Source organism: Vibrio sp. H11 (assembly GCF_004804295.1).
Taxonomy (GTDB): domain Bacteria; phylum Pseudomonadota; class Gammaproteobacteria; order Enterobacterales; family Vibrionaceae; genus Vibrio; species Vibrio ostreae.
Window position 1 is genome coordinate 57672 of sequence record NZ_SSHN01000008.1, and the last position, 57671, is coordinate 115342.

Below are 57671 nucleotides of genomic sequence, written 5' to 3' on the forward strand. Positions count from 1 at the left end.
GACCCAGGGCACGCGTCGTTCGATTGCTAATGCCCAGTTTTTCACCCGCCTTGGCCAGCGTATTATCAAGATGCTTGATCAGCAGACTTTTGACGGTTTCTGTTACCGGGTCGACATGCGTTTACGTCCGTTTGGCGAAAGTGGCCCGCTGGTGATGAGCTACGCTGCTCTGGAAGACTACTATCAGGAGCAGGGACGTGACTGGGAACGCTACGCCATGGTCAAAGCCCGGGTGATGGGGCGTGAAATGTATTCCCAGTACCAGGAACTGCGCCAGATGCTGCGTCCGTTTGTGTTTCGTCGTTACATCGACTTCAGTGCGATTCAGTCATTGCGCCGCATGAAGTCGATGATCAAAAGCGAGGTGCGCCGTCGCGGACTGAGTAACAACATCAAGCTGGGTGCTGGTGGTATCCGCGAAGTGGAGTTTATTGCTCAGGTCTTTCAGCTCATCCGTGGCGGCCGTGAGCCGGCGCTGCGTCATCGTGGCTTGTTGGACACACTGCAGGCCATTGGTGAATTGCAGCTGCTCGGTGAACCGGAAGTACAGCAGCTGACCGAAGCCTACCGTTTTCTGCGTCGGCTGGAGAACCTGCTCCAGGCCCTGGCGGATAAACAGACTCAGACGCTGCCGGATAAGGCCGATGATCAGCTGCGCCTCGCTGTAGCCATGGGCTTTGCCTCCTGGCAACTGCTGCTGGATGAAGTACAGCTGCAGATGAGCCGTGTCCATGCGGTGTTCAGCGACTTGATCGGTGAAGAAGAGGACGAAGAGGATAACTTAGCCGCTCATTTCCATGAATTGTGGGATATGGCCAATCATCCGGACATGATCACGCTGATTGTCGAGCAGGATCTCGCTCAGGCCGATCCAGCCGGTGTCGCTGCTACACTGATGCAGTTTAAACAGGACCTGGATAAGCGCACCCTGGGACCACGTGGCCGTGAAGTGCTCAACCGGCTGATGCCGAAAGTTTACCAGGCAATATTTGCGCACCCGGATGCGGAATTTGGCCTGGCGCGAGTGCTGACTCTGCTGCGCAGTATTGCGACCCGTACCACTTATCTGGAACTGCTCGATGAGCATCCGGCAGCACTGACCCAACTGGTGCGGCTGTGTACCGCCAGTCCGATGATTTCCGAGCAACTGGCGCGATATCCGATTCTGCTTGATGAGCTGATTGACCCGCAGCATCTGTATAACCCGATTGCACTCGATGCCTATAAAACAGAGCTGCGTGATTTCCTCGCCCGGATTCCGGAAGACGATATGGAACAGCAGATGGAAGCGCTGCGCCAGTTCAAGCAGATTTGTATTCTGAAAATTGCCGCGGCTGATATTGCCGATGTGCTGCCGGTGATGAAAGTGAGTGATCACTTAACCTATCTGGCCGAAGCGATTGTTGAGGCGGTGATTCATCAGGCCTGGCTTCAGGTCAGCGCGAAGTATGGCGAACCGACTCATCTTAGTGAGCGTGACGGTAAAGGATTTGCTGTGGTCGGTTACGGTAAGGTCGGTGGCTGGGAGCTGGGCTACAACTCAGATCTCGATATTGTGTTTTTGCATGACTGTCCGGTTGATGTTTACACCGACGGGGTCAAAGAGATCGACGGTCGTCAGTTCTACCTGCGCCTCGCGCAGCGCGTCATTCATATTTTTTCCACCCGCACTGCGTCCGGCATTCTGTATGAAGTCGATACCCGTTTACGTCCTTCCGGTGCTTCCGGCCTGTTGGTCAGCCCGGTCGATGCGTTTGAAGAGTACCAGCGTCAGGATGCCTGGACCTGGGAGCATCAGGCTTTGGTCAGAGCGCGGATGATTTACGGCGACACACCGTTGCAGCAGGCGTTCGCGGCGACACGGCATGCGATATTGTCTCTGCCGCGTGATGAAGCGACCCTGAAGCAGCAGGTGGTGGAGATGCGCCAGAAAATGCGCGATCACCTCGGGGGGAAGAAGCCGGGCCGTTTTATGCTCAAACAGGATAGCGGCGGCATCACTGACATTGAGTTCCTGGCCCAGTATTTGGTGCTGCGTTACAGCCATGATAAGCCTAAGCTGACCCGTTGGTCGGACAATGTGCGTATTTTTGAATCTCTGCTCAATGAAGGTGTGCTGGATGAAAGTCAGGCTCAGGCGCTGACTCAGGCTTATACCAGCATGCGCGATCAGATCCATCATCGTAACCTACTCAATCAGGATGCGGATGTCAGTGAAAGTAAATTTGTGGCAGAGCGCGATTGGGTAACACGGGTTTGGGCGCAGTGGCTTCTTTAGTTGGCACAGTGTGATAAACTTCGCCCAGTGATAAATATTGGAGATCCATAATGAAACCAATCCTACCTGACTACAGTGATGCTGGGGTATTAATCATTGGTGATGTGATGCTGGACCGCTATTGGCATGGTCCGGCTGGTCGCATCTCACCAGAGGCGCCAGTGCCGGTAGTAAAAGTAGAACATAACGAAGAGCGTCCGGGTGGGGCAGCAAACGTGGCGATGAATATCGCATCACTCGGCGGTCAGGCGCATATTATTGGTTTAACAGGCATGGATGAACCGGCTCAGGTGCTGGCAGATAAACTGACCGCCCTGAAAGTGAACTGTGATTTTGTTGCATTGCCGGACTATCCGACCATCACCAAGCTGCGTGTTCTGAGTCGTGGTCAGCAGCTGATTCGTCTCGACTTTGAAGACAAATTTGAAAATACCGATGCGGATCTGATCCTGTCGCGTATGGATAAAACGTTGGCCAGCGTCAATGCCGTGATCTTATCCGATTACGCCAAAGGTGCTCTAGAGCATGTGCAACTGTTTATCCAGCGCGCCCGTGCTGCTGGTGTGCCGGTGTTTATCGATCCGAAGGGCGCCGATTTTGAGCGTTACCGCGGTGCGACTCTTTTGACCCCTAACATGGCCGAATTCGAGCAGGTGGTGGGTAAAGTCAAATCGAATGAAGATCTGGTGCAAAAAGGCTTAGGTCTGATCGAACAGTTTGATCTCGATGCATTGCTGGTCACGCGCAGTGAACATGGCATGACACTGCTGCGTCGCGGCATGGCGCCGTTCCATCTGCCGACTCAGGCCAAAGAAGTGTATGACGTGACGGGTGCCGGTGATACGGTCATCTCCGTTCTGGCCGCATCAGTGGCCGCCGGTAAGGCGCTGGATGAAGCGTGTGCTCTGGCCAACGCGGCAGCCGGTGTGGTGGTCGGTAAACTGGGTACTTCCACCGTTTCTACCATTGAACTGGCCGAAGCCGTGCATGGCAGCAAAGATACTGACTACGGCGTCATTGAAGAAAACGCGCTGATCGCGGCAGTGAAAAAAGCCCAGGCGCGCGGTGAAAAAGTGGTGATGACCAATGGCTGCTTTGACATTCTGCATGCTGGTCATGTCTCTTATCTTAACCATGCTGCTGAACTTGGCGATCGCCTGATTGTGGCCGTCAACACCGATGAATCGGTCAAACGTCTCAAAGGCCCGGCTCGTCCGGTCAACCCGACTGAACGTCGTATGGCGGTATTGGCTGGTTTAGGTGCGGTCGACTGGGTGGTGCCGTTTAGCGAAGATACTCCGCAGCGTCTTATTTCTCAGGTATTGCCGGATCTGCTGGTTAAAGGCGGGGATTACCAGCCGGAAGAGATTGCCGGTGGTAAAGAAGTGATCGCGGCGGGCGGTGAAGTGAAAGTGCTCAACTTTGAAGATGGCTGTTCCACTTCCGAAATCATCGCAGCGATCAAAGGCGGACGCGGCTAACGGCCGAATTTGCCATATTGGTATTGATCGCTGTAAGGTTGGCCCGGCATGCCGGGCCAAAATAAAAAGGGCTCTGATGAGCCCTTTTTTGATCGTCTGGATACCGGCTCAGTGGGCCGGTAAGCCTGCTTATTTGATGGCTTTCAGACCAGCGTTGATGTCAATCACGTCTTGCTCGCTCAGTACACCGACAGCCTGGCGCAGTTGCAGTACGCTCAGGATGTAGTTGTAACGCGCATCTGACAGGTTACGTTTCACGTTGTACAGAGTACGGGTCGCATCTAGCACGTCCACAATAGTACGGGTACCGACATCAAAACCGGCTTCGGTCGCATCCAGAGCAGACTGAGCCGAAATCACTGACTGCTCATACGCGCGAATCGATCCAATCGCCGCGTTGATGTTGTTGTTTGATGCACGTACATCGGTCACAACACCACGGTAAGTGGCTTCCAGATCCTGACTGGCTGAGACGTACTGGTATTCGGCCTGTTTAGTCAGTGAGGTGGTGTTACCACCGGTGTACAGCGGTACGTTGAGGTTAACGCCGATATTGAAATCGTTGTTCTCGTGGTACATATCGTAGCTGCTGGCATTATCGTTGTATTCGCGGCCATAGTTATAACCACCGTCCAGAGTCAGCGTCGGCAGATGGCCGGCGCTGGCAAGGTCGATGTTATCTTTCGCCACGTCCTGAGCAATACGCGCTGACAGCAGTGACAGGTTTTTCTCCTGCGCCTGCTCAAGCAGAGTATTCATTGATTCTGCCGTACGGCTGGTTGAGAAACGCGCAGTGTCCAGGATGCTCAGGTTGGTGTGCTCCTGACCGGTGATTTCACGCAGTGCTTCGTAGCTGTTGATCAGGTCATTGTTTGCCAGCACTTCATCGGCCAGCACGGTGTCATATTGTGCCTGAGCGTCATGGACGTCGGTAATTGCCGACAAGCCCACTTCAAAACGTTGTTTGGTTTGTTCGAGCTGACGACCAACCGCGGCTTTCTCGGCGCGTACAAACTCCAGGGTATCCTGAGCGCTGAGAACGGCGAAGTAAGCTTGTGCCACCCGCAGAATCAGGCTTTGCTGTGCGTCTGCATACTGAGCGTCGGCCTGACGGGCTTGCTTCTCAGTCGTGTCCAGAGAAATCCAGCTGGAACGGTTGTACAGTTGTTGTGAAAAACCGACGCCAGCGGTCAGGCTGTCGCTGTCACGTGCATCAACATCGCTGCGGTTCAGGTTGTATCCCGCGGTCAGATTAATCTGAGGTAGCAGTGAGCTACGACTGGAGTTAATCGCTTCAAAGGCTGAATCACGTTGTGCCGCTGCACTCAGCAGTTGAGGATCGTTCTGTTTTGCTTGGTCGTAAATTTGCGCAAGGTCGTCAGCGAGTACTGAGGTACTCAGGCTGCCTAAAGTTGCACTAATCAAAAAAGGAAGCAGTTTTTTCATTGGTCCTATTCCTGCCTGAATATGAAAGGAGTTACGCTCACGAGAGTGTAACCCAAATTGCTGGTATTTCACTCGAAACTTTGCACTTTTTACACTTAGCTGTCCAATTGTGCAATAAAAATCGCTTATCGACTTAACTATGAGTACAATTTTTGTATAAAAAGTTGAGCAATGTCCTTGGAAGTAAGAAAAATTCATGAGTAAACTATAAGATTGCTTAAGAGAGGTTACTAATGCAACAGTCTGACCAGCCACAGGGAGCATTTTCGCCCGATGACGTTGATGTTGTCTCACGTGAGACACTGTTCCAAGGATTTTTCCGAATGGTGAAGTATCGGTTCAAGCATCGATTATTTCAAGGCGGATGGAGTCCGGTCATTGAAAGGGAAATGTTTGAGCGTGGCCATGCGGCTGCTATGTTACCGTATGATCCGGTACGCGACCAGGTGGTCATTATTGAGCAGATCCGGGTTGGCGCATTAGAACATTCCCAGCCATGGCAACTGGAAATCGTCGCCGGCATCATTGATCGCAACGAGAGCGCCGAACAGGTCGTGCGGCGCGAAGCAGAGGAAGAAGCTGGGATCTTGGTCAAAAGAATGGAAACTATTACGTCGTACTATCCGTCAGCCGGGGGATGTTCTGAGAAACTGGATGTCTACGTAGGTGAGGTCGACGCTTCACTGGCCGGTGGCGTACATGGGTTAGACTATGAAGGTGAAGACATCAAAGTGCATGTGATGAGCCGCACACAGGCGTACCAGCTGGTACGTGAGGGCCGGATTGAAAATGGCGCCTCGATCATCGCACTGCAATGGCTGGAGTTAAACTACGAGCAGTTACAAACGAAATGGCACAATTGACAGCATTAAAGAAGACGTATCATGTTGATTTACCGGAACTGATGCGGACTTATGAAACGAACTACGCCAAGTTGAACGCTTTGCTGCCCGCGCAGGCGGGCGTCGGTGACGTGCGCTGCTACCAGGCCGCACACCAGGCTTACCAGTTGCAAGTGCTGGAAGTCACAAAGTACACAACTTTGGTGGAGATCTGTCAAAGTGATGATATCTCAATATTTCCATTGCCAACCATGTCTGTCAGGCTGTACCACGATGCTCGCGTCGCAGAAGTGCTGACCACAGATAAACTTGTCCGGGTTCAGGCCAAATATGACTACCCGAACGAGCAAATGTTGCAAAAAGATGAGAAAGCACAAATTAACCGTTTTCTGGGCGATTGGCTGACCTTTTGTCTCAAGCGAGGTATCAGCCGTGCTCCCATCAACATTAATCAATAGCATTAGGTTTATAGACTTTGAACGTGTCGCCCAGTTTAGATAATTCCGACAGCATAAAGCTGGTTCAGATTACAGATACGCACCTTTTTGCGCCCGATGATGGCAGCCTGTTGAGTGTTAATACCGCCGACAGCTTTCGTGCTGTGGTGGCGGAAATCATGGCACAAAAGGTCGAGTTTGATGCCATTCTGGCAACCGGGGATATTTCCCAGGATCACAGCACCGAATCCTACCTGCGTTTTACTCAGGGCGTCGCGCCACTGGGTAAAACCTGTTTCTGGCTGCCGGGTAATCATGATTACAAACCGAACATGAATACGGTTCCACCCATATCACAGGTGCATGCAGTAGAACATGTGTTGCTGGGGCATCACTGGCAGATGATTTTGCTGGATTCACAGGTGGTGGGTGTGCCGCATGGCCGTCTCAGCGATCAGCAGCTGGCGTTGCTGGACAGTAAACTGAGCGCTCATCCGGATCGTTTTACTCTGGTTTTACTTCATCATCATCCGTTACTGGTTGGTAGTGCCTGGCTGGATCAACATACCCTGAAAGACAGCCACCTGTTCTGGCAGGTGGTTGAGCGCCACCGCAATGTGAAAGCGGTGTTGTGCGGACATGTCCATCAGGATATGGATCGCCAGCATCTGGGCGTGCGGGTGATGGCGACACCGTCTACTTGTGTGCAGTTCAAACCGAACTCGGATGATTTTGCCGTTGATCAGCGCCCGCCGGGCTGGCGTGAGCTGGAGCTGCATGGCAACGGTGAAGTGACGACTCAGGTGAAACGACTGGCGCAGGGCGTATTTTTGCCGGACTTCACTTCAGGTGGTTACTGATATGAGCCAACGTCCATCATTGCTGATGTACATCCACGGTTTTAACAGCTCACCGCTGTCGCATAAAGCGCAGGTAATGGTACAGTATTGTGCGACGCAGCGCCCTGACATCAAAGTAGTAGTGCCTGAGCTGCCATGCTTTCCGCATCAGGCGGCGCAGCATCTGCTGCAAGTGGTGGAGCAGTATCGTCACGACTATCAGATTGGCCTGGTCGGCAGCTCTCTGGGCGGCTATTTTTCTACCTGGCTCAATCAGCAGTTCGGGTTTCGTGCCGTGCTGGTTAATCCGGCGGTACGGCCGTATGAGCTGCTGGTGGATTTTCTTGGTGAGCAGGAGAATATGTACACCAAGCAGCGCTACGTGCTGACCAAAGCCCACATTGATGAACTGAAAGCTCTGGACGTAGCGACACTGGGTCAGCCGCAGGATTTCTGGCTGCTGCAGCAAACCGAAGATGAAGTGCTGGATTATCGCCAGGCCGTGGAAAAATTCCAGGCCGCCAAACAGACCGTGGAGCCGGGCGGCAACCACAGTTTTGTTGATTTTGAGCGTTATCCGGCGCAAATCCTCCAATTCTTAAATCTCTGATCTTTTCATTGAGGGAAGAGTCATAATTTTACTTGATACTTACTGATGTCGCTTGACATCAGTGAGCCTCTTCCAGACTATGTTTCCTTTGGACTTTTCTTATTTATAACGCTGGAAAATGCGGCAAATAGCCGGTCATTTCATCAAAAATCCAGCGTTCACAAATGAGTTGTAAAGTTACGAATCATTTATCGATAAAAGCATTCCGTATTATGACTGAACAATATAATGCTGGAGCCATTGAGGTTCTTAATGGCTTAGAACCAGTACGTCGCAGACCTGGGATGTATACGGAGACCACGCGCCCGAACCACCTTGGGCAGGAAGTCATTGACAACAGTGTTGATGAAGCGTTGGCCGGATATGCCTCTAAGGTACAAGTGATCCTGCATGCCGATCAATCGCTGGAAGTGATTGATGACGGTCGTGGTATGCCGGTGGATATTCACCCGGAAGAGAAAGTGTCCGGGGTTGAGCTCATCATGAGCAAACTTCACGCCGGTGGTAAGTTTTCCAACAAAAGCTATCAGTTCTCCGGTGGTCTACACGGGGTGGGGATCTCGGTCGTAAACGCCCTGTCCAAACGGGTGGAAGTCACCGTGCGCCGTGACGGCCAGGTGTATGAAATTGCCTTTGAACATGGTGATAAAGTCTCTGATCTGACGGTCACCGGCACCTGTGGCCGCCGCAACCGTGGTACCAGTGTCCACTTCTGGCCGGATGCCAAGTATTTTGACTCGGCCAATTTTTCCGTCACCCGCCTGATTAATAATTTGCGCGCTAAAGCGGTACTGTGTCCCGGGCTGGAGATTACCTTCAGCGATAAGGTTAACAACAATGAACACCGCTGGTTTTATGAAGATGGCCTGAAGGATTATCTGGCGGATGCGGTGAAAGGTTATCCGCTGATGCCGGAGCAGCCGTTTACCGGCGAATTCAAAGCGGAAACCGAAGCGGCGACCTGGGCGGTGATCTGGCTGCCGGAAGGTGGCGAACTGACCACGGAAAGTTACGTTAACCTGATCCCGACCGCACAGGGTGGTACGCATGTGAACGGCCTGCGTCAGGGCCTGCTGGATGCGATGCGCGAATTCTGTGAATTCCGCAATCTGCTGCCGCGCGGCGTTAAGCTGACTGGTGAGGATGTGTTTGATCGCTGTGCTTATGTATTGTCGATCAAAATGCAGGATCCGCAGTTTGCCGGCCAGACCAAAGAGCGTCTTTCATCGCGCCAAAGTGCTTCGTTTGTCTCCGGGGTCGTGAAAGATGCGTTCAGCCTGTGGCTGAACGAGAAGCCGCAACTGGCAGAGCAGTTGGCGGAAGTGTGTATTGCTAATGCTCACCGCCGCATGCGTGCCAGCAAGAAAGTGGTGCGTAAGAAAGTCGCCTCAGGCCCGGCCTTGCCAGGTAAACTGACCGACTGCTCACAGCAGGATCTCAGCCGTACCGAACTGTTCCTGGTGGAAGGTGACTCGGCAGGCGGCAGTGCCAAACAGGCACGTGACCGTGAGTTCCAGGCCATCATGCCATTGCGCGGTAAGATCCTTAATACTTGGGAAGTGTCTGCCGATCAGGTGCTGGCCTCGCAGGAAGTACACGATATTTCAGTGGCGCTGGGGATTGATCCGGACAACGACAATCTGGAAGCGCTGCGTTACGGTAAAGTGTGTATCCTGGCCGATGCGGACTCGGACGGTCTGCATATCGCGACCCTGCTGTGCGCGCTGTTTACCCGTCATTTCCCTGCGCTGGTGCGTGCCGGTCATGTCTATGTGGCGATGCCGCCGCTGTACCGGATTGACTGTGGTAAAGAGGTGTTTTACGCCCTGGATGATGATGAGAAAAACGCCATTCTCGAGCGGCTTAAAAACAAAAAAGCCAAGATCAACGTGCAGCGCTTTAAAGGTCTGGGTGAGATGAACCCGCTGCAGCTGCGTGAAACCACCATGGATCCGAACACACGCCGTCTGGTGCAACTGACCATAGACGATGACAAAGCGACAGAAGAGATGATGGACATGTTACTGGGCAAGAAGCGCGCGGATGACCGCCGTAACTGGCTGCAGAACTATGGCGATCAGGCTGAGGTCGAGGTTTAACCATGTCGAACGAAATTACTTACGATGGCGTTGAGCAGCTGCCGCTGCGCAAATTTACTGAAGACGCATATCTGAACTACTCCATGTACGTAATCATGGACCGGGCGTTGCCGTACATCGGTGACGGCCTCAAGCCGGTGCAGCGCCGTATTATTTATGCGATGTCTGAGCTGGGCTTATCCGCTGCGGCGAAATACAAGAAATCGGCGCGTACCGTCGGTGACGTGCTGGGTAAATATCACCCGCACGGTGACTCAGCCTGTTATGAAGCCATGGTACTGATGGCGCAGCCGTTCTCTTACCGTTACCCGCTGGTTGACGGTCAGGGCAACTGGGGTGCGCCGGATGATCCCAAGTCGTTCGCGGCGATGCGTTATACCGAAGCGAAGTTATCAAAGTTTGCCGAAGTTCTGCTCAGTGAACTGGGGCAGGGCACGGTCGAGTGGCAGCCGAACTTTGACGGCACCATGAAAGAACCGAAAATGCTGCCGGCGCGCCTGCCGCATATTCTGCTTAATGGCGTGACTGGTATCGCGGTCGGTATGGCAACCGATATCCCGCCGCACAACGTACGTGAGGTGGCGGATGCCACCATTCATCTGATTGATAATCCGAAAGCCTCGCTGCCGGATCTGATGCAGTATGTCAAAGGGCCGGATTATCCGACCGAAGCGGAGATCATCTCGCCGCAGGCGGATCTGGAAAAAGTGTACCGCACTGGTCGTGGCAGTATCAAAATGCGTGCGGTGTGGCACAAAGAGAGCTCGGATATTGTGATTACCGCGCTGCCGCACCAGGTTTCCGGCGCTAAGCTGCTTGAGCAGATTGCCAACCAGATGCGCGCTAAGAAACTGCCGATGGTGGAAGATCTGCGTGACGAGTCGGATCATGAAAACCCGACCCGGATCGTGATCGTGCCGCGCTCTAACCGGGTCGACTGCGATACGCTGATGAACCACCTGTTTGCGTCGACCGATCTGGAAAGAAGCTACCGGGTTAACCTGAACATGATTGGCCTCGACAGCCGTCCACAGGTCAAGGGTCTGGTGACGATCCTGAATGAATGGATTCAGTTTCGTCGCGAAACGGTGCGTGCCCGTCTGCAACACCGTCTTGATAAAGTACTGGCCCGTCTGCACATCCTGGAAGGTTTGCTGGTGGCTTACCTCAATCTGGATGAAGTGATTGAAATCATTCGCAATGAGGATGATCCGAAAGCCGTGCTAATGGCGCGTTTTGGCATTACCGAGATTCAGGCTGATGCGATTCTTGATACCAAACTGCGTCATCTGGCCAAGCTGGAAGAGATGAAAATCCGCGGCGAACAGGATGAGCTGGAAAAAGAGCGTAACAAGCTCGAAGAGCTGCTCGGTTCCGAGCGTCGTCTCAACACTTTGCTCAAGAAAGAACTCAAAGCCGATGCGGAGAAATACGGTGATGACCGTCGCTCGCCGCTGGTGGAACGTGAAGAAGCCAAAGCGCTGACTGAACGTGACCTGATGCCAAGTGAAGCCATCACGGTCATCTTGTCAGAAAAAGGCTGGATTCGCCACGCCAAAGGGCATGATGTTGCTGGCGAAAGCCTCAACTATAAAGCGGGCGACAACTACCTGGCGCAAGCCAGTGGTAAGAGTAACCAGCCGGCGGTCTTCCTTGGCAGTGACGGGCGCAGCTATTCGCTTGAGTCGCATACCTTGCCATCAGCACGCGGCCAGGGCGAACCGATCACCGGCCGCCTGAATGTGGCACCGGGCACCACGATCCGACAGGTGATCATGAGTGAAGAAGATCAGCTGTGGCTGGTCGGTTCCGATGCCGGTTACGGTTTCGTGTGTAAAGGGACCGATCTGTTGTCAAAGAACCGCAGTGGTAAAGCACTGGTTAATCTGCCGGAGAACTCGGAGATCATGGCACCGCAGGTGGTCAACGATCTCGATAATGATGAGATCCTGGCGATCACCAATCAGGGCCGGATGTTGCTGTTCCCGATTAAAGATCTGCCGCAACTGAGCAAAGGTAAGGGCAACAAGATCATCAATATTCCGGCCGCGAAAGCTAAGGCTCGGGAAGAGGTGGTCTCACATCTGATGGCCTTGCCGAAAGATGTCACTATTACCCTGTATGCCGGTAAGCGTAAGCTGGGACTCAAGCCTGCTGATCTGGAAAATTACCGCGGTGAACGTGGTCGTCGTGGTGGTCTGTTGCCACGCGGTTTGCAGCGCGTGACCCGGATCGACCTGGACTCCGGCACGGCAGACAGCTCGGAAGAAGAGTAATCTTATCCCGGCCTTCAGCCCTTGTGGCTGAAGGCCGGGTGAGTTTGACAAAGAGTTGCTGATAAAAAACAAGCCCCGCATCGCGGGGCTTGTTTTTTATACTGTATTAACCATGGCTCCGGTTTAGTACTGGTCTTCGGACCAGCCGTCACTGTCGGACATGTCCGGTGCGCCGGGAATGGATTTTTCCTCATCTGCCCATTCACCAAAATCAATCATCTGGCATTTCTTGCTGCAGAACGGACGGTGCGGGCTTTGCTCTCCCCACTCAACACTTTCGCCACATTGCGGGCACTTTACCACGGTGGGTTTCTTTGACATCTTGTATCCTGTTTACTGCTTGGGTCGCAGGGCAGATTAACTGCACACCGCGAGATCAAATTCGATATTCTGGGTACTGGCCTGTCCGGAGCTGAATTCAATAAACTTGATCGCAAAGCGATTTTTATGTCCCGAAATCATCGGGTACACGCCGTATTCAAGCGGAATAGACAGACGCAGAATATTGGCTTCTTCCGCATCACTTTGGTAGAAACCGGCTTTGGCTTCACGATTGCGGAAGCTACCGGTTTCGCGGGTCAGTTTTAACCACAGTTTCAGCGCATCGGCCAGGGGTTGTAACGGTTTGATCCATTGTCTGGCATCCTGGATTTTCTGCTCGAGTGGCAGATGCAGCCAATAATGCAGCGCCGGAAGATCAAAACAGCATGAGCCGCCAGGCAGGTTAAAACGCTGACGAATCGCACTCAGGAAGCGGTCTTCCTTAAGTGACTGGCCGAAACGTTCTGCGCCCATCAGGCTGCGATGCGCATGGTCGACTTCACTGAGCAGACTCTGCAGCATCTCCTGATCGACCCCTTCGACATTAAGCCAGTTGCGGTAGACCTGACGCTGTTTTTCAACGTCTTTGGCCAGTTCACTTTTGAGCTGAATCTGCTCAAAAATTTCCAGTAGATCAAACAAAGAGCGGAAGAATAGCTGATGTTGAATATCGTCACCGAATTGCGACGCCTGCTCCATCTGACTCAGCAGGGCCTCGACACGCAGATAAATGCGCGTTTTTTCGTTGAGTGGATGTTCAAACTTATGTGTGGTCATCAAACTAGCCTTGGATTATTTGGACTTATTCTCACAGATTTGTACGGCTTATGGCTAGATACTTTTGGTGCAATTCTGTGATTTGAGGCAAAAGTTTCTGGTTTTTTGCGTCATTTTTAATCACATCATCGGCGCAGGCTAAACGTTGTTCACGGCTGGCCTGTGACGCCAGGATAGCGCGCACATGCTGCTCGGAAACCTCGTCGCGTGCCATGGTGCGCTGGATTTGTGTCGCTTGGTCGACATCCACCACCAATATTCGGTCTGCCATAGACTGTAGCTGGTTTTCCACTAACAGTGGAACCACAAGTAAGGCATAAGGAGAGTGCACTTGTCGTAAATCCTGTGTCATTTTTTCACGGATCAGCGGGTGGAGCAGGTTATTTAGCCACATCTTCTCATTTTCGTTACTGAAAATGCGCTCGCGCAGGGCGGCACGGTTGAGGGTTGCGTCCGGATTTAGCACTGCCGCGCCGAAATGGTCGCGAATCGCAGCCAGGCCGGGGGTGCCTTTTTCCACCACCTGACGCGCCACGATATCGGCATCAACGATATCAATACCAAACTGCTCGGCAAACAGATTGGCAACGGTGCTTTTTCCACTGGCGATACCACCAGTTAAACCGATGACTAACGGCATAGTTACCATCCTAATACTGAGTGTAAATACCAAGCGATAATCGACTGGCCATAGATCATGCATAACCAGCCGGAGAGGGCCAGATAAGGGCCAAACGGAAATGCCTTATCGATACCGCGTTTTTGCAGGCGCAGTTGAATCAGGCCAAAAATCAGGCCGATGACGGATGAGAGCAGAATGATGACCGGCAGCTGTTGCCAGCCGAGCCAGGCACCGAGCGCCGCCAGCAGCTTAAAATCGCCGTAGCCCATGCCTTCTTTACCGGTCAATAGTTTAAACAGCCAGTACACCGACCACAGACACAGATAGCCGGCGATGGCGCCGATTACCGCACTTTGCAAGCTGACAGGGCTAACGCCAAACAGCGCCAGGCTAATCCCGGCCCACATCAGTGGCAGGGTCAGCTGATCCGGCAGCAGCATGGTATCGAAATCGATAAAGGTGGCAGCAATCAGGACGTAGGTAAAGCCAAGCAGAGCTATGCTATAGACGCTGAAACCAAGCTGCAGGGCTATAAAGCCACTGCTCAGGGCGGTGAGCAGCTCAATCAGCGGATAACGGGCACTGATCGACTGGCGACAGTGAGCACATTTGCCGCGCAGCAACAGCCAGCTCAGCAGCGGGACATTATCACGGATCCGAATCGGGGTCTGGCAATGCGGGCAGGTCGAGCGCGGGGTACTGAGCGTCAGGGTTCCCTGTGGGGGAGCAATCCCATATTCCGGAAAAGACTCTGCGCACTCCTGGCGCCATTCACGTTCCATGATTTGCGGCAGTCGATAGATCACGACATTGAGAAAGCTGCCGATGATCAGCCCCAACAGTGTGGCCAGGGCCGGAAACAGCCAGGGGTAATAGTTAAAAATATCCATTGGGGATGCGGTAAGCCTTTGTGACGGTGAGTCAATAATGTAGAACCATACTACCCTAATACACTCATCAAGTTAAAGATTGGCAGATACATTGCGACCACCAGGCTGCCAATCACCCCACCGAGCAGTAAAATCAGCAGCGGTTCGAGGATTTTCCCTAGATTATCAACGCTGTTGTCGACCTCATTTTCATAACTCAACGCAATTCTGGCCAGCATCTCATCCAGAGTGCCGGACTCTTCACCTATCATCACCAGTTGTAGCATCAGCGCAGGAAAAATGCGGCAGTGACGCATCGCCAGATGCAAGGCCATCCCCGAGGCCGTATCACGTGCGATCTGGTCAAGAGCATGGGACAGGTGGGCATTCCCACAGGTTTTAGCTGCAGAGTGCAGGCTGGTCAGTAGCGGCAGCCCCGAACTGAGGCTGGTCGACAGAGTACGGCTGAAACGGGCCAGAGCGGCTTTATACAGCAGTGGCCCGAGCACCGGCAGACGAGTGCTATGGCGGCTGAGCCAGAGCCGCAGCCCGGGGTAAGCCTGGCGCGCTTTACAGACGCCAGCGGCGCCCAGTGCCGCGGCGGTGACCATCCAGGGCCCCAATGTCTGCAGTGAGTGAGAGGCCGCGACGACCTGGCGGGTAAACCAGGGCAACTCGCTGCCCAAATTGGCGAACAGGCGTTCAAACTCCGGAATCACTAAGGTCAGCATCAGATAAGTGACCGCGAAGGCGACGTTGATCACTATGGTTGGGTAGAGCAGCGCCTTGATAACCCTGGCGCGCAGTTGTTCGCTGGTTTCACGATATTGTGCCAGGCGTTCCAGAATTTGTGCCAGGTTTCCGGATAATTCGCCGCTGCGCAGCAGATCGATATACAGGCGATCAAAGTTGTGACCGCTGGCCTGCATCGCAGCTGAGAGCGGCATGCCGCTCTCCAGACTGCGTAGCATAGAGCGCAGCAAGGCTGATACCGCTGCTTTGTTATGGTTGGTCGCAATCAGCTGCAGCGCCGGTAAGAGCGCCACGCCACTGGCGAGCAGAGTGGCCAACTGGCGGGTTAATAACGTGATATCACGTGAGTTCAGACGTTTGCGATAGCGGCTGAGCAGTGAAACGGGACGCGGGGTAATCGAGCGAATTCGGATCGACTGACGTTGCAAGCTGTCACGGACTTCGTGTTCGCTTAGAGCCAGCATGCTGCCGCGCCGTATCCGGCCCTGATTGTCTCTGCCGTGCCAACGATAGTGTTGTAATCTGCTGTTCGACATCGGCTGCCGCTCACCAGGTCGCCAGACCCAGTACCCGCTGCAGCTCCGCCAGGCTGGTCTGCCCGGCGAGCAGTTTTTCACAGCCGGCTTGCTGCAAAGTCTGCATGCCCTGCTGACAAGCCAGCGACTCCAGCTGCTTCACAGGTGCGCGCTGTAGCAGTGCATCGGCAATGACAGGTTCAACATTCAGCATTTCATAGATACCGGTGCGTCCGGCGTAGCCACGATTACAGTGGGGACAGCCGTCCGGGTTGGCGGCAAAGATCACCGTGTCTGTTACCGACTTGCGCTGCTCAGTTGTCTGTTGCTGCTGCTCTTGTGCTGAATGAGCCGGCGCGCTTGCGGCAGGAGAGTGGGTTAGAGGACGGCTTTCTATATGAAGGCTTTCTATATGAAGTAAGTCGGCCTGCGCCCGGGTCAGTTGGGTGGCGATTTTACACTGCGGGCATAAGCGGCGTACCAGACGCTGAGCCACGATAAGATTCAGCGACGATGCCAGATTAAAAGGTTCAATGCCCATATTCAGTAAACGAATCAAAGTCTCTGCGGCTGAATTGGTATGCAGAGTGGATAGGACCAGATGCCCGGTCTGAGCGGCTTTGAGTGCAACGTCTGCGGTCTCGCGATCGCGGATCTCACCCACCATGAGTACATCCGGATCCTGACGCAGAAATGTACGCAGGGCCTGGGCAAAGCCAAATCCGATCGCCGGCTGGACTTGGACCTGGTTAATCCCGTTGAGGTTAATCTCGACCGGATCTTCTGCGGTAGCGATATTGAGGTGTTCACGATTGAGCTGCTGCAGCCCGCAGTATAACGAAATGGTCTTACCGCTGCCGGTTGGTCCGGTGATCAGGATCATGCCCTGTGGTTTGTGTAGAGCCTGCAGGTAGCACTGTTTTTGCTGCTTGCTGTAACCAAGCTGGTCCAGTTCAAGCGGCAGAGCCTGATTATCGAGCAGGCGCAGGACGATCTTTTCGCCCCATAAGGTCGGCAGAGTGGATACACGCAGGTCAATCGCGCTGTCATTATTGAGCCGCAGTTTGATCCGACCATCTTGCGGCAGACGGCGCTGGGCGATATCCAGCCGGGCAAGAATTTTCAGACGCGCTGCCAGGCGGCGACTGAGGTGCGGAGCCGGTTGCTGGGTCTGAATCAAGATGCCGTCACAGCGAATGCGGATGCGATAACTCGACTCGTAAGGTTCAAAATGGATATCCGAGGCCCGTTTGCGTACCGCGTCGAGTAACACCTGATGAATGAATCGGCTGACCGGTGCTTCGTCCTGGCTGACATCCAACTGATAATTGGCTTCATCTTCGGCAACCTGTACCGCATCGGCGAGCTGTTCCTGGCTGATCTCTTCGCGGCGCTCGGCATGATAGCTGGGGAGTGTCTCGCCATACAGACGTCGTATCGCCGCTTGCAGGCTGGGCTGATCAGTCAGCACCGGTTTAACCATCAGACCGGTGGCAAAACAGAACTCTTCTTCCGCTTGGGGCCAGCCGGGATCCGATACGGCCAGGGTTAACTCCCGACTGTCACGCTGCAGGGGCAGCGCCTGATAACGAATGATCAGCTCGCTCAGACCCAGTTGCTGACACAAAGCCGGGTAGTCGAAGTCGTCGAGTTCAATCAGCGGCAGGCTGAACAGACGACTCAGTTGCTGGCTTAGCTCGGCCGGGGTCAGCACGCCTTGTTCAAGGATCGCTTGTGGCGCACTGATATGGCGGCTCAGCGTCTGGCGCTGCAGCGCTGTTTCCTGCTCGCCATCAAGGACGCCGGCCTGACGCAACTGGCGGAGTAATTGGGTGCTCATTATTGGTTGTCCGCACAGCTTTGTGGAGTCTCAAAATTCAGGTCTGAGGCCAGGTTGACGGTGCATCGCCAGCCACTATCCTGGCGGGTATACAAGATAGAAGAGCCGTGGAGTGAACCTTGCTCAAAGGTAAACTGCAGGGTATTGGTTTGTGGTGCAGTCACTTTTCCGAGCGGGGAGTTGTCCTGGTATTGAGTGAAGTCGGCCAGCGAGCCATTTTCCTGCCAGTAAAGCTCGGCCGGAGTGAGCAGAGATTTAAGGGTCGCCAGACCGGTGGCCAGTTCACTTTTGGCGACATAATTCTGATAGGCCGGAACACCGATGGCAGAAAGGACGCCGATAATAGCCACCACGATCATCAGTTCGATCAGGGTAAAGCCGGAAGGTTTAACGCTCAATTTACGCTGCATAACACTCTCTGGGTATGAATGGATGAGCGCTGAGTGTAGATGGGGCGAAGTGGCTAGCCGAGCAGGATAGAGACAGGTTACGAGCCGGACGGCAAAGGGACATACCCGCTCAACAAACGGTGTGCATCCGGTTTGCGAGCGGGGTTAAGTTTTACAACCTGGATTCTTGATGTCTAGTTAAAACGCATTGAAAGATCCATCGCGCGCACATGCTTGGTCAGGGCGCCGACCGAAATGTAATCCACACCAGTTTCGGCGTATTCGCGCAGGGTTTGCATGGTCACATTGCCTGAGTTTTCCAGCGCCGCACGGCCTGCATTAATCGCCACAGCTTCACGCATCATAGGCACGGTGAAGTTGTCGAGCATGATGATGTCAGCACCGGCCTCAATGGCCAGGCGCAGTTCATCGAGGTTTTCTGTTTCCACTTCGACCGGTTTGCCCGGGTTAAGCTGCTTGGCGGTGGTGATGGCCTGAATGATACCGCCACAGGCGATAATGTGGTTCTCTTTAATCAGGTAAGCGTCAAACACGCCGATACGATGGTTGAAACCACCGCCGCAGGCGACGGCATATTTCAGTGCGCTGCGCAGACCCGGTACCGTTTTACGGGTGTCGAGCAGACGGCAGTCGGTACCCTGCAGAGCCTTAACATACTCGGCAGTAATGGTGGCACAACCGGACAAGGTTTGGATAAAGTTCATCGCACTGCGCTCACCGGTCAGCAGAATGCGCGCCGGGCCGCTCAGTGAGCAGAGTTTCTGGTTCGGTTCAACTTTATCACCATCCTGGACGTGCCAGTCGATCTTGACCTCACCACCAAGCTGGCGAAAGACTTCATCAGCCCAGGCCTGGCCACAAAAGATACCATGCTCGCGGGTAATAATGGTGGCGCTGCCCTGAGCGTCGGCCGGAATCAGGCTGGCAGTAATGTCGGCATTCGGATCCAGTGTGCCACCCAGATCTTCTTTCAGGGTATCGCTAACCGAACGGGTAACTTCCAGTGGCAGGTGCTGTTTGAGGTAATCAAGGCGTTGTTGGCTGTTATGAGTATCTTTCATCGCAAATCATTCGGGTGAGTTGAACCGGGATGGGGATGATACGATGTGTGCGGCTGAAATTCAGCCCTTAATCTCGCATTTTGTCGTGACAGGGTTAAGATAGATGGCAGCAACCCGGCTTTTTCAGACAAAAGGTAGAATCATGATTGATGACCAGGGCTGGTACGCCGATGCGCGTCATGTTCCGTCGCCGTTTTTTGATCAGCGTAGTGATGCGCAGGATATTTCGCTGCTGGTGGTGCATAACATCAGTTTGCCGCCCGGCCAGTTTGGCGGACCTTATATTGAGCAGTTTTTTACCGGCTGCCTCGATCCGCACGCGCATCCGTTCTTTGCCGTGATCCATAACATGGGGGTGTCCGCACACTGCCTGATCAGACGTGACGGTGAAGTGGTGCAGTTTGTGCCATTCAGCGCGCGTGCTTGGCATGCCGGGCAATCGAGCTTTGCCGGACGGACGCGTTGCAATGATTATTCGATCGGGATTGAACTGGAAGGGTGCGACTATGTCGCATACAGTGAGGCGCAGTATCAGGCACTGACCCGCTTAACTCAGGTGCTGATGCAGACTTATCCGGCCATCACGCTGCCACGCATTACCGGCCATCAGTATATTGCCCCGGCACGCAAAACCGATCCGGGGCTGGTGTTTGACTGGCAAAAGTTTCGCCGTCTGCTGAACGGCCAATAACCGACGTTAAAGCGGCCGGTGCCCAGTTATTACAGTGCCTGCTGATACTCAACCAGGATTTGCTCGATCCAGGTTGCGATGCGTTCGTCACTCAGTTCATATTGTGAATCTTCGTCCAGCGCCAGGCCGACAAACTGACTGCCGTCTGCCGTGAGTGCTTTTGAGGCGTCAAACTGATAGCTGTCATCATTCGGCCAGTAGCCGATCAGGTTCGCCCCGGTCTTCTTGATCTCGTCGTGCAGCATGCCCATCGCATCGAGATACCATTCGCCATAGCCTTCTTGATCGCCTAAGCCGAACAAGGCGACGTACTTGCCGTTTAGCGAAACGCCAGCGATGTGATCCCATATTTCACTCCAGTCTTCCTGGATTTCGCCGAAATCCCATGTGGAGATGCCCAGTATTAACAAATCATAGTCGCTCATGAAGCTGAGCGGGGTCTCTTTCACATTGTGAATGTCGAGCAGATCTTCACCCAAAATAGCGCGCATTTTTTCCGCCGCCATTTCGGTGTAACAGGTGGTGGAGCCGTAGAACAGACCGATCTTCATAATTACACGTTCATTTTTACTCTGGAATGGGGAATTCTAACCATAAAATAACCAAGAGTGCAGCGAATATCCTGCTATCGCCGGACATTTATGGTATTAAGCTTAGGTTTAGACAAAGAAAAAAGATGAGAAGGACAATGTCAGAGCCTTTTTCTCCCGATCAGGGGCTGGTGGAACAATTCCTTGATGCAATGTGGATGGAGCGCGGTTTATCTGAGAATACTCTCGCCTCATACCGCAATGATTTAACCAAACTGCTGCAGTGGATGGAAGCGCACAATTATCGCCTCGATTTCATCAGTATATCCGGGCTGCAGGAGTATCAGGGCTGGCTGGCGGATAAAGATTATAAACAGACCTCGCGCGCGCGCATGCTGTCGGCGATCCGGCGCCTGTTCCAGTATCTGCATCGTGAAAAAATCCGCAGCGATGATCCCAGCGCTTTGCTGGTCAGTCCTAAGTTGCCCAAACGGCTGCCCAAAGATCTGAGCGAAGAGCAGGTGGAGGCGCTGCTCAGTGCGCCTAATCCGGAGGATCCGATTGAGCTGCGTGACAAAGCAATGCTCGAGCTGCTGTATGCCACCGGGCTGCGTGTGACTGAACTGGTGTCGCTGACGATGGAAAACATCAGCTTACGTCAGGGCGTCGTGCGGGTGATTGGTAAAGGCGGCAAAGAGCGTCTGGTGCCGATGGGTGAGAATGCCATTGAGTGGATCGAAACTTTTATCTCACAGGGGCGGTCTTATCTGTTGGGCGAGCAGACTTCAGATGTGGTGTTTCCCAGTAAGCGTGCGCAGCAGATGACGCGGCAGACGTTCTGGCACCGGATTAAACATTACGCCATCATTGCCGGTATCGACGTAGAACTGTTATCTCCGCACGTATTGCGTCACGCTTTTGCGACCCATTTGCTCAACTACGGTGCCGACTTGCGTGTGGTACAGATGTTACTCGGTCATAGTGACTTATCGACCACGCAAATTTATACTCATGTGGCGACCGAACGATTGAAACAACTACATAGCGAGCACCACCCAAGGGCTTGATAGAAAGGATTTTTTATGAATTTACTACACCGGTTTTCACTGCTGCTGATGTCCCTGCTGGCAGTGTTTAGTCTGACAGGTCAGGCGTTGGCGGCGGACAGCCAGAGCTCAATTGATAAAAGCTTGTTTGAACAGCGTTTTGCTAAGCTGGGGCTGCAAGTGATGGACGTAGTGCCGTCCGATGTCGCTGGTCTGGTTGAAGTGCAGACCGGCAACGGTGTGCTGTTTGCCTCGCCGGATGCGAAACATTTTATTGCCGGCACCTTATATGCGCTGGATGATAACGGCGGTTACCGCGATGTACTGGCCGAGCGTCAGGCGCCAATCAATGCCAAGAAGATCGCCCGGTTTGAAGACAGCATGATTGAGTTTAAGGCTGATAATGAAAAGTATGTGGTGACCGTATTTACCGACATCACCTGTGGCTACTGTGTGCGTCTGCACAGCCAGTTGAAAGAGTATAATGATGCTGGAATTACCATTCGTTATCTGGCGTTTCCGCGTCAGGGGGCTGATGGTCAGGTGGCTGAGCAGATGGCCGCGATCTGGTGCAGCGACGATCCGAAACAGGCGATCCACAACGCGAAACTCAAACGTGAAATGCTGGATGTGTCCGGCAAGGATCTCGCTCAGTGTAAGCAGACCATCAAGCAACATTACAATCTGGGACGCGAGCTCGGTATCAGCGGGACACCGGCTATTTTCCTGCCGAACGGTGAAATGGTGGGTGGCTATCTGCCGGCTGACCAGCTGCTGCAACGTCTGCAACAAATCTAATCAGAACAACCAAGGATACAGGCCTGATTTATCAGGCCTGACTGCATATGATCGAAATTCAACCAAGACCAGAACCGGACCTGTCGCTGCTGCCTGACACGATTCCGGCACTGCTGCGCCGTATTTATCTTAACCGCGGCATCAGCGATGTCGCTCAGCTGGAAAAAGCGGCAAAGGCGTTGCACTCTTATCAGCACTTGCACGGAATTGATAAAGCCGTTGAGCTGCTGTTTAACGCCATCCGTGAGCAGAAGCGTATCATTATCGTCGGTGATTTCGATGCCGATGGTGCAACCAGCTCGGCACTGTCTGTGCTGGCACTGCGTATGCTGGGCAGCCGCAATGTCGATTATCTGGTGCCGAACCGGTTTGAGGATGGGTACGGACTCAGCCCGGAAGTGGTCGAGCAGGCGCTGGCCATGAACGCCGAAATGATCATGACGGTGGATAATGGTGTCTCCTCGATTGAAGGGGTGCGTTTTGCCAAGCAGCATGGCCTGCAGGTGTTGGTTACGGATCACCATTTACCGGGCCAGACCTTGCCAGAGGCCGATGCCATGGTGAACCCGAACCTGCAAAGCTGCGCCTTTCCGTCCAAGGCATTAGCCGGGGTGGGCGTGGCGTTTTATCTGATGATGGCGCTGTGTGTGCAGATGCGTAAAAGCGGCTGGTTTGCCCAGCAGGGGATGGCAGAGCCTAAACTGATGGAGCTGATTGACCTGGTGGCACTTGGCACTGTGGCTGACGTGGTGCCGCTTGATGACAATAACCGCATTCTGGTCCATCAGGGACTGCAGCGCATCCGTGCCGGAAAAGCCCGGCCCGGTATTCAGGCTCTGATTGAAGTCGCCAAGCGCGATGCCCGTAAACTGGTTGCTGCAGACTTCGGCTTTGCCCTTGGGCCGCGCATAAACGCCGCCGGTCGTCTGGATGATATGTCGTTCGGGGTTGAACTGCTGCTGAGTAACAACATTCATGCCGCGCGCCGCATGGCGAGTGAGCTGGACGGGCTCAATCAGACCCGTAAAGAGATCGAAGAGGGCATGAAGCAGGAGGCGATGGCGTTCTGTGAGCGGCTCCAGTTCAGTAAAGACAGTGAACTGCCGCATGGTCTGGTCATGTTTCAGCGTGACTGGCACCAGGGCGTGATAGGCATTCTGGCATCGCGGATTAAAGAGCAGTTCCATCGTCCGGTGATCGCGTTTGCCGATGGCGGCGATGGGTTGATCAAAGGTTCGTGTCGTTCGATTCCCGGCCTGCATATGCGCGACGCGCTGGATAAAATTGATACCCAGAATCCGGGCGTCATTCTTAAATTTGGTGGCCATGCGATGGCGGCGGGCCTGACCATTGAAGAGAAGAATTTTGAGCGTTTCAGTCGCCTGTTTGACCAGGTCGTGCGTCAGGATCTCGATGAAGCATTGCTGAAAGGGGTGATCCTGACTGACGGCGAACTGACGCCGGAAGAGTTCTCGATGCACACGGCTGAGATGTTGCGAGCTGGCGGGCCATGGGGGCAGGCATTTCCGGAGCCGGTATTTGAAGGTGAGTTTAAAGTCCTGCACCAGAAACTGGTGGGTGACAAGCACCTTAAGCTGATGCTAGAGCCGCTCTATAAAGGCCATCCGACCAACATCATGATCGATGGTATTGCGTTTAACGTCGATCTGCGCCGCTGGCCGGATGCCTCAGTCAAGACAGTACGCCTGGCCTACAAGCTGGATATCAATGAATTTCGCGGTAACCAGTCGTTACAACTGATGGTGGACCACCTCGAAGCCAGATAGAGCGAAAAGGGTGATTTACCGGGTAATAACTGGTTAAGAAATAAACAAAAGAGCGGCCAAATTGTGTGTCGCTCTTTTTTTATCCATTTTTTGTGAACTAAACCGGATTTTTGCTGAAAATATCGACTTTGTGAATGGTTGTAACTTACGGTTAATTTCTGCGCTGTATGTTTTTTGTAATTGGTATGACCAATGTTATTGCGGTTATAGCGCGCCCTTGTTAGCAAAGTGTTGGCGGGCGATGGCTTCTATGACTTAGGTCAATTTTTGACTGGACAGTCACGTTTTAATTATGTTAATTTCTGCCCCAACTTGAAATTGGTATTACCAATTGCCAGCAAGAATATAAAGAGTAGAAGAACAATAAATTATGGCTTATCAAAGGATTCGTCAGCCGAAGCTATCTGATGTGATAGAGCAAGAGTTAGAACGGCTGATCGTGGAAGGAACATTGGCCCCCGGGCAACAACTGCCTCCGGAGCGTGAACTGGCTAAACAGTTTGATGTTTCCCGCCCCTCAGTCAGAGAAGCCATTCAGCGCCTGGAAGCAAAACGTCTGCTTACCCGTCGTCAGGGTGGCGGCACTTTTGTCAGCGAAAACATCTGGAAGAGCTTTTCTGATCCTCTGCTAAATTTATTGTCTGTCCATTCGGAAACCCAACTGGACCTGCTGGAAGCGCGTCACGCGCTGGAAGGCATTTCTGCCTATTTTGCGGCATTGCGTGGTACGGAAGAAGATTTTGCCCGGATTCAGGCCTGTGTGGCACGAATCGGTGAACTTCAGGATGCCAAGGACGTTGAACAGGAATCGGCCACGGTGATGGAGTTTCTGATAGCAATTACAGAAGCTGCCCATAACGTGGTATTGCTCCATATCGTTCGCAGCCTGGCTCCCCTGCTCGAGCAAAATATTCTGCAGAATTTTAAATTATTACGCCGCCGCCCCGAGGCGGTGGAAAAAGTAAGTAAACACCGAGCTAATATCGTGGATGCGATCGTGTGCGGTCAGCCGGAAAAGGCGCGCGAAATGTCTCATTCCCATTTAGCTTATATTGAAGAAACATTGTTGGATCTGACCCGGGAAGAGTCTCGTCGTGAGCGTTCCCTGCGCCGCATCCAGCAGGGTAATGATTCGCAGTAAAGCTGCGGTTCATTGCGATTCAAAATAAAATCCAACCAACAGAAGGATAGATCGCCATGTCTGACATGAAGCATGACGTAGATGCACTGGAAACTCAGGAGTGGTTAGCCGCGCTTGAGTCAGTTGTACGTGAAGAAGGCGTAGAACGTGCCCAGTTCCTACTTGAAGAAGTTCTGGAAAAAGCACGTTTAGATGGCGTTGATATGCCAACTGGTATCACTACCAACTACATCAACACCATCCCTGCAGCACAAGAGCCTGCTTACCCGGGTGACACAACACTGGAGCGTCGTATCCGCTCTATCATCCGCTGGAACGCGATCATGATCGTGCTTCGTGCATCGAAGAAAGACCTTGAACTGGGTGGCCACATGGCATCATTCCAGTCATCTGCTGCTTTCTACGAAACATGTTTTAACCACTTCTTCCGCGCGCCGAACGAAACTGACGGTGGCGACCTGGTTTACTACCAAGGTCACATCTCACCGGGTATCTACGCACGTGCATTCGTTGAAGGTCGTCTGACTGCAGAACAGCTGGACAACTTCCGTCAGGAAGTGGATGGCAAAGGTATTCCTTCATACCCACACCCTAAACTCATGCCTGAATTCTGGCAGTTCCCGACCGTATCTATGGGTCTGGGTCCAATCGCTTCTATCTACCAAGCTCGCTTCCTGAAATACCTGGAAGGCCGTGGCATGAAAGATACTTCAGCTCAGCGCGTATACGCATTCCTGGGTGACGGTGAGATGGATGAGCCGGAATCACGTGGTGCAATTTCTTTCGCTGCGCGTGAGAAACTGGACAACCTGTGCTTCCTGATCAACTGTAACCTGCAGCGTCTGGACGGCCCGGTAATGGGTAACGGCAAGATCATCCAGGAACTGGAAGGTCTGTTCAAAGGTGCTGGCTGGAACGTTGTTAAAGTTATCTGGGGCAACAACTGGGATTCACTGCTGGCGAAAGATACCACAGGTAAACTGCTGCAGCTGATGAACGAAACCATCGATGGCGACTACCAGACATTCAAGTCTAAAGACGGCGCTTACGTACGTGAGCACTTCTTCGGTAAATACCCAGAAACAGCTGCTCTGGTTGCAGACATGACTGACGACGAGATCTTCGCGCTGAAACGCGGTGGTCACGAGTCTTCTAAACTGTACGCAGCGTTCAAGAACGCGCAAGACACCAAAGGCAAACCAACTGTAATCCTGGCTAAGACCGTTAAAGGTTACGGTATGGGTGATGCAGCTGAAGGTAAGAACATTGCGCACCAGGTTAAGAAGATGGATATGACGCACGTTGTTGCGATGCGTAACCGTCTGGGTCTGCAAGATCTGATTTCTGACGAAGAAGTGAACAACCTGCCTTACCTGCAACTGGAAGAAGGTTCGAAAGAATTCGAATACCTGCACGCTCGTCGTAAAGCGCTGCACGGTTACACGCCACAGCGTCTGCCTAACTTCACTCAAGAGTTCATCGCTCCTGAGCTGGAAGAGTTCAAACCTCTGCTGGAAGAGCAGAAGCGTGAAATCTCTTCAACTATGGCCTACGTTCGTGCACTGAACATCCTGCTGAAGAACAAGAACATTGGTAAGAACATCGTTCCTATCATTGCTGACGAAGCGCGTACTTTCGGTATGGAAGGTCTGTTCCGTCAAATCGGTATCTACAACCCACACGGTCAGACTTACACTCCTGAAGACCGTGGCGTTGTGTCTTACTACAAAGAAGACACTGCGGGTCAGGTACTGCAGGAAGGTATCAACGAACTGGGTGCAATGTCATCTTGGGTTGCAGCTGCGACGTCTTACAGCACCAACAACCTGCCAATGATCCCGTTCTACATCTACTACTCTATGTTCGGTTTCCAACGTGTTGGCGACATGGCGTGGATGGCGGGCGACCAACAAGCACGTGGCTTCCTGCTGGGTGCAACGGCAGGTCGTACAACTCTGAACGGTGAAGGTCTGCAGCACGAAGATGGCCACTCACACATTCAGGCAAACACGATTCCAAACTGTATCTCTTACGACCCGACTTTCGCATACGAAGTGGCGGTAATCATGCAAGACGGTATCCGTCGCATGTACGGTGAACAGCAGAACGTGTTCTACTACCTGACCCTGATGAACGAAAACTACGCGCATCCGGCAATGCCTGAAGGCGCGGAAGAAGGTATCCGTAAGGGTATCTACAAGCTGGAAACTCTGGCTGGTTCGAAAGGTAAAGTTCAGCTGCTAAGCTCTGGTACTATCATGAACGAAGTACGTAAAGCGGCAGTGATCCTGAGCGAAGAGTACGGCATCGCTTCTGATGTTTACTCAGTCACCTCTTTCAACGAACTGACTCGTGATGGTCAGGACGCAGAGCGTTACAACATGCTGCACCCTGAAGCAGAAGCGAAAGTACCATACATTGCAAGCGTAATGGGTACTGAGCCTGCTATCGCAGCAACTGACTACATGAAGAACTATGCAGACCAGGTTCGTGCCTTCGTACCTGCTGAATCTTACAAAGTTCTGGGTACTGACGGCTTTGGCCGTTCAGACAGCCGTGAAAACCTACGTCGTCACTTCGAAGTGAACGCAGGTTACGTAGTTGTTGCAGCGCTGAGCGAACTGGCTAAACGTGGCGATGTTGAGAAATCTGTCGTAGCGGAAGCTATCAAGAAGTTCGACATCGACACTGAAAAAACAAACCCACTATACGCTTAATTAAGGTAGGAAAAGCAATGGCAATCGAAATTAATGTACCAGACATCGGTGCGGATGAGGTTGAAGTTACCGAGATTCTGGTAAGCGTTGGTGACAAGGTAGAAGAAGAACAGTCTTTGATCACTGTAGAAGGCGATAAGGCTTCTATGGAAGTACCTGCGTCTCAAGCGGGTATCGTAAAAGAGATCAAAGTAGTGGCTGGCGACAAAGTTTCTACTGGCTCTCTAATCATGATTTTCGAAGCCGAAGGTGCAGCAGCTGCTGCTCCTGCGGCAGTTGCACCTGCAGCAGCGGCCCCTTCTGCTGCAAGTGAGTTGAAAGAAGTTCACGTACCTGATATCGGTGGTGATGAAGTTGAAGTCACTGAAATCATGGTTGCAGTTGGCGACAGCATCACTGAAGAACAGTCTCTGATCACTGTTGAAGGCGACAAAGCTTCAATGGAAGTACCAGCACCATTTGCCGGTACTCTGAAAGAGCTGAAAGTGGCTGCTGGCGATAAAGTATCGACTGGCTCACTGATCATGGTATTCGAAGTCGCGGGTTCTGGCGCTCCGGCAGCGGCTCCGGCTGCAGCGGCGGCACCAGTTGCAGCAGCACCAGCCGCTTCAGCAGCAAAAGAAGTGAATGTTCCGGATATCGGCGGTGACGAAGTTGAAGTGACCGAAATCATGGTTGCAGTTGGCGACACAGTGACAGAAGAGCAATCTCTGATCACCGTAGAAGGCGACAAAGCTTCAATGGAAGTACCAGCACCATTCGCAGGTACCGTTAAAGAAATCAAGATCGCAGCGGGTGACAAAGTGTCAACCGGCTCACTGATCATGGTGTTTGAAGTGGCCGGCACTCCGGTGGCAGGTGCAGCTCCGGCGGCAGCGCCAGCACAGGCCGCGGCTCCGGCAGCAGCGGCACCAAAAGCTGAAGCGCCAAAAGCAGCAGCTCCGGCAGCAACTGGCGATTTCCAGGAAAACAACGAGTACTCACACGCGTCTCCTGTTGTGCGTCGCCTGGCTCGTGAGTTCGGCGTTAACCTGGCGAAGGTTAAAGGTACTGGTCGTAAGAGCCGTATCCTGAAAGAAGACGTACAGAACTACGTGAAAGAAGCGCTGAAACGTCTGGAATCTGGCGCAGGTGCAGCAGCATCTGGCAAAGGTGACGGTGCAGCTCTTGGCCTGCTTCCTTGGCCAAAAGTGGACTTCAGCAAGTTCGGCGAAACAGAACTGCAACCACTGTCTCGTATTAAGAAGATTTCTGGTGCTAACCTACACCGTAACTGGGTAATGATCCCGCACGTTACTCAGTGGGATAACGCAGATATCACTGAACTGGAAGCTTTCCGTAAAGAGCAGAACGCAATCGAAGCGAAGAAAGACACTGGCATGAAGATCACGCCACTGGTGTTCATCATGAAAGCGGCTGCTAAAGCACTGGAAGCGTTCCCGGCGTTCAACTCTTCTCTGTCTGAAGACGGTGAGAGCCTGATCCTGAAGAAATACGTGAACATCGGTATCGCGGTAGATACACCAAACGGTCTGGTTGTTCCTGTATTCAAAGACGTGAACAAGAAAGGCATCTACGAGCTGTCTGAAGAGCTGGCTCAAGTGTCTAAGAAAGCACGTTCAGGTAAACTGACTGCGGCAGATATGCAAGGCGGCTGTTTCACCATCTCAAGTCTGGGTGGTATCGGCGGTACTGCGTTTACGCCAATCGTAAACGCGCCAGAAGTGGGTATTCTGGGTGTGTCTAAGTCAGAAATGAAGCCAGTATGGAACGGCAAAGAGTTCGCGCCACGTCTGCAACTGCCACTGTCTCTGTCTTACGATCACCGCGTGATCGATGGTGCAGAAGGTGCACGCTTCATCACTTACTTGAACGGTTGCCTGAGCGACATTCGTCGTCTGGTTCTGTAATCGCGTTCAAATAAAATAAGGCGGCTGTTATAGCCGCCTTGGTTTAAGCATTGTCTTGCAATTTAATGATGGAAAAATTTTTTCCCGTTGAATTGTCGTCTAGCTCACAGGCTACATGGATTTACTTTTCACACCTTTAACATCTCTGTAAACTGTTGCGGTCTGAAAAATAGTCGTTTAAGTCATTCGTTTAACAAACAAAACAAATAGATAAAACACCCATAGCCTGTTAGGGATATTGACTACAAGAGGTCGAAATGAGCAAAGAAATTAAAGCCCAGGTTGTAGTGCTAGGTGCCGGTCCTGCTGGTTACTCCGCTGCATTCCGTTGTGCAGACTTAGGTCTGGATACTGTACTTATCGAACGTTACAACACTCTGGGTGGTGTCTGTCTAAACGTGGGTTGTATCCCGTCGAAAGCGTTGCTGCACGTAGCGAAAGTTATCGAAGAAGCGAAAGCGCTGGCTGAGCACGGTATCGTGTTTGGCGAACCACAAACGGACATCGACAAGATCCGTCTGTGGAAAGAAAAAGTAATCAACCAGCTGACTGGCGGTCTTGGCGGTATGGCTAAGATGCGTAAAGTTAACGTAGTGAACGGCCTGGGTAAATTTACTGGTCCTAACTCTATCGAAGTGACCGGCGAAGACGGTACTACCGTTGTTAACTTCGACAACGCTATCGTAGCTGCAGGTTCTCGTCCTATCGAACTGCCTTTCATTCCACATGAAGACCCACGTATCTGGGACTCAACTGACGCACTGGAACTGAAAGAAGTACCACAAAAACTGCTGATCATGGGTGGCGGTATCATCGGCCTGGAAATGGGTACGGTTTACCACGCACTGGGTTCTCAAATCGACGTGGTTGAAATGTTCGACCAGGTTATCCCGGCGGCAGATAAAGACATCGTTAAAGTCTTCACTAAGCGTATCGCGAAGAAATTTAACCTGATGCTGGAAACTAAAGTTACTGCAGTTGAAGCGAAAGAAGACGGTATCTACGTTTCAATGGAAGGCAAGAAAGCGCCGGCTGAAGCTGAGCGTTACGACGCAGTACTTGTGGCAATCGGTCGTGTGCCAAACGGCAAACTACTGGAAGCTGAGAAAGCAGGTCTGGAAGTGGATGAGCGTGGTTTCATCAACGTTGATAAGCAAATGCGCACCAACGTACCACACATCTTCGCTATCGGTGATATCGTAGGTCAGCCAATGCTGGCGCACAAAGGTGTGCACGAAGGTCACGTAGCAGCAGAAGTGATTGCTGGTAAGAAACACTACTTCGATCCTAAAGTTATTCCTTCAATTGCTTACACTGAGCCAGAAGTGGCTTGGGTTGGTAAGACTGAGAAAGAAGCGAAAGCAGAAGGTCTGAACTACGAAGTAGCGACTTTCCCATGGGCTGCATCTGGCCGTGCTATCGCATCTGACTGCTCAGACGGTATGACCAAACTGATCTTCGATAAAGAGACTCACCGCGTTATCGGTGGTGCTATCGTAGGTACTAACGGTGGTGAACTGCTGGGTGAAATCGGTCTGGCGATCGAGATGGGTTGTGATGCTGAAGACATCGCTCTGACTATCCACGCTCACCCGACTCTGCATGAGTCTGTGGGTCTGGCATCAGAAGTGTTTGAAGGTACCATCACTGACCTGCCAAACGCAAAAGCGAAAAAGAAAAAGTAATTCTTTTGGCTTCGGCTGACGATATCTCGTCACGCAGATAGACAAAGCCGCTGATTCTGTCAGCGGCTTTTTTGTGTCTGTCGCGCTGCCTGGAGGGGAGCGGGTCAGCCGGAAAAACAGACAAAAAAATAGCGCCTGCAGGCGCTATTTTTTATCCGCTTATCGGCACAAGGTTACTGCTCTTTGTAGATACACAGCATGTCGAGATAGCTTTGCACCAGCTTAAGCACCTGACCTTCATCACGCACACGATTTGCCTGTACGAACAGTGAGTAGCAAACACCATGAAACAGGGTGGCCAGATCTTCAGAGTCATGCTGGTCACACACTTCACCACGCTCAATCGCCTTGGCAAACATGTTTTTCAGCAGCAGCTGGTTGGTGCGGTTGCTGGAGACAAACAGCGGCCACACTTCATCACGGGTCGAAGCACTCCACTCAAACCACACTTTCAGCCAGTGGCAATCATCGATTGCCAGTTTGACCATCTGCTCGGTGATGTTGCCAAGATTTTCTTTAGCGTGAGCATCGAGATCGATGTTGTCAGTGAGGAAGTTGGAAAACTGGCGTACTACATAAGTGAGCACGTCATCGACCAAATCTTCGCGAGTCGGGAAGTAGTTAAACACAGTAGCGACAGAAACCTGAGCGATTTCTGCGATATCGGCGTGACCGCCTCGACCAATCCCACGATTAGCAAAAACCTCCAGTGCAATTTCCATTAATTGCAGTTTACGTTTTTGCGGGGAAAGCCTGGTTCTGGGGCGTTTCTCGATAGATGCGTCCATAATTTTATTTCCTTGCCAATGGTTGTTAGCTGCGTTTTTTAGTAAACGCTAATGATTATATTGTTAATTGCTTGGTTAGCCCTATGAGTGTAATGGTGCATATGATTTAGGTCAACGTTTTGTGACTAAAAAATGTTCAAATCTATTAAATCTTTTTAAATTCAAGACGTTTAAATGGATTAAATTCTCACTAAAATGCAACTAATTGTATATTTGTGAGTCAGGTTGTGCGCTTTATGCACGCTAAGTGAGCGGGTTGTGAGTGGCTACGACCACGAACGGCTATCGCGCATAGGGTGGGGAAGTCGATACGGGTTGGCGCTGAGCAGAGGTTAACACCCACTGTCTGCGGTGTTACTATACGCAGCGAATGATTCAGCGACGCGGCAAATTGCCTTTCCAGATTGGGGTCGCATCAACAAAACGAGATTGGTATGAAACACACAGTTGAAGTAATGATTTCTGAACAAGAAGTTCAGGAACGTGTTCGCACGCTTGGTCAGCAGATCACTGAGCACTATCAGGGCAGCGAAGACCTGGTTCTGGTCGGCCTGCTACGTGGTTCTTTCGTATTTATGGCGGATCTGGCCCGTGCGATCAACTTGACCCATCAGGTCGACTTTATGACAGCGTCGAGCTATGGCAATACCATGGAAAGTTCACGCGATGTGCGTATCCTGAAAGATCTGGATGACGACATCAAAGGCAAGGATGTCCTGCTGGTCGAAGACATTATCGACACCGGTAATACGTTAAATAAAGTGAAAGAGATTTTGTCACTGCGCGCGCCGAAATCAATTCAGATCTGTACGCTGCTCGATAAGCCGTCACGCCGTGAAGTGAATGTTGATGTGAAGTGGATTGGTTTTGAGATCCCGGACGAGTTCGTGGTTGGTGTTGGTATCGACTACGCGCAGAAATATCGTCATCTGCCATTTATTGGCAAGGTCATTCCGCAGGAAGGCTGAATAAAGCGAACAATGCCCACTTTCAGTGGGCATTGTTGTCTCTGTGGTAGAAAGAACCCGTTCAGCGACACAGCAGCTTGTGCTGCGGATTCAAAATTTTCGCCATCGACTGATTGTAGCTGTCATCAATGCCTTCGCGACTGTGACAGCGCACGCCTAAGTATTCCAGCCGGCCATCGCCGATCCCGTATACCACGCCGTGCAGCTCGACATCCTGGCCACGTTGCCAGGCATTCTGTAAGATGGTCGAGTTACCCAGGTTATACACCTGTTCCGCGACGTTAATTTCAGCCAGTTTGTCTGAACGGTCTTCGGCAGGCATCTGGTCGAGGTAAGTGCGGTGCTTGAAATACAGATCGCGAATATGCAGTAGCCAGTTGTTGATAAGCCCCAGTTGCGGGTTGTCAATCGAAGCCGTTACGCCACCACAGCCGTAATGGCCACAGATGATGATGTGTTTGACTTTAAGTACGTCAACCGCATACTGAACCACTGACAGGCAGTTGAGGTCGGTATGAATGACCTGGTTGGCCACATTGCGGTGGACAAACAGTTCGCCGGAATACAGGCCGGTGAGTCGTTCAGCAGGGACGCGGCTGTCAGAGCAACCAATCCATAGAAAGTCGGGGTTTTGTCCTTCGGCTAACTGTCTGAAGTATTCAGGTCTTTCGGCTTTGATCGACTCTGACCACTTAGAGTTGTTGTCGAATAGTTGTTTAATCTCTGGCATTTTACTTCCCTTTATGAATTGCCCTGTTATCTCAGCACACCTGTTTTATTATAGGCACAACAACGCGTTCTGATATCAGATTGCAGGCTGGCCAACTATACACAAAGTCGCACAGGCAAGCTCTGACAAATTTCCCTCCAGAGTACTCATCTGAGCAGTGAAAGGAAGCGCAAATTTTGCAACGAATGATTGGTAAAACAGAAGATTACGTGGGATGTACTGCCAGTTTGCAGTGTAATGCCCGTAATCTATTTCCCGGGCAGGGTTGAAAATCATCCTGCTCAACAGCACATCTAGGATGTTCGAACACAAAGAGTTTTTAGTCTGCTATGTACGCATTAGAGATAGAAGAGCTGCGCAAAACCTATGCCGGTGGTTTTGAAGCACTCAAGGGCGTCAGTCTGAAAGTCAGTAAAGGTGACTTTTACGCCCTGCTCGGCCCAAACGGGGCGGGTAAATCGACCACTATCGGTATCATTTCCTCTCTGGTTAACAAGACCTCCGGTGGTGTGAAGGTGTTTGGTCACAATATTGATACCCATCTGGAGCAGGCCAAGCAGCATCTTGGTCTGGTACCGCAAGAATTTAACTTTAATCCGTTTGAAACGGTGGAGCAGATCGTGATGCAACAAGCCGGTTATTACGGCGTGTCACGCACTCTGGCCAAAGAGCGGGCGGAAAAGTACCTGACTCAGCTCGACCTGTGGGAAAAACGTAAAGAGCGGGCGCGTAATCTGTCGGGCGGGATGAAACGCCGTCTGATGATTGCCCGTGCGCTGATGCATGAGCCGCAACTGCTGATCCTTGATGAACCGACTGCCGGGGTGGATATTGAACTGCGCCGCTCAATGTGGGAGTTTCTCAAGAAAATCAACCAGCAGGGCATTACCATTATTCTGACCACTCACTACCTCGAAGAAGCGGAAATGCTGTGTCGCCACATCGGTATCATTAACCGCGGTGAACTGATTGAAAATACCACTATGAAAGCGTTACTGGGTAAGTTACAGGTTGAAACCTTCATTCTTGATATCGACGATGAAAGCAAACTGCAAACTCTGCAGGATGTGGTGTCGCAGCGTGTGGTTGAAGGTTCACTGGAGATTGAGTTGGCGAAAACCCAGGGCATGAATCACGTGTTTGCCCAGTTGTCGCAGATGGGCATCAATGTGATGTCGATGCGTAACAAGGCCAACCGTCTTGAAGAGCTGTTTGTCAGCATCGTACGCCAGCAGAGTGAGGGGTAATCATAGTATGTATCAGATTTACTGGACGGCGTTTCGCAGCCTGCTGCGCAAAGAGATCAAGCGTTTTACCCGTATCTGGGTGCAGACCCTGGTACCGCCGGCGATTACCATGAGCCTGTATTTCATCATTTTTGGCAATCTGATCGGCTCACGTATCGGTGAGATGAACGGCTTCACTTACATGGAATACATCGTGCCCGGTCTGATTATGATGTCGGTGATCACCAACTCGTATTCCAATGTTGCCTCGTCGTTTTTCAGCGCTAAGTTCCAGAAGAACATTGAAGAGTTGCTGGTTGCGCCGGTGCCTAACTACGTCATCATTGGTGGCTATGTGATGGGTGGAGTGGCGCGTGGCCTGCTGGTCGGTGCTATGGTGACCTTTGTATCGCTGTTTTTCGTTGATCTTAGTGTCGATCACTGGGGCATCATCACAGCGACCGTGTTCCTGACCTCTGTGGTGTTTGCTTTGGGCGGTCTGATCAATGCTGTGTTTGCCCGCTCGTTTGATGATATCTCCATCATTCCGACCTTTGTACTGACACCGCTGACCTATCTCGGTGGGGTGTTTTACTCCATCAGTCTGTTGCCTGATGTGTGGCAGGTGGTGTCGAAGATCAACCCGATTGTCTATATGGTCAACGCGTTCCGTTACGGCTTTTTGGGCGTCTCCGATGTGGATATTACCACCTCGTTCAGCGTGTTGGGCGTGTTTGTGGTACTGCTGTATGCGGTGGCTCATTACCTGGTCAGCAAAGGGCGCGGGTTACGCAGTTAAAGCGCACGTGTTTTGAGCAATAAAAAAGGTCAACCTCGGTTGACCTTTTTTGTATCCGGCGCAGCGTGTTACTCTTCTTCAGAGGAGGCTTTGGCTTCACTGAGATCCACCATCTGATTATCGATCAGACGTACTTTACCGAGGAAAGCCGACATCAGGATCACCGCCTGTTTGCTGTCGGCTGAGATTGGCAGCAGGGTACGGGCGTCGCGGATGAAAATTTCATCCGGCTCCAGATCCGCTGCGCGCAGCTGATCGATCGCATCTTCCACAATCGAGCTGTAATCAACCCGGCCGCCGCGAATCGCGCTGCTGATCCAGCGCATGGTGCGCGCCAGAACCGGTGCGCGCTGGCGCTCATCCAGAGTCAGCAGGTTATTGCGCGAACTCATTGCCAGGCCATCCATCTCACGTACGGTGGGTACACCAACGATCTCGAGATTGAGGCACAGATCGTCCACCATCTGGCGAATCACCGCCAACTGCTGATAATCTTTTTCGCCGAAGCAGGCCACATTCGGCTGCACGATGTTGAACAGCTTAGTGACGATCGTCGCCACGCCACGGAAGTGACCTGGACGCGAAGCGCCTTCCAGCATGTGCGATAAACCAGGTACTTCAACAAACGTCTGTTTATCCAGGCCGTACGGATACATGATGTCCGGCGTCGGGGTAAACACCAGATCGACTCCGGCAGCATTGAGTTTGCTCAGGTCGTCGTCCAGGGTACGAGGATAGTTGTTGAGATCATCGGCCCGTTCAAACTGCATCGGGTTGACAAAAATACTCACCACAACCACATCGGCCAGTTCACGTGCTTTGCGCACCAGCGTCAGGTGGCCTTCGTGCAAATTGCCCATCGTCGGAACAAATGCGATCCGGCGATCATCACGCTTATACTGTTTGATCTGCTCGCGCAGAGCGGAAATGTCAGCAAAAGTCTGCATGATTAACTCCTTTAGGCGATAGTATGTGCATCGTCAGGGAAAGCACCGCGCGTCACATCATCCATGTATTTCGCTACAGCCTTTCGCATATCCCCTGTTTCTGCGAGAAAGTTTTTCGAGAATTTCGGCATGTAGTTAGCCGAGATACCAAACATATCGTGCATGACCAGAATCTGGCCATCGGTAACATTACCTGCACCAATACCGATCACCGGCACATCAAGTAACTGGGTAATGCGTTGTGCCAGCGACGCCGGAACACATTCCAGCAGAATGATCTGGGCACCGGCTTCTTGCAGCGCCAGCGCATCTTTGACCATGCGATCGGCTTTATCCTGTTCACGGCCCTGAACCTTGTAGCCGCCAAAAATGTTCACCGATTGCGGAGTCAGGCCCAGATGGGCACAGACTGGAATCGCGCGCTCGGTCAACATTTTCACTGTGTCGACCAGCCAGTCACCACCTTCGATCTTCACCATGTTGGCCCCGGCACGAACGATTTTCGCCGCGTTTTCACACGCCTGCTCCGGCGTGGCGTAGCTCATAAAGGGCATGTCGGCCATCAGCAGGCAGTTCGGGCTGCCGGCTCGCACACAGCGGGTGTGATACACGATATCTTCTACTGTGACCGGCAAGGTGTCGCTTTGGCCTTGTAACACCATACCCAGAGAGTCACCGACCAACAGAACCGGCATCTCCTGGCTTTCAAACAGCTGGGCGAAACTGGCGTCGTAAGCGGTCGAGGTCGGGAATTTACGCCCTTCCTGTTTCCATTGCATCAGGTCATTAATGGTAATTTTTTTCATTTGTTGTCCTTACCAGGAGTTGGCGCATGCCAAATACTGAGCCCGTTACGCGGCACTGTGATTAACAGTTCGCTCAGCCCAGTCCCATCAGGGAGTTGTAAATTGGGTGCGATTTCTGCGAGCGGGTAAAGTACAAATTCACGCACTTTCATACCGTAATGAGGCACGATAAGTCGCTCGGACTCAATCACCTCATTGCCGTACAGCACGATATCCAGGTCGAGGGTACGTGGCCCCCAACGTTCGGCTTTACGAACTCGCCCGTGTTCCTGTTCGATTGCCTGGGTGCAATCTAACAGCTCCAGCGGGGTTAAGTCGGTTTCGATGGCGACGACCGCATTAATGTAATCCGGCTGGTCCTGTGGCCCCATCGGGGTGCTGCTATACAGCGACGAAGTCGCGATAAAACGCGACTTCGGGACAGATTTCAGTGCTTCAATGGCTTGTTTGGCCTGGGCCACCGGGTCACTTAGGTTACTGCCTACGGCGATATACGCTGTGATCATGACGAGGTTTTACTCTTTTTCTTACGTGGAGAGCGACGACGGCGCGAACTCGGTTTGCCTGTGGCTGTTGTGCCATCGAGATCCGTCACCATCGCCTGGCGCATATTGCGCCCTGCTGTCTGGAAGGTTTCCCACCAGTCAGCCAGTTGTTTGGTTTCACCGCCTTCCACTTCGCCGCGCATCTCAAGAAAATCGAAGCCGGCGCGGAATTTATTCAGCTCCATCAGACGGAACGCGCGCTTACCGGTGCGGCGTGGCAGACGCAGTTGCAATTGCCAGATTTCACGGATTGTTGCCGTGTGGCGACGCGGAATCGCGATGCGTTTTACCACTTCATCTAGGATGCGGTTGCTGGCTTCCATCACCGCATCGTAATCGTTGAAGTTGTGGCTGTGCATCAGCTCTTTGGCCTGCTCCATCATCGGATACCACAGCATGGCGGCAAACATGAAGGCCGGATTGATCCGTTTGCCTTCTTCAATGCGCTGATCAGTGGAATCCAGCGCCAGATCCAGCATCAGCTCGGTCTGGGAGTCGTACTCTTCGCTAAAATACTGCGCTATGGTCGGAAACAGCTGCTGGAACAGGTCATATTCACGCATCAGGTGATACGTTTCCAGGCCGTATCCGGATTGCAGCATTTTCAGCGACTCTTCATACAGACGCGCAGCCGGAATATCGCGCAGCAGCGGAGCCAGATGTTCAATTGGCGCCGCGGTCTCTTCTTCGATGTCGAAATCGAGTTTGACGGCAAAGCGGATGGCACGCAGCATCCGCACCGGATCCTCGCGATAGCGGGTCTCCGGATCGCCAATCAGGCGCACCAGCTTGTCTTCCATGTCTTCCCGGCCACCCGCATAATCGTGAATGCTGTAATCGGCGATGTTGTAGTACATGGCATTGATGGTGAAATCTCGGCGCTCGGCATCTTCATCGATGGTGCCGTAGACGTTGTCACGCAGCAACATGCCGGCTTCAGACTGCGAAGCGAGCTGCTTGTTGTTTTCCTGGTGATGGCCACGGAAGGTCGCCACTTCAATGATGTCACGCCCGAACATAATGTGGGCGAGACGGAAGCGACGGCCAATCAGCCGGCAGTTGCGAAACAGCTGACGAATTTGCTCCGGCGTCGCATTGGTGGCGACATCGAAATCTTTGGGCTTACCGCCCAGCAGTAAGTCACGCACGCCGCCACCGACCAGATACGCCTCAAAGCCTGCACCATGAAGACGGTACAACACTTTTAGCGCATTCTCGCTGATCTGCTCACGCGAGACATTGTGATCCTGGCGCGTAATAATATTCAGAGCGAGCTCTGGGTATACGCGTTGTTTGCTTGGTTCTAAATCGTTGTTATTCATGTGCATCTGACATTGATTGGTGTTGCCTATTCAAGCGTTTTCTGCACCTGCGCTGGCTTAAACGGGCCGAATTTGCGGCTAATAATAGCTTACACAGCGCCATTTGAGAATCGCGCTGTGATCTGGGTCGCTGTGGGCAGTTGTGCAACCTGCCAGTGCTGACATCCCCAAAGGATGATCGCCTCGACACTGCTATCCATGAAATCTTCTGGAATATCAAAGCCTAAAAAACGCATTGCCGCCAAAAGTGCCGGTTTGGGTGCGGCCGGATCTATGGCGGGTGCGTGATTCTGCTTGGAGAGTTTATTCCCGTTGTCATCGAGTGCCAAAGGCAAATGTAAGTAACTGACCGGGTTTTGTTTTAAAGTGTGATACAAGCTGATTTGCCGTCCGGTCGGTTCAATCAGATCGGCACCGCGTACCACTTCGGTCACGCCTTGATCGATATCATCCAGTACCACGGCCAGATTGTAGGCGAACAGGCCGTCACGACGTTTGATGATGAAATCTTCCTGCGCCAGTTCGGCTTGAATCGCAATCTCGCCGTGTTTGATATCATGAAATGCGAACACCGGACTATCCATACGTAGCCGGATGGCACACTCCGCGTTGATTGACAACGCTTTGTTACGACAGGTCCCGGGATAAAAACCGCCCGCCGCTTTGATTTGCTTACGGGTACACTGACAGGCATAGGCCTGGCCGCTAGTCAGCCAAGCGTCGATTTGCGCCTGATATAAGTCATGGCGCTGGCTTTGATAGACCACTTCGCCGTCCCAGTGCAGACCGTAGGCATCAAGTGCGTGCAGGATCCAGTCAGCGGCTCCCGGCATCTCACGTGGCGGGTCCAAATCCTCTATCCGTACCAGCCACTGTCCGTTGCGGGATTTGGCCTGGAAATAGCTCCCCAGCGCGGCAATCAGTGAGCCGAAGTGCAGGGGGCCTGAGGGAGAAGGGGCAAAGCGACCGATATAACTCATAGTGTTGAATATCTTGGTAATAAAACCGGGTTAGTGTAACCCAAAGTGCAAGCGTAGCACCATTATGCGCACCGGGTGGGGTGCGTACAAATAAAAAGGGAGCAATCTGCTCCCTTTTTATCATTCGATGGGGATTAACCCAGCATCTGCTTTTCTTTGATTTCTGCAAGTGTCTTACAGTCAATACACAGGTCAGCGGTCGGGCGAGCTTCCAGGCGACGTACGCCGATTTCTACCCCACAAGATTCACAAAAGCCAAAATCTTCTTCTTTGATCTTGTCTAAGGTCTTCTCGATTTTCTTAATCAAACGACGCTCACGGTCACGGTTGCGCAGTTCAAGGCTGAATTCTTCTTCCTGAGAAGCGCGGTCAACCGGATCCGGGAAGTTGGCTGCTTCATCCTGCATATGGTGTACAGTACGATCAACTTCTGCCCGCAGCTGGTTACGCCAGGCTTCTAAAATTTTTGTAAAATGAGCGATCTGCTCAGGTGACATGTACTCTTCACCTGGTTTTTCCTGATACGGCTCAACACCTGCAATGGCTAGGATGCCTAGCGTTTTCTTTTTGGACTCTTGCATACAGCATCTCCTACTAACACCTAGTCAACTGCGAGAGCAGTCAATTTAAGGCGGGTATCTATAGCAAAAAGAAGTGAGCGAGGCAAACACTCAATTATAAACTTATCTTCAATATCTAGCCCGCATCAATATTTTGTTGAATCCTGGGCAAAATCTATCGAAGAAACCAGTTGAATGTGGTGCTGGCAAAGTTCCGCTTTGTAGCACAGTACTTCGACACCCGCTTCTTGCGCCATTTGTAACAATCGTGAATAGTTCGCGTCTATATGGTGAGCGGGAGCGACTTTTTCAATACCTGAATGTAAAACAGTGAACAAAAGTACCGCTCTGCTCCCATTTCTGGCCATTTCTGTTAGCTCTCGCAGATGTTTCTGGCCTCGTGTGGTAACAGCATCCGGGAAGTAGCCCTGACCCGCGACAGGGGACTCTCCGTCAGGGTTTAAGTCGCCTTGCTGCAGCAGCGTGACACTTTTCACCTCTATATAACAGTGTGGACCGGATTCTGAGTTGAGCAAGATATCGATGCGGCTATTTTCATTGCCATATTTGACTTCGGTGCGTAACTGATCATAACCCTGCAGCTCTTTGATCGTACCATTTTGAATGGCTTCCACGGCCAGTTGGTTGGCGCGTGCGGTGTTGACGCAGATGCGGTGTCCGGCTGGCGTGTCGACCAGCTCCCAGCTGTGCGGATATTTGCGTTTCGGATTATCCGATGTCGAATACCATACCGTACTGCCGGGAATGGCGCAGCCGGTCATGGCACCGGTATTGGCGCAATGTATGGTCATGGTGTGATCATCGCCGGTGGTGACATCGGCCAGAAATCGTTTGTAGCGCTGGATCAAAGTCGCAGGCTGAAGAGGCGGGGAAAACTGCATAACTGACTCGTTTCGCTTCCATTACTGTTTTTATGTACAATATCGGCGCCATTAAAACACAAGGATATCCTCTTGTCACAATTGCCCATCGAAGCTGTGATTCCCGAATTACTCGCCGGAGTTCAGCGCTCACCGCAGGTGATCCTCAAAGCGGCCCCCGGAGCCGGTAAGTCGACCCATTTCCCGCTCGCATTGCTTAAAGCAGGCATAGTGGCCGGCAAGATAGTCATGCTGGAGCCACGCCGTCTGGCGGCGCGTAATATTGCCCGCTATCTGGCGCAGCAACTGGGTGAAAATGTCGGAGAGACCGTGGGTTACCGGGTACGCGGTGACAGCAAAGTCGGACGTCATACCCGGCTGGAAATTGTCACTGAAGGCATTATGACCCGGATGATTCAACATGATCCCGAACTCGATGGTATCGATGCGCTGATTTTTGACGAGTTTCATGAGCGCAGTCTGCATGCCGATACTGCGCTGGCATTCAGCCTGGAAGTGCAGGCGGCGCTGCGTGACGATCTGAAAATCATCGTCATGTCGGCCACGCTGGATCAGCACGCATTGCAAAATCTGTTGCCGCAAGCCAGTTATGTGGAATCGCAAGGGCGCAGTTATCCGGTGCAGATACGTTATCAGCCGGGCACAGTTAATCAACCCTTAGTGGCGGCAATGGAGAAGCAGATCCGCACGTTAATGGCACAGGAAACGGGCTCACTGCTGGCGTTCTTGCCGGGCGCGGGCGCGATTGTACAACTGGCAAATAACCTGCGCGATCTGGCCGCCGATATTGATGTCTGTCCGCTGTATGGTCAGCTCAATTTTAGTGAGCAGCAGCAGGCAATAGCACCGGCAGTTGCCGGACGACGTAAAGTCGTGCTGGCCACCAATATTGCCGAAACCTCGCTCACCATCGAAGGCATTCGTCTGGTGCTCGACAGTGGCCTGGAGCGGCGCGCGCGTTTTGATCTCAAAACCGGTATTACCCGTCTGGAGCAGGTGCGTATCGCCCAGTCTTCAGCCGAGCAGCGCGCTGGTCGTGCCGGTCGTCTCGAAGAGGGGATCTGCGTGCGCCTCTACAGTGAAGCGCAACTGAAGCAACAGCCGCAGGTACCGGTAGCGGAAATTATGCAAAGCGATTTGGCCCCTTTGGCGCTGGAGCTGGCTCAGTGGGGCGCGCAGGATGTCAGCGAATTGCAGTGGCTGGATGTTCCGCCCGCCGTGGCGCTGAGCCAGGCACGCAGCCTGCTGGCGGCACTCGATCTGATGGACAGCCGCCAGCAACTGACCGCATCGGGGAAAGAGGCGCATGCCTTGGGTGTGGAGCCTCGAATCGCGGCCATGTTGCTGGCTGCCCGCCAGCATGGTGAAGCCTGTCTGTACAGCGCATTAGCACTGGCGGCGCTGCTCGAAGAACCTGAACGTCAGGTGTTCGATGTCAGTCACAGTCTGCAGCGCTGGCAGCAGGGGCGCCATCCGCACAGCAAAGTGCTGCATCAGCGCGCGACAGCCCTGGCGCACAAACTCGATAGCGGCTTTGCACTGCGTGCGGTTAAGCCGTCTCAGCTGGCGCAAGTGGCGTGCCTGGCGTTTCCGGATCGAATCGCCCAGCAACGTGGTCAGCACGGTCAGTTCCTGCTCGCCAACGGCCACGGCGCGGTAATTGCAGACGATCAGCCTCTGGCGGGCAGTGACTATGTCATCGCTCTGGATGTGATGCGCAGCCAGCAGCAGTCAAGCCAGGTTTTCAGTGCCCTGGAGCTCGATATGACTGCGCTGCAGCAAACATTCGGCCTGCTGTTCAGCACTCAGGAGCGGGTCGACTGGGATGACAAAGCCGGACGTCTGGTGGCAGAGAAACAGCTCCGCATCGGGCAACTGGTGATTGAACGCGAGGCTTTGCCTGCCCCGGCACCGGAAAAAATGACACAAGCTTTGCTTAATTATGTCGAACGTAAAGGGCTGGCAGTATTACAGTGGGGCGAAACGACGACCGAATGGCTGACCCGGGTTCGTTGTGGCTGTGAATGGTTACCGGAAGAGGCGTGGCCGGATATGAGCGAGCAGGCGTTACTGCGTGACCTTAATCAGTGGTTAGAGCCTTATCTGAGCGGGATTCGCTCGGTTAAAGAGCTAAATAAAGTGCCAGTGCTGGACGCCTTAAAAGCTCGTTTAGGCTGGCCCTTGCACCAGCAGCTGGATGAATGGCTGCCGGTCGAGCACCGCTTGCCCACCGGTTCGAGCAAAAAGATCCGCTATCAGGTCGGGATGGACCCGGTCTTGTCGGTGCGCATGCAGGAAGTGTTTGGCGAGCAGAGTACGCCACTGGTCGCCAAAGGCCGCAAGGCCATCGTGATGGAACTACTGTCTCCGGCTCAGCGCCCGCTGCAGGTCACCCGTGATTTGGCAGGCTTCTGGCGTGGGGCATATAAAGAAGTGCAGAAAGAGATGAAAGGGCGTTATCCCAAACATGTGTGGCCTGATGACCCGGCTAACCACACCGCGACGACCAAAACCAAGCGACAACTGAATTCATGAGTAGAAAAAGCGATACCTCAAAAGGCGAAAGCCGCACAAATCAGGCGGCGAAAAGTGATGCTTCTAAAAGCAATGCATCTAAAAGTCGTGCGCCGAAAAAGCGTGCGGCGCGTAAACCCAGCGCAGGCAAAGCGTCTAATGGTGGCAAAAAACCGGGCAAGCCTTCGTGGAAGCGGCGTTTGTGGAGTCTGAGCTGGAAAGCGGGACTGGCTCTGGCCGCCGTTTTGCTGTTCACCGGGATCTATCTCGACAGCATGATCAAACAGCGTTTTGAAGGCCAGTTGTTCGAATTGCCGACCGTGGTGTACGCGCGCATTCTGACCCTGGAGCCGGGCAGTGAAATCAGCATTGCCGAAATGCGCAATGAACTGGACGTGCTGAATTATCGCAAAGTGAGTCAGCCGCGTTATCCGGGCGAGTATTCTGCGTCATCGACCCGGATCGAAATGATTCGCCGTCCGTTTGAATTTGCTGACGGTCCTGAGCCGGACCGGCATGTAATGCTGTTTTTTGACGGTAACCAACTGACCCGGATTCAGTCGCTGGAGAAAAGAGGCGATCTGGGTTACCTGCGGATTGAACCGAAAATGCTCGGCATGCTGGAAAAGAACACCGCAGAGCAGCGCTTGTTTCTGCGTCGCGAGCAGTTTCCTGAGGTAATGATTGATGCTCTGCTGACCACAGAAGATCGCAACTTTTATCAGCATGATGGGGTGTCGCCGATGGCGATTGCCCGCGCTATGCTGGCTAACCTTAAAGCTGGCCGCACTGTCCAGGGCGGCAGTACCCTGACCCAGCAGCTGGCCAAAAACATCTTCCTGTCGAGCGATCGTACGCTGTGGCGCAAGCTGCGCGAAGCCTATATGGCGCTGATCATTGATTATCGTTACAGCAAAGACCGAATCCTCGAAGCTTACCTCAATGAAGTGTATCTCGGCCAGAACGGCAACGAAGCGGTGCATGGCTTTGGTCTGGCATCGCGCCTGTACTTTGGTCAGCCGCTGCAAGAGCTGCGGCTTGACCAACTGGCACTGCTGGTGGGCATGGTGAAAGGCCCGTCGTACTACAATCCGATGCGTTACCCTGAGCGGGCCAAAGAGCGCCGCGATCTGGTGCTCAAGCTCTTAATGGATCAGGACTTGCTCAACGCCAAGCAGTACGAGCAGGCAGTGAGTCGGCCGCTGGATGTGCAAAAGCATGCCCGTATTGCCAGCCGTCAGCCGGCTTATTTCCAACAGTTATCGATTGAGCTGAAAGACAAGCTGGGTGATGTATTTAAGTCGGATACCGGTTTACGGGTATTTACCTCACTGGATCCTGTGTCGCAGGATAAGCTCGAAGCGGCGGTGGAAAATCAGGTGCCGATTCTCGCCAAGCGCGCAGGGAAAGAGCTGGAAGCCGCCGCAATTGCTGTGGATCGTCACAGTGGTGAAATTCGCGCCATGGTTGGCGGAAGACGCACCGGTTATGACGGTTTTAATCGCGCGCTGAACGCCAGCCGCCCGATTGGTTCGCTGGTTAAGCCGGCGGTGTACATGACGGCCCTCGAACAACCGGAAAAATATTCTCTTGCGACCACTTTGATCGATAAACCGATTACTTTGCAGGGCAGTGAAGGTACCACCTGGTCGCCGCGCAATTTCGATCGTCAGTATCGCGGTGAAGTGCCGCTCTATCTGGCGCTGGCCAAGTCACTCAATGTGCCGACAGTCAGGCTGGGTATGCAACTGGGTATCGACAACGTGTCGCAGACCCTGACCAAGCTGGGCGTGAACCGCGATGAAATTCGTCCGGTGCCATCGATGTTGCTCGGATCATTTTCCCTGACACCGTTCCAGGTCGCGCAGATGTACCAGACCGTGACCAACTCAGGTAAAAAAGCCAGGCTGTCGGCACTGCGTTCTGTGCTCGATCTACAGGGTAATGTGCTGTACCAGTCGATTCCGTCGGTGTCACAAGCGGTGGATCAGCAGGCGGCGTGGCTGACAACCTATGCGATGAAGCGCGGTGTGCTGGAAGGGACCGGACGCTATCTCAACAGCCAGTTTGGCTGGGCGGCACTGGCCGGTAAAACTGGCACCAGCAGTGACAGCCGCGATAGCTGGTTTGTCGGCGTAGACGGGCGTGAAGTGACCACTATCTGGCTGGGACGTGATGACAACAAACCAACCCAGCTGACCGGCGCGAGCGGGGCGCTGCGGGTGTATGCCGATTACCTGCGTTACCGTATTCCGCAGCAGTTGATACTGCCTTGGCCACAACAGATTGCGACCGTTGGTTTTGCCGCCAACGGTGACGGCGGTTTGCAGCTTGATTGTGATAACGACAATAAGCTGCCGGTTTGGGATGTGGCAGGGGAGTGGAAGAAGCAGTGTGAAAACCGCCCGACCCAATGGCTGAAAAAACTCTTTCAGTGGTGATGCCACGCCGCTATAGTGTTTCGATTATCGGCACTTAGGACTTAAGGACACTGCGTGATACGTTGCCTGCTCAGTATTGTTGTTATTACTCATCTGCTCTGGCCCGGCACGAGTCTGGCACAAGCGCAAGACTCAAAAGCCATCGTTGAGCTGGGACATCCCCGGCCCAAGGTCGCTCTGGTGCTGGCCGGAGGCGGTGCCAAAGGTGCTGCTCATATGGGGGTGCTGAAAGCGCTGGAGGAGCTGAAGGTTCCGGTAGATATCGTGCTTGGCACCAGCATGGGGGCTTATGTCGCTGGCCTTTATTCGACCGGTATGAGTGCCGATGAAGTCGAAAGTGTGATTTACAATGTCGACTGGAGCCAGGGCTACCGTGATCGGGTTAGCCGTAGTCAGCGCCGGGTGCGTGATAAAGAGTATGAAGACCGTTATCAGTTGACCACAGATCTCGGGGTCGGCGCCGATGGGGTGCGAGCGCCGCGTGGCGTGGTGCAGGGCCAGAATATGCTGCGCATTCTACGTGAAACTTCAGGTAACCTGCCGCCGTTTGACTCATTTGACGATCTGCCGGTACCGTTTCGGGCTGTCGCCACCGATATCATTAAACTGGATCAGGTAGTGCTGGATAAAGGTTATCTGGTCGATGCCATGATGGCCAGTATGTCGGTACCGGGCGCATTGCCGCCATATCAGATTGACGGCCGTCTGCTGGTCGATGGTGGTGTGACCAACAATATGCCGGTCGATGTGGCGCGTGCCATGGGGGCGGATGTGGTGATCGCGGTCGATATCAGCACCGATTACAAAAATGAAGAAGCTTTTACTACCTTCCTGACTGTGGCCGATCAGCTGTCTAACTATCTGGTCCGCCGCAGTACCGAACTTCAGGCGGAGACGCTCAGTGGTGACGATGTGCTGCTGCGCCCCCAGGTTGGTCTGATGGAAACGACCGACTTTGATAAAATGCCGCAGGCGTTTGCTAAAGGTTATCAGGCTGCAATGGAAAGCCGCGCACTGCTGGAAAAACTCGCGCTGTCGAGTGCCGATTACCAGCACTATATCGACCATAAAGAAGAGCGGCGTCGCGGTCTGACTTATGGTGATGAAATTAAAGTCGATAACATCATTATTAATAACTTCTCCCATTACTCGGACCAGATGCTGAAAAAACGGCTTGATTTGCCTCCTGGTGAGGTGCTGTCGAGCGAGCAGATTGAAGCCGGGGTACAAAACCTCTACGCACTGGATCGCTTTAAACTGATCCGTTACCAGTACGAAGAGCAGAACGGGGCTAATAATCTGGTCATTGATGTCAATGAGAAGCCCTGGGGGCCGAATTATCTTAATTTCCGTTTCTTTCTCGAAGATGATTTTAATACCGAGAGCCAGTACTCCGTTGGTGCTTCACTCAACTTCACCGATATCAGTGCCAACGGCGCTGAACTGGCGCTGAACTTTGATATCGGTACCGATAAGCTGGTCGAGGCTGAACTTTACTCGCCGTTATGGTCTGATCAGAAAGTGTTTGCGACCGCCAAAGTCCGTCTCACCGATGAACGGCGCAGTATGCCGGTGACCGGCTTTGACGACACCACACTGTCGGCAAGTCGTAACTTTCTGCCGGTCGATTATGAAGCCGTGATGGGTGAGCTGGGTATCGGCTATCAGGATACCTTGTGGCGCGGATTTAAAATCGGCGGGCGCTATACCGAAGGGTCAGCGAACTATTCTACCTTGCCGGATTATGCCGATATGGATTTTACCCGTCAGGGGGTGTTTTTTAACTATCGAGTTGATTCACTGGATGATTTCAGTCTGCCACGCGACGGTTTTTACATTAATCTGGAATATCTGATTTCCCATGATGATCTGAGTGCCAACGACATCGGCGTGGTTACCGATTCCTCGGATACCGTGTATGAGCTGAGCGCCAAAATGATCGCGGCGCACAGTTTTGATCGTCATACTTTGGTCGGCAACATAGATTATGGCGAAGTGCGCAGTAAAAACTCCTCAACTCCGATTGAACCGAAAAGCATTGGTGGCTTTCTCAATTTGTCCGGGATCGGGCGTAATAGTCTGATTGGTCAGAATAAAGCTTATGCCAATCTGGTTTATCGCTATCGTTGGTTCGACAACGATTTTGGCCTGTTTACCTCGCCGGTTTATCTTGGCGCTTCAATTGAATACGGTGGTGTCTGGTCGGATCCGGACATCGACATCGGAAATGCCCCTTTATATGCGGCAAGTTCACTATTTGCTGGAGTTGATTCTCCTATCGGCCCGATAATGTTCGGTTATGGGCGAACAGAGCAGAATTTTGATTCACTGTATCTGATTCTGGGTACTACATTTAAGTAACAATCGGTGGTGCGGGTGTGTGACTTCTACCCGCTGTGCTGTATTATTGCTAACCGGGCGCAGGGATTGCGGCAATGAACGTCAGCGTTTTGGCTAGGACTTTAGTCGTAAGTTGCTATGTTGGTCAAAATGATGAGATTTTAATTTATCGTTAATTTTGCTATCCTATCGCCCACAGTTTGGCCTCCTAGGGCGCTGTTTCTCAGTCAAATTTGAATGAAAACATGGGCAACGGAGAGCCAAGTTTCCAAGGATGTTCACTCACCTTTCAATAATAATTGGGTGAACCGCAATGAGAGGAAAAAGTCGTGCTTGAAGCCTACCGTAAACACGTCGAAGAGCGTGCTGCTGAAGGAGTTGTACCTAAACCCCTAGACGCTGAGCAAGTCGCTGGACTTGTTGAACTGCTAAAAAATCCGCCGCAGGGAGAAGAAGAGTTCATTCTTGATCTGCTGGAAAACCGAATTCCTCCAGGCGTTGATGAAGCAGCTTATGTCAAAGCGGGTTTCCTGACAGCAATCACTAAAGGCGAAGTATCATCTCCACTGGTTAGTCGTGAAAAAGCCGCTACCCTGCTGGGCACCATGCAAGGTGGTTACAACATCGAACCTCTGGTGTCTCTGCTTGATGACGCCGAGTTGGCACCTATCTCTGCAAAAGCGCTGTCTCAAACTCTGCTGATGTTCGACGCATTCTACGATGTCGAAGAAAAAGCCAAAGCAGGTAATGCTTATGCCAAACAGGTGATGGAATCCTGGGCGGAAGCCGAATGGTTCCTGAAAAAACCTAAGCTGGCAGAAAAAATCACTCTGACTGTATTCAAAGTCACCGGTGAAACCAACACTGATGACCTGTCTCCGGCACCGGATGCCTGGTCTCGTCCTGATATCCCGGTCCACGCTCTGGCGATGCTGAAAAACGAACGCGATGGCATCCAGCCTGATGAGCCGGGCAAAGTGGGTCCGATTAAACAGATTGAAGCGCTGAAAGAGAAAGGCCATCAACTGGTTTATGTGGGCGACGTTGTCGGTACCGGTTCTTCCCGTAAGTCCGCTACTAACTCTGTGCTGTGGTTCATGGGGGATGATATCCCGAATGTACCAAACAAACGCGCGGGTGGTTTTGTTCTGGGCGGTAAGATCGCGCCAATCTTCTACAACACGATGGAAGATGCCGGTGCGCTGCCGATTGAACTGGACGTCGCAAAACTGAACATGGGCGATGTCATCGATGTTTACCCATATGAAGGTAAAGTGTGTGCACACGGCAGCGATGAAGTCCTGTCGACCTTCAAACTGAAAACTGACGTGCTGCTGGACGAAGTTCGTGCCGGCGGTCGTATTCCGCTGATCATCGGCCGTGGCCTGACTGACAAAGCTCGTCAGTCGCTGGGTCTTGAATCAAGCGATGTATTCTCGAAACCAGTACCGGTTGCCGATTCAGGTAAAGGCTTTACGCTGGCACAGAAAATGGTCGGTAAAGCGTGTGGCGTGGAAGGCATCCGCCCTGGTACTTACTGTGAACCTAAGATGACTACTGTCGGTTCTCAGGATACCACTGGTCCTATGACGCGTGACGAACTGAAAGATCTGGCGTGTCTGGGCTTCTCCGCAGATTTGGTGATGCAGTCTTTCTGCCACACCTCTGCGTATCCGAAACCGGTTGACGTTCAGACGCACCACACTCTGCCAGATTTCATCATGAACCGTGGCGGTGTATCACTGCGCCCTGGCGACGGTATCATCCACTCATGGCTGAACCGCATGCTGTTGCCTGATACTGTGGGTACCGGTGGTGACTCGCACACCCGTTTCCCTCTGGGTATCTCTTTCCCGGCAGGTTCTGGCCTGGTCGCTTTTGCGGCGGCAACCGGTGTGATGCCACTGGACATGCCAGAGTCAGTTCTGGTGCGCTTTAAAGGTAAGATGAAACCAGGTATCACACTGCGTGATCTGGTTCATGCTATCCCTTACTACGGTATCAAACAGGGGCTGCTGACAGTAGAAAAAGCCGGTAAGATCAACGAATTCTCTGGGCGTGTTCTGGAGATCGAAGGTCTTGAGCACCTGACGGTTGAACAGGCATTCGAACTGTCGGATGCATCGGCAGAACGTTCTGCTGCGGGTTGTACTGTGAAACTGTCGCCAGAGTCTATCTCTGAGTACCTGCAATCCAACATCACCATGCTGAAATGGATGATATCGGAAGGCTATGGCAATCGCCGTACCATCGAGCGCCGCATTAAGTCGATGCAAGAGTGGCTGGAGAAGCCTGAACTAATGGAAGCAGATAAAGATGCTGACTACGCACACGTGATCGAAATCGATCTGGCGGAAATCGATCAGCCGATCCTTTGTGCGCCAAACGATCCGGATGATGCACGCCTGCTGTCTGATGTTCAGGGTACGGCAATCGATGAAGTGTTCATCGGTTCTTGTATGACCAACATCGGTCACTTCCGTGCTGCAGGTAAACTGCTGGATAAATACAACGGTCAGCTTGAAACCCGTCTGTGGGTGGCTCCGCCAACCAAGATGGATAAAGATCAACTGATCGAAGAAGGTTACTATGGTATCTTCGGCCGTGCTGGGGTACGCATCGAAACTCCGGGATGTTCACTGTGTATGGGTAACCAGGCTCGCGTGGCAGATAAATCGACCGTCATGTCAACGTCTACCCGTAACTTCCCGAACCGTCTTGGTAACGGCGCGAATGTATTCCTGGCCTCGGCTGAACTGTCAGCGGTCGGTGCAATTCTGGGCCGCATTCCGACGAAGGAAGAGTACCTGCAGTATGCTGAGCAGATTGATGCGACGGCTGCCGATACTTACCGTTACCTGAACTTCCATCTGATGAGTGATTACACCCAGAAGGCGGATACGGTGATTTTCCAGGAACCGGCATAATGCTTCAGGCGTGACCTGATGGCATGACGAAAGCCGCTGCTCTGCAGCGGCTTTTTGTTATTTGCTTAAAAACATAAGCGGCTCCAAACACAAGCTGTTCGCGCTACCGGCTGAGAGGAAAGCTATATGCCCCCGATCACTTACCAGGCGATTTTGGTGCGATATTGTGACTCGTCACTGCCGGGAACAGACGTTATACTGCCGCCATTGATTGCCAGGCATGAATCACGATGGAATTCGAATTTACTAAAAACACTATGTTAGGTGAGTATTACGTCACCTGCAGTATGGAGCATCAAATTGTGGCCCGTTGGCTGCAGGAAGAGATTAGTCAGGATCGCACAAAAATCGAGCAAGTGTTGCATTTGGTGAAGCAGGCGCACCAATTTCCAGCACAGGAGTGGCAATGGGCGGGTAAAGAGATCTCACTGAGCCTGCTTGGTGCTGAAGTGACGGTACAGGATAATGCCTTGTCCTATGGGCATGATATTGAGTTAGAAAGTGAATTCGAATTGTATGAAAGCGAGAGTGTCGCTCAGTGTGGTCTGGAAGATTTTGAGTCTCTGCTGATGCAATGGCAGGCATTTTTAGGCGGATATTAAGTTTACCGCCTTAACAGAGTGCACTTTGTTGGTGAATGGCGAACATTTCGCCTTATTTTTGGGAAAGGGTTGCACCTAAACAGTGCAACCCTTTGTTGTTTTTGAAGCGAAATCTCACTATGTCATTGTAATTAAAGGTATTAAAAAGTTGGCACGTACCTTGGATTGTAGATATGTAAATGGACAACAGCTTCAGAGAGGACGCGATGAAACTCATTAACGCAATCATCAAACCATTTAAACTTGACGATGTACGTGAAGCCCTGGCTGATGTGGGCATCGAAGGGATGACCGTATCAGAAGTCAAAGGTTTTGGTCGCCAGAAAGGCCATACCGAGCTTTACCGTGGTGCGGAATACCAGGTAGATTTCCTGCCTAAGGTAAAAATCGAAATTGCTACACAAGCGGATAACGTTGATCGTGTTCTGGAAGCGATTATCAAAGCGGCACATACCGGTAAAATCGGTGACGGCAAAATTTTTGTTTATGACTTAAGCCACGCAGTTCGTATTCGTACCGGCGAAGCGGACGCGGAAGCACTTTAAGATTCAAAGGACTGGAGACGACTACTATGGAACTGTCGCTTACTGTAACGGAATTACGTTACGCACTGGATACATTCTTTTTCTTAATCTCGGGCGCACTGGTTATGTGGATGGCAGCGGGCTTTGCCATGCTGGAAGCTGGCCTGGTACGTTCGAAAAATACCACTGAAATTCTGACTAAAAACTTTGTTCTGTACGCAATTGCGTGCACCATGTACCTGATTGTCGGCTACAACATTATGTACGTTGATAATGCTGAAGCCGGTTGGCTGCCATCGTTCGGCGCTCTGATCGGCAATCAGGGTGAAGGTGCAGACCACTCTCTAGAGTCAGACTTCTTCTTTCAGGTAGTATTCGTTGCAACAGCGATGTCTGTCGTGTCGGGTGCGGTGGCTGAGCGTATGAAACTGTGGTCATTCCTGATTTTCTCTGTCATTCTGACGGCGTTCATCTACCCGATGGAAGGGTACTGGACTTGGGGCGGTGGCTTCCTGTCTGCAGCAGGTTTCAGCGACTTCGCAGGCTCTGGTATCGTACACATGGCCGGTGCGTCAGCCGCTTTGGCCGGTGTTCTTCTGCTGGGTGCCCGTAAAGGTAAATACGGTAAAAACGGTGAAATTTACCCGATTCCGGGTTCAAACATGCCGCTGGCAACCCTGGGTACCTTCATCTTGTGGTTAGGCTGGTTTGGTTTCAACGGCGGTTCTCAGCTGATGGTGTCTGACTTTGAAAACGCAACCGCGGTAGGCCAAATCTTCCTGAACACCAACGCAGCCGCCGCTGCAGGTGCAATTGCCGCACTGCTGGTATGTAAAACCACTTGGGGTAAAGCTGACCTGACTATGGTTCTGAACGGTGCGCTGGCTGGTCTGGTGGCTATCACGGCTGACCCGCTGTCACCATCTCCGCTGTACGCAGTGGCTATCGGTGTGGTTGCCGGTGCGCTGGTTGTGTTCAGCATCATTGCGCTGGATAAACTGAAGATCGATGATCCAGTGGGTGCGATTTCGGTACACGGCGTATGTGGTTTCTTTGGTCTGATGGTTGTGCCACTGAGCAACGGTGATGCTACATTCGGTGCACAGCTGATGGGTGCAGCAGTTATCTTTGCCTGGGTATTTGCAGCTAGCCTGATTGTCTGGGGTATCCTGAAAGCGACCGTTGGTATCCGTGTCTCTGAAGAAGAAGAGATGGAAGGTATGGACATGCACGACTGTGGCGTAGAATCTTACCCAGAATTCGTGACGGTTAAGTAATAACTCGTTACAAAAGCCTTTTATAAAACCTGCCACATGTGGCAGGTTTTTTATTTTTCATGATTGTTTTATTAATAGTCGTCAATATAATGATTGCAATTGATAAGTCTTATCATTAGCACTCTTAAAGGATTTAACACATGAAAAAACTGCTAACGCTTTCAGCGCTTGCAAGCAGCATGCTGGCACCAGCGGCCATAGCTGCAGAGGAAGTGAATGTTTACTCTTACCGTCAGCCTTTTCTGATTGACCCGATGTTTAAAGAGTTCACTGATGAGACTGGCATCAAGGTGAACGTCAAATTTTCCAAAGAAGGCATTGCCGAGAAACTGGCGCAGGAAGGCGAATACAGCCCGGCCGATTTGGTGCTCACCTCTGAGTTTAGCCGCCTGTTTGAACTGGCAGATAAAGGTCTGACCCAGCCGGTAGACAGTGCCGTGATTGACAGCAATATTCCGGCTCAGTACCGCGATAGTAAGGATGAATGGTTTGCGCTGACTATCCGTACACGCAGTGTTTACTCTTCGCGTGATCGTGTGGGTAAACTGAGTGATGATTTCGATTACCTTGATCTGGCTAAGCCAGAGTACAAAGGTAAAATCTGTACCCGTAGCGGTAAGCACCCCTACAACATTGCTCTGGTTGCCGCCATGATTGCCAACCACGGCGAAGCTGAAACCAAAACCTGGCTGCAGGGCGTAAAAGCTAACCTGGCACGTAAGCCGCAAGGTAACGACCGTGATCAGGTTCGTGCTATCAAAGAAGGTTTATGTGATCTGTCGCTGGGTAACAGCTACTATCTGGGAAAAATGCTGACGGATAAAGAGCAGAAGAGCTGGGCGGAATCAGTTTACATTAACTTCCCGGGTCAGAAGGTGCAGGGCACCCATGTGAACGTCAGTGGTATGGCGATGGCGAAATACGCGCCAAATCGTGATAATGCTTTGAAGTTGATGGAGTTTCTCACCGGCGACAAAGCACAGCACATGTACGCCGATGTAAACTTCGAATATCCGGTTAAACCTGGGGTTGCACGCTCTGAACTGGTGGCATCCTGGGGTGAGTTTAAGTCAGATTCGCTACCATTGGAAAAAATTGCCGACAATCATGAAGCGGCCATCAAGCTGATTGACGAAGTCAAATTTGACCTTTAATCAAATCCAAGGGTATAACTATACCCTTGATTTATGAAAGGGATATGAGATGTATTTGCCATCGCATCTATGCCTCAGCCTGCCTTATAGCTGTTAGGCAATGAAAGAAAAACACCTCATATGGAAAACCAGCAGCGTGGTTCTGGCCACGCTGCTGGTTTTGCCGATCTTAGCGATTTTTTATACCGCCGTTGGTGATACCGACGATGTGTTCCGTCATCTGCTCACCACAGTGATGCCAACCTATGTGTACAACACGGTTGTGCTGGCTGTGAGCGTGATGGCACTGACTCTGGTGTTTGGTGTGCCCAGCGCCTGGCTGATGGCGATGTGCCGGCTGCCGGGAGAAAAAGTTCTGCAGTGGGCCTTGGTTCTGCCACTGGCGATTCCTGGTTATATCGTCGGTTATATCTTTACCGGCTGGTTTGACTACGCCGGCCCGATTCAGGTCTGGCTGCGAGCGCAGACCGGCTGGCTGCCCGGCGAATACTGGTTTCCGGATATTCGCAGTCTGACCGGGGCCAGTCTGGTACTGGCGCTGGTGCTCTACCCTTATGTTTACCTGCTGTGCCGCACCGCATTTATGGAGCAGAATGTCTCCTTGTTGCAGTCGGCACGCTTGCTGAAATGCTCGGCATGGGAGAGTTTTTGCCGTATTTCACTGCCCTTGGTACGCCCCTCGGTGGCGGTCGCCTTATCGCTGGTGGCGATGGAAACCGTCGGCGATTTTGGTACCGTCAGTTACTTTGCCGTTAATACCCTGACTACCGCGGTGTACGATACCTGGCTCAACTATTCCAGCCTGACCGCGGCAGCTAAGATTTCAGCCATTATGCTGATGATCGTAGTGCTGTTACTCAGCGCTGAGCGCTACAGCCGGCGCAAACAAAAGCTGTTCCAGAATCAGTTCAACAGTCATGAAGATTTTCGCTATCCGCTCAGCGGCTGGAAAAAATGGGCGGCGCTGCTGTGGTGCTGGGGGCTGGTGTGTGTGGCGTTTATTTTCCCGCTGCTGCAACTGCTCAGCTACGCTTACACCTATTTTGCCGTCAGTTGGAGTGAGCAGTTCCGAGAATATGCCCTTAATAGCCTCCAGGTTTCACTCAGTGCTGCCGTGCTCGGTGTCCTGGTAGCGATGACGGTCTGCTTTTATATGCGTCTCAAACAGAATCGTTTCAGCGTGGCGCTAATGCGTCTCTCGTCTCTGGGCTATGCCGTCCCCGGTACGGTGCTGGCAATAGGCATTATGGTACCGGTGCTGACCATGGATCACGTCGTCAATGATGTAGCGAAAGCACTGCAGTGGGGCAGGCCGGGGCTGGTTTTCTCCGGCACCATGTTTGCGATTATTTTTGCTCTGGTGGTACGCTTTTCTGCCGTCGCTATCGGCAGTATCGAAAGTAGCCTGAATAAGATTTCCCCGTCCCTGGATATGGCCGCGCGTACCATGGGGTGTCAGCCCAACTGTATGCTGTGGCGCATCCATGTCCCGCTGGTGCGGCGTGGCGCGCTGATTGCCGCTTTGCTGGTGTTTATCG

General features: G+C 52.4%; 47 protein-coding genes (2 of these 47 cut by a window edge). 28 read left to right on the forward strand and 19 right to left on the reverse strand.

Annotation, left to right across the window (positions count from 1 at the left end):
• A protein-coding gene (gene glnE, locus E6C74_RS13510) for a bifunctional [glutamate--ammonia ligase]-adenylyl-L-tyrosine phosphorylase/[glutamate--ammonia-ligase] adenylyltransferase (RefSeq protein ID WP_136486063.1) crosses the window boundary here: on the forward strand, positions 1-2278 show its 3' portion. Its footprint begins 566 nt before the window's first position; only the last 2278 of its 2844 coding nucleotides appear in the window; its start codon lies beyond the left edge, outside the window; it ends in the stop codon at positions 2276-2278.
• A 50-nt stretch (positions 2279-2328) separates the two neighbouring features.
• Positions 2329-3759: a bifunctional D-glycero-beta-D-manno-heptose-7-phosphate kinase/D-glycero-beta-D-manno-heptose 1-phosphate adenylyltransferase HldE gene (gene hldE, locus E6C74_RS13515; protein ID WP_136486065.1), complete on the forward strand. Its 1431-nt coding sequence runs from the start codon at positions 2329-2331 to the stop codon at positions 3757-3759.
• 129 nt (positions 3760-3888) lie between these two features.
• On the opposite strand, the gene tolC is transcribed toward hldE, so the two are convergent.
• The gene (tolC, locus tag E6C74_RS13520; protein WP_136486067.1) at positions 3889-5205 is read right to left on the reverse strand and encodes an outer membrane channel protein TolC; all 1317 of its coding nucleotides are present in this window, start codon (positions 5203-5205) and stop codon (positions 3889-3891) included.
• 233 nt (positions 5206-5438) lie between these two features.
• On the opposite strand from tolC, the gene nudF reads away from it, so the two are divergent.
• The 6 genes from nudF (at position 5439) to parC (ending at position 12308) form a co-directional block, all read left to right on the forward strand.
• Positions 5439-6068: an ADP-ribose diphosphatase gene (nudF, locus tag E6C74_RS13525; RefSeq protein ID WP_136486069.1), complete on the forward strand. Its 630-nt coding sequence runs from the start codon at positions 5439-5441 to the stop codon at positions 6066-6068.
• Positions 6056-6505, forward strand: coding sequence for a DUF1249 family protein (locus tag E6C74_RS13530; RefSeq protein ID WP_136486071.1), 450 nt, complete (start codon positions 6056-6058; stop codon positions 6503-6505). Before nudF ends, E6C74_RS13530 begins: the two co-directional genes overlap by 13 nt.
• Positions 6506-6522: 17 nt before the next feature.
• Positions 6523-7344 (forward strand): 3',5'-cyclic-AMP phosphodiesterase, encoded by an 822-nt coding sequence (gene cpdA / locus E6C74_RS13535; RefSeq protein WP_136486073.1) that lies wholly within the window; start codon positions 6523-6525, stop codon positions 7342-7344.
• Position 7345: 1 nt separating this feature from the next.
• A complete protein-coding gene (yqiA, locus tag E6C74_RS13540; RefSeq protein WP_136486075.1) occupies positions 7346-7933 on the forward strand; it encodes an esterase YqiA in 588 nt (195 codons plus the stop codon).
• Positions 7934-8145: 212 nt separating this feature from the next.
• Positions 8146-10032: a DNA topoisomerase IV subunit B gene (gene parE, locus E6C74_RS13545; RefSeq protein WP_136486077.1), complete on the forward strand. Its 1887-nt coding sequence runs from the start codon at positions 8146-8148 to the stop codon at positions 10030-10032.
• Between the two features lie 2 nt (positions 10033-10034).
• Positions 10035-12308, forward strand: a complete 2274-nt coding sequence (gene parC / locus E6C74_RS13550) for a DNA topoisomerase IV subunit A (protein ID WP_136486079.1) — start codon at positions 10035-10037, stop codon at positions 12306-12308.
• A gap of 123 nt (positions 12309-12431) precedes the next feature.
• On the opposite strand, the gene yacG is transcribed toward parC, so the two are convergent.
• The 8 genes from yacG to nadC all read right to left on the reverse strand — a co-directional run bounded on the left by yacG (position 12432) and on the right by nadC (position 19476).
• Entirely contained in the window at positions 12432-12629 is a 198-nt protein-coding gene (gene yacG / locus E6C74_RS13555) for a DNA gyrase inhibitor YacG (protein WP_136486081.1), read from the reverse strand.
• Between the two features lie 36 nt (positions 12630-12665).
• The gene (gene zapD, locus E6C74_RS13560; RefSeq protein ID WP_136486084.1) at positions 12666-13406 is read right to left on the reverse strand and encodes a cell division protein ZapD; all 741 of its coding nucleotides are present in this window, start codon (positions 13404-13406) and stop codon (positions 12666-12668) included.
• A 31-nt stretch (positions 13407-13437) separates the two neighbouring features.
• Entirely contained in the window at positions 13438-14046 is a 609-nt protein-coding gene (coaE, locus tag E6C74_RS13565) for a dephospho-CoA kinase (RefSeq protein WP_136486086.1), read from the reverse strand.
• 2 nt (positions 14047-14048) lie between these two features.
• Positions 14049-14918: an A24 family peptidase gene (locus E6C74_RS13570; RefSeq protein WP_136486088.1), complete on the reverse strand. Its 870-nt coding sequence runs from the start codon at positions 14916-14918 to the stop codon at positions 14049-14051.
• 50 nt (positions 14919-14968) lie between these two features.
• Complete coding sequence (locus tag E6C74_RS13575) at positions 14969-16186, reverse strand: type II secretion system F family protein (protein WP_136486091.1); 1218 nt, start codon at positions 16184-16186, stop codon at positions 14969-14971.
• Between the two features lie 10 nt (positions 16187-16196).
• Entirely contained in the window at positions 16197-18005 is a 1809-nt protein-coding gene (locus E6C74_RS13580) for an ATPase, T2SS/T4P/T4SS family (RefSeq protein WP_136486093.1), read from the reverse strand.
• Positions 18005-18415: a prepilin-type N-terminal cleavage/methylation domain-containing protein gene (locus E6C74_RS13585; protein WP_136486095.1), complete on the reverse strand. Its 411-nt coding sequence runs from the start codon at positions 18413-18415 to the stop codon at positions 18005-18007. Before E6C74_RS13585 ends, E6C74_RS13580 begins: the two co-directional genes overlap by 1 nt.
• Before the next feature lie 173 nt (positions 18416-18588).
• Positions 18589-19476 carry a carboxylating nicotinate-nucleotide diphosphorylase gene (nadC, locus tag E6C74_RS13590; protein WP_136486097.1) on the reverse strand — a complete coding sequence of 296 codons (888 nt, stop codon included), beginning with the start codon at positions 19474-19476 and terminating at the stop codon, positions 18589-18591.
• Between the two features lie 142 nt (positions 19477-19618).
• Between nadC and ampD the strand changes: the two genes are divergently transcribed.
• A complete protein-coding gene (gene ampD / locus E6C74_RS13595) occupies positions 19619-20167 on the forward strand; it encodes a 1,6-anhydro-N-acetylmuramyl-L-alanine amidase AmpD (RefSeq protein ID WP_136486099.1) in 549 nt (182 codons plus the stop codon).
• A 29-nt stretch (positions 20168-20196) separates the two neighbouring features.
• Here ampD and fldB read toward each other — a convergent pair whose 3' ends face one another.
• Positions 20197-20718: a flavodoxin FldB gene (gene fldB, locus E6C74_RS13600; RefSeq protein ID WP_136486101.1), complete on the reverse strand. Its 522-nt coding sequence runs from the start codon at positions 20716-20718 to the stop codon at positions 20197-20199.
• A gap of 137 nt (positions 20719-20855) precedes the next feature.
• On the opposite strand from fldB, the gene xerD reads away from it, so the two are divergent.
• The 7 genes from xerD to lpdA all read left to right on the forward strand — a co-directional run bounded on the left by xerD (position 20856) and on the right by lpdA (position 31781).
• A complete protein-coding gene (gene xerD / locus E6C74_RS13605; RefSeq protein ID WP_136486103.1) occupies positions 20856-21764 on the forward strand; it encodes a site-specific tyrosine recombinase XerD in 909 nt (302 codons plus the stop codon).
• Between the two features lie 15 nt (positions 21765-21779).
• Positions 21780-22541 carry a bifunctional protein-disulfide isomerase/oxidoreductase DsbC gene (gene dsbC / locus E6C74_RS13610; RefSeq protein ID WP_136486105.1) on the forward strand — a complete coding sequence of 254 codons (762 nt, stop codon included), beginning with the start codon at positions 21780-21782 and terminating at the stop codon, positions 22539-22541.
• A gap of 47 nt (positions 22542-22588) precedes the next feature.
• Complete coding sequence (recJ, locus tag E6C74_RS13615) at positions 22589-24328, forward strand: single-stranded-DNA-specific exonuclease RecJ (RefSeq protein ID WP_136486107.1); 1740 nt, start codon at positions 22589-22591, stop codon at positions 24326-24328.
• A 370-nt stretch (positions 24329-24698) separates the two neighbouring features.
• The gene (pdhR, locus tag E6C74_RS13625) at positions 24699-25469 is read left to right on the forward strand and encodes a pyruvate dehydrogenase complex transcriptional repressor PdhR (RefSeq protein ID WP_136486111.1); all 771 of its coding nucleotides are present in this window, start codon (positions 24699-24701) and stop codon (positions 25467-25469) included.
• Positions 25470-25525: 56 nt separating this feature from the next.
• Positions 25526-28186, forward strand: a complete 2661-nt coding sequence (gene aceE, locus E6C74_RS13630) for a pyruvate dehydrogenase (acetyl-transferring), homodimeric type (RefSeq protein ID WP_136486112.1) — start codon at positions 25526-25528, stop codon at positions 28184-28186.
• A 17-nt stretch (positions 28187-28203) separates the two neighbouring features.
• On the forward strand, positions 28204-30096 hold the full coding sequence (aceF, locus tag E6C74_RS13635) for a pyruvate dehydrogenase complex dihydrolipoyllysine-residue acetyltransferase (RefSeq protein WP_136486113.1): 1893 nt from the start codon (positions 28204-28206) through the stop codon (positions 30094-30096).
• A gap of 257 nt (positions 30097-30353) precedes the next feature.
• Entirely contained in the window at positions 30354-31781 is a 1428-nt protein-coding gene (lpdA, locus tag E6C74_RS13640) for a dihydrolipoyl dehydrogenase (protein WP_136486114.1), read from the forward strand.
• Between the two features lie 173 nt (positions 31782-31954).
• On the opposite strand, the gene E6C74_RS13645 is transcribed toward lpdA, so the two are convergent.
• A complete protein-coding gene (locus E6C74_RS13645) occupies positions 31955-32569 on the reverse strand; it encodes a LuxR/HapR/OpaR family quorum-sensing transcriptional regulator (RefSeq protein WP_136486116.1) in 615 nt (204 codons plus the stop codon).
• A gap of 434 nt (positions 32570-33003) precedes the next feature.
• Here E6C74_RS13645 and hpt point away from each other — a divergent pair, with 434 nt between their 5' ends.
• On the forward strand, positions 33004-33537 hold the full coding sequence (gene hpt / locus E6C74_RS13650; protein WP_136486118.1) for a hypoxanthine phosphoribosyltransferase: 534 nt from the start codon (positions 33004-33006) through the stop codon (positions 33535-33537).
• Between the two features lie 61 nt (positions 33538-33598).
• Here hpt and can read toward each other — a convergent pair whose 3' ends face one another.
• Positions 33599-34267, reverse strand: coding sequence for a carbonate dehydratase (can, locus tag E6C74_RS13655; RefSeq protein WP_136486120.1), 669 nt, complete (start codon positions 34265-34267; stop codon positions 33599-33601).
• Positions 34268-34596: 329 nt separating this feature from the next.
• Here can and E6C74_RS13660 point away from each other — a divergent pair, with 329 nt between their 5' ends.
• Both E6C74_RS13660 and E6C74_RS13665 read left to right on the forward strand, forming a co-directional pair.
• A complete protein-coding gene (locus tag E6C74_RS13660) occupies positions 34597-35514 on the forward strand; it encodes an ABC transporter ATP-binding protein (RefSeq protein ID WP_136486122.1) in 918 nt (305 codons plus the stop codon).
• A gap of 7 nt (positions 35515-35521) precedes the next feature.
• On the forward strand, positions 35522-36292 hold the full coding sequence (locus E6C74_RS13665; protein ID WP_136486124.1) for an ABC transporter permease: 771 nt from the start codon (positions 35522-35524) through the stop codon (positions 36290-36292).
• A gap of 68 nt (positions 36293-36360) precedes the next feature.
• On the opposite strand, the gene panC is transcribed toward E6C74_RS13665, so the two are convergent.
• From panC to sfsA, 7 genes are all read right to left on the reverse strand, one after another.
• Positions 36361-37239 (reverse strand): pantoate--beta-alanine ligase, encoded by an 879-nt coding sequence (gene panC, locus E6C74_RS13670; protein WP_136486126.1) that lies wholly within the window; start codon positions 37237-37239, stop codon positions 36361-36363.
• Between the two features lie 11 nt (positions 37240-37250).
• Complete coding sequence (gene panB, locus E6C74_RS13675) at positions 37251-38045, reverse strand: 3-methyl-2-oxobutanoate hydroxymethyltransferase (RefSeq protein WP_136486128.1); 795 nt, start codon at positions 38043-38045, stop codon at positions 37251-37253.
• Positions 38042-38551 (reverse strand): 2-amino-4-hydroxy-6-hydroxymethyldihydropteridine diphosphokinase, encoded by a 510-nt coding sequence (folK, locus tag E6C74_RS13680; protein WP_136486130.1) that lies wholly within the window; start codon positions 38549-38551, stop codon positions 38042-38044. The genes panB and folK overlap by 4 nt, the downstream gene beginning before the upstream one ends.
• The gene (gene pcnB / locus E6C74_RS13685) at positions 38548-39912 is read right to left on the reverse strand and encodes a polynucleotide adenylyltransferase PcnB (RefSeq protein ID WP_136486132.1); all 1365 of its coding nucleotides are present in this window, start codon (positions 39910-39912) and stop codon (positions 38548-38550) included. Before pcnB ends, folK begins: the two co-directional genes overlap by 4 nt.
• An 89-nt stretch (positions 39913-40001) precedes the next feature.
• Entirely contained in the window at positions 40002-40892 is an 891-nt protein-coding gene (gene gluQRS, locus E6C74_RS13690; RefSeq protein WP_136486134.1) for a tRNA glutamyl-Q(34) synthetase GluQRS, read from the reverse strand.
• A 134-nt stretch (positions 40893-41026) separates the two neighbouring features.
• Positions 41027-41473 (reverse strand): RNA polymerase-binding protein DksA, encoded by a 447-nt coding sequence (dksA, locus tag E6C74_RS13695; RefSeq protein ID WP_136486136.1) that lies wholly within the window; start codon positions 41471-41473, stop codon positions 41027-41029.
• A gap of 125 nt (positions 41474-41598) precedes the next feature.
• Positions 41599-42354 (reverse strand): DNA/RNA nuclease SfsA, encoded by a 756-nt coding sequence (gene sfsA, locus E6C74_RS13700; RefSeq protein WP_136486138.1) that lies wholly within the window; start codon positions 42352-42354, stop codon positions 41599-41601.
• A 72-nt stretch (positions 42355-42426) separates the two neighbouring features.
• On the opposite strand from sfsA, the gene hrpB reads away from it, so the two are divergent.
• The 9 genes from hrpB to E6C74_RS13745 form a co-directional block, all read left to right on the forward strand.
• Positions 42427-44889, forward strand: a complete 2463-nt coding sequence (gene hrpB, locus E6C74_RS13705) for an ATP-dependent helicase HrpB (RefSeq protein WP_136486140.1) — start codon at positions 42427-42429, stop codon at positions 44887-44889.
• A complete protein-coding gene (gene mrcB / locus E6C74_RS13710) occupies positions 44886-47309 on the forward strand; it encodes a penicillin-binding protein 1B (protein WP_136486142.1) in 2424 nt (807 codons plus the stop codon). The genes hrpB and mrcB overlap by 4 nt, the downstream gene beginning before the upstream one ends.
• Positions 47310-47423: 114 nt before the next feature.
• Positions 47424-49670, forward strand: coding sequence for a patatin-like phospholipase family protein (locus tag E6C74_RS13715; protein WP_276605445.1), 2247 nt, complete (start codon positions 47424-47426; stop codon positions 49668-49670).
• Between the two features lie 308 nt (positions 49671-49978).
• Positions 49979-52576 (forward strand): bifunctional aconitate hydratase 2/2-methylisocitrate dehydratase, encoded by a 2598-nt coding sequence (gene acnB / locus E6C74_RS13720; RefSeq protein ID WP_136486146.1) that lies wholly within the window; start codon positions 49979-49981, stop codon positions 52574-52576.
• 230 nt (positions 52577-52806) lie between these two features.
• Positions 52807-53178 carry a YacL family protein gene (locus tag E6C74_RS13725; protein WP_136486148.1) on the forward strand — a complete coding sequence of 124 codons (372 nt, stop codon included), beginning with the start codon at positions 52807-52809 and terminating at the stop codon, positions 53176-53178.
• A gap of 206 nt (positions 53179-53384) precedes the next feature.
• On the forward strand, positions 53385-53723 hold the full coding sequence (gene glnK / locus E6C74_RS13730; protein WP_136486150.1) for a P-II family nitrogen regulator: 339 nt from the start codon (positions 53385-53387) through the stop codon (positions 53721-53723).
• A gap of 26 nt (positions 53724-53749) precedes the next feature.
• Entirely contained in the window at positions 53750-54979 is a 1230-nt protein-coding gene (locus E6C74_RS13735) for an ammonium transporter (protein WP_136486152.1), read from the forward strand.
• A gap of 140 nt (positions 54980-55119) precedes the next feature.
• Positions 55120-56133 (forward strand): Fe(3+) ABC transporter substrate-binding protein, encoded by a 1014-nt coding sequence (locus E6C74_RS13740; protein ID WP_136486154.1) that lies wholly within the window; start codon positions 55120-55122, stop codon positions 56131-56133.
• Positions 56134-56233: 100 nt separating this feature from the next.
• Positions 56234-57671, forward strand: the 5' portion of a protein-coding gene (locus E6C74_RS13745; RefSeq protein ID WP_136486156.1) for an iron ABC transporter permease. 188 nt of this gene lie beyond the right edge of the window; the window shows 1438 of its 1626 coding nt (coding positions 1-1438); it begins with the start codon at positions 56234-56236; its stop codon lies beyond the right edge, outside the window.

What these genes read in the sequence shown, in the direction of transcription:
- hldE (WP_136486065.1), top strand. Translation starts at nt 2,329, where the DNA reads ATGAAACCAATCCTACCTGACTACAGTGATGCTGGGGTATTAATCATT.
- tolC (WP_136486067.1), bottom strand. Translation starts at nt 5,205, where the DNA reads ATGAAAAAACTGCTTCCTTTTTTGATTAGTGCAACTTTAGGCAGCCTG.
- nudF (WP_136486069.1), top strand. Translation starts at nt 5,439, where the DNA reads ATGCAACAGTCTGACCAGCCACAGGGAGCATTTTCGCCCGATGACGTT.
- E6C74_RS13530 (WP_136486071.1), top strand. Translation starts at nt 6,056, where the DNA reads ATGGCACAATTGACAGCATTAAAGAAGACGTATCATGTTGATTTACCG.
- yqiA (WP_136486075.1), top strand. Translation starts at nt 7,346, where the DNA reads ATGAGCCAACGTCCATCATTGCTGATGTACATCCACGGTTTTAACAGC.
- parE (WP_136486077.1), top strand. Translation starts at nt 8,146, where the DNA reads ATGACTGAACAATATAATGCTGGAGCCATTGAGGTTCTTAATGGCTTA.
- parC (WP_136486079.1), top strand. Translation starts at nt 10,035, where the DNA reads ATGTCGAACGAAATTACTTACGATGGCGTTGAGCAGCTGCCGCTGCGC.
- yacG (WP_136486081.1), bottom strand. Translation starts at nt 12,629, where the DNA reads ATGTCAAAGAAACCCACCGTGGTAAAGTGCCCGCAATGTGGCGAAAGT.
- zapD (WP_136486084.1), bottom strand. Translation starts at nt 13,406, where the DNA reads ATGACCACACATAAGTTTGAACATCCACTCAACGAAAAAACGCGCATT.
- coaE (WP_136486086.1), bottom strand. Translation starts at nt 14,046, where the DNA reads ATGCCGTTAGTCATCGGTTTAACTGGTGGTATCGCCAGTGGAAAAAGC.
- E6C74_RS13570 (WP_136486088.1), bottom strand. Translation starts at nt 14,918, where the DNA reads ATGGATATTTTTAACTATTACCCCTGGCTGTTTCCGGCCCTGGCCACA.
- E6C74_RS13575 (WP_136486091.1), bottom strand. Translation starts at nt 16,186, where the DNA reads ATGTCGAACAGCAGATTACAACACTATCGTTGGCACGGCAGAGACAAT.
- E6C74_RS13580 (WP_136486093.1), bottom strand. Translation starts at nt 18,005, where the DNA reads ATGAGCACCCAATTACTCCGCCAGTTGCGTCAGGCCGGCGTCCTTGAT.
- E6C74_RS13585 (WP_136486095.1), bottom strand. Translation starts at nt 18,415, where the DNA reads ATGCAGCGTAAATTGAGCGTTAAACCTTCCGGCTTTACCCTGATCGAA.
- nadC (WP_136486097.1), bottom strand. Translation starts at nt 19,476, where the DNA reads ATGAAAGATACTCATAACAGCCAACAACGCCTTGATTACCTCAAACAG.
- ampD (WP_136486099.1), top strand. Translation starts at nt 19,619, where the DNA reads ATGATTGATGACCAGGGCTGGTACGCCGATGCGCGTCATGTTCCGTCG.
- fldB (WP_136486101.1), bottom strand. Translation starts at nt 20,718, where the DNA reads ATGAAGATCGGTCTGTTCTACGGCTCCACCACCTGTTACACCGAAATG.
- xerD (WP_136486103.1), top strand. Translation starts at nt 20,856, where the DNA reads ATGTCAGAGCCTTTTTCTCCCGATCAGGGGCTGGTGGAACAATTCCTT.
- dsbC (WP_136486105.1), top strand. Translation starts at nt 21,780, where the DNA reads ATGAATTTACTACACCGGTTTTCACTGCTGCTGATGTCCCTGCTGGCA.
- recJ (WP_136486107.1), top strand. Translation starts at nt 22,589, where the DNA reads ATGATCGAAATTCAACCAAGACCAGAACCGGACCTGTCGCTGCTGCCT.
- pdhR (WP_136486111.1), top strand. Translation starts at nt 24,699, where the DNA reads ATGGCTTATCAAAGGATTCGTCAGCCGAAGCTATCTGATGTGATAGAG.
- aceE (WP_136486112.1), top strand. Translation starts at nt 25,526, where the DNA reads ATGTCTGACATGAAGCATGACGTAGATGCACTGGAAACTCAGGAGTGG.
- aceF (WP_136486113.1), top strand. Translation starts at nt 28,204, where the DNA reads ATGGCAATCGAAATTAATGTACCAGACATCGGTGCGGATGAGGTTGAA.
- lpdA (WP_136486114.1), top strand. Translation starts at nt 30,354, where the DNA reads ATGAGCAAAGAAATTAAAGCCCAGGTTGTAGTGCTAGGTGCCGGTCCT.
- E6C74_RS13645 (WP_136486116.1), bottom strand. Translation starts at nt 32,569, where the DNA reads ATGGACGCATCTATCGAGAAACGCCCCAGAACCAGGCTTTCCCCGCAA.
- hpt (WP_136486118.1), top strand. Translation starts at nt 33,004, where the DNA reads ATGAAACACACAGTTGAAGTAATGATTTCTGAACAAGAAGTTCAGGAA.
- can (WP_136486120.1), bottom strand. Translation starts at nt 34,267, where the DNA reads ATGCCAGAGATTAAACAACTATTCGACAACAACTCTAAGTGGTCAGAG.
- E6C74_RS13660 (WP_136486122.1), top strand. Translation starts at nt 34,597, where the DNA reads ATGTACGCATTAGAGATAGAAGAGCTGCGCAAAACCTATGCCGGTGGT.
- E6C74_RS13665 (WP_136486124.1), top strand. Translation starts at nt 35,522, where the DNA reads ATGTATCAGATTTACTGGACGGCGTTTCGCAGCCTGCTGCGCAAAGAG.
- panC (WP_136486126.1), bottom strand. Translation starts at nt 37,239, where the DNA reads ATGCAGACTTTTGCTGACATTTCCGCTCTGCGCGAGCAGATCAAACAG.
- panB (WP_136486128.1), bottom strand. Translation starts at nt 38,045, where the DNA reads ATGAAAAAAATTACCATTAATGACCTGATGCAATGGAAACAGGAAGGG.
- folK (WP_136486130.1), bottom strand. Translation starts at nt 38,551, where the DNA reads ATGATCACAGCGTATATCGCCGTAGGCAGTAACCTAAGTGACCCGGTG.
- pcnB (WP_136486132.1), bottom strand. Translation starts at nt 39,912, where the DNA reads ATGAATAACAACGATTTAGAACCAAGCAAACAACGCGTATACCCAGAG.
- gluQRS (WP_136486134.1), bottom strand. Translation starts at nt 40,892, where the DNA reads ATGAGTTATATCGGTCGCTTTGCCCCTTCTCCCTCAGGCCCCCTGCAC.
- dksA (WP_136486136.1), bottom strand. Translation starts at nt 41,473, where the DNA reads ATGCAAGAGTCCAAAAAGAAAACGCTAGGCATCCTAGCCATTGCAGGT.
- sfsA (WP_136486138.1), bottom strand. Translation starts at nt 42,354, where the DNA reads ATGCAGTTTTCCCCGCCTCTTCAGCCTGCGACTTTGATCCAGCGCTAC.
- mrcB (WP_136486142.1), top strand. Translation starts at nt 44,886, where the DNA reads ATGAGTAGAAAAAGCGATACCTCAAAAGGCGAAAGCCGCACAAATCAG.
- E6C74_RS13725 (WP_136486148.1), top strand. Translation starts at nt 52,807, where the DNA reads ATGGAATTCGAATTTACTAAAAACACTATGTTAGGTGAGTATTACGTC.
- glnK (WP_136486150.1), top strand. Translation starts at nt 53,385, where the DNA reads ATGAAACTCATTAACGCAATCATCAAACCATTTAAACTTGACGATGTA.
- E6C74_RS13735 (WP_136486152.1), top strand. Translation starts at nt 53,750, where the DNA reads ATGGAACTGTCGCTTACTGTAACGGAATTACGTTACGCACTGGATACA.
- E6C74_RS13740 (WP_136486154.1), top strand. Translation starts at nt 55,120, where the DNA reads ATGAAAAAACTGCTAACGCTTTCAGCGCTTGCAAGCAGCATGCTGGCA.